The sequence below is a fragment of the Shewanella sp. HN-41 genome (assembly GCF_000217915.1).
Lineage (GTDB): Bacteria > Pseudomonadota > Gammaproteobacteria > Enterobacterales > Shewanellaceae > Shewanella.
Window position 1 is genome coordinate 346,028 of record NZ_AFOZ01000014.1, and the last position, 57,671, is coordinate 403,698.

The following is a 57,671-nucleotide window of genomic DNA, read 5'->3' on the forward strand; positions in this document are numbered from 1 at the left end:
CGATGCAGTGCAACTACGTATCTATGCCGACCAAGCTAATGAGCATGTGTCTGTCGCACTGTTAAATGAGCATGGGCTCGCCTATGGTGCGGTTGTGACATTGCAGGCTGGATGGCAATCCATTACCATGCCAGTAGCCGATTTATCACCCATGCCGACTGTATTAACAAAGGCTTACCCTATGTTTATGCCGATGAATTATCCTCATTCTGAACCCTATACGTTCGACGCTGAGACGCTGAGCAAATTACAGGGCGTGCAGTTGGGGTTTGTAGCAAAGGATTATGAAATCAAGGCGACGGATAAAGGCCATAATCTCGTCTTATCTGAAATAAATTTAATTAAGAGGTAAGGGCTATATCGATAAGCCACGCGAATAATGCTCACAGGGATCCGCCAGAAGATAACTCTACGAGTGATGCCGTAAGCCATAGCCTAGATTTAGCGCCTAAAAAGCACCTGCAATGGGTGCTGGGTGCCGGTTTTTTCGCGGCATTTATCGCCCAGCAAGGGTTAGTCGCGTTAGCCTTACCCTATTATCAAATGCTGCGCGGCTTAGATCCCTTACTCTTAGGCGCTTTGCTGAGTTTACCTATCGTCTGCGGGGCCACGCTTTCGGGGCGAATTATGTCGCTGTTGCAGCGAGACTTATGGACCGAGCGACGGATAATATTAATCTGTGGTTGGGTAACCGCCTTGTTATTTGGCTTCTTGTGGATGGTCCCTGCAGACTGGCCTATGGCTTGGCAGTGGACTGTGTTAGTGACCTTATGTTTGTGCTACAGCCTCTCAATGACAGTGCTGATCCTTACCTTAAAGCTATTAGCCTTTCGTTTGGCTTTGATGAGCGGCGATGGGCAAGGGGTGTTTAGTCACATTACCTTGTTCGAGAAGATTGCCGCCGTTTTATACTTTTGGTTATTCCCATTAACCCAGTTGGCCATATTTACCGATGCAACGAGTGGTGTACGAATAATAGGTTGGCTGGTGGGTTTAGGCTTAATCGGCAGTTTATGTACTTTAGTCGTTTGGCAATTCGCCCCCGAGCGGGTGCGATTAGGCGATAGCCGGATGAAAATTGCAACAGAGATGGCACCAACCTTGAGAGCGCATACTCGAAGGCAGGTCAACCGATTACTGTGGATCTCGGCATTGCAATTTGGCGCCGTGGGGATTTGCATCAGTTTTGATTATTACCTGCTGGTGTATTTTGTGGCTGCAGGTGACGTAACCGAAGGCTCAACGCTTAAGGGCGCATTATCGAGTGGCTATGCGATAGCTGGAGCCTTGTATTTACCCTTACTCGCCCGTGGTGTTAAGCACTGGGGCGTGGTGGAGACACTACAAAAAGTACTCATATTTACGGTTTTAGGCAGTTTGCTTAAATGGTATGTGTATACGCCGTATGGTTATTGGGCATTGTGGATAGATGCTGTGATTGGCGCCGCTATTTGGACGGCGATGACCAGCATTGTACCCAACATGCTCACCGAACTGGGGCGTGACACAGGGCAAGATATCAGTCCTTATTTAGTCAGTCGCCACCATACCGTTATCAGCATAAGTTTAGTGCTGGCAATGTTAGGGTCTGGTGAGTTACTTAATTTAGTTGGTTTTGATGCCAGTTTAGCGGGTAATCAAACGGATAGTACTTTGTTTGCTATGCGTTTATTATTGTCTTTTGGCAGTTTTGTTTTTACCCTTGGTGCCCTAATGATCTTGTCTCGATACAAGGCCGATAGGTTAATTCATTCATAGTACAATTTCCGGTTAAAGGGGATAAATTGGCTACCATAAAAGATGTCGCGAGAGTGGCGGGTGTCTCAATTGCAACTGTATCACGGGTTGTTAACGGTCAGGGCAAGGTTGGCGCCCAGTGCCGCACACGGGTGCAGAAGGTGATAGAACAACTTAACTATCGCCCAAACTCGAACGCCAAAGCGCTTGTTAAACGCAGTACTAATACGATTGGTATCGTCACGCCGAATTTATCTATGTCATTTTTCAGCAGCTTAGCCTGCGGCGCGGAACGTGCTGCCCGTGAACGTGGTTATGGTTTGATTATGCGTAACTCGCTTTATGAGACTCAGTCTGAAATCGATGCGATTGAATCCCTGCGCGATCAAAACTGTGACGCTATTATTCTCCACAGCGAGTATTCTGATGAGTCGACATTAATCGGCCTCACTGAGCAAATCCCCGGCCTAGTGATCATCAACCGCTTTATCCCTAAAATTGCCGATCGCTGTGTTTGGCTAGACAACGTGACCAGTGCCCAAGAGGCAACCAACTACTTACTCGACCGCGGCCATAAAGATTTCGCTGTGATCACTAGTATTTACCAAAACCGCGATCCTGCTTCACGTATATTAGGGGTGCGCCAAGCTCTGCTGTTGCGAGATATGAAGCTACCCCTAGATGCTATTGAAGAGTCCACCGCAAATATGGAAGGTGGCGAAGCCGCTGTGCAAGCCTTACTCGCAAGGGGCACAAAGTTTACGGCCATCTTAGCTTATAACGACTTAATGGCGATTGGTGCGATTCATGCGTTATTTGCGGCGGGAATTCGGGTGCCTGAGGATGTCTCTGTAATTGGTTTTGATGATTTAGCCATTGCCCGTGCTTGCCGTCCTAGATTGACGACTATGCATTACCCGATAGAGGAAATGGCCAATTACGCTACGGATTTAGCCATTAAGTTAGCCTCAAATACCACGGCGGAATCACGCAATACTCACTTGTTTTTATCCAACTTAGTCGAGCGAGACTCGGTAGCTGAGTTAGCTAAAACGGGCGTTATATAGTTTTATAAGCCTTTTCTATGTGAGAGTCAGGCTAGGGTGGCCTGACTTTATGATGTTCTTTATCTATCCTCCTTTAAAACGGTCATATACCTCTTGTAACATTACAGTGCTACGCTCGGGTAACTTTGGAGAGCCTAATGATGGCGCTACAGTGGTCAATGCCAGCGGACATCAGCTGACCCATGATTATTAATTAAGTGATTATTGGTCATTAACCGCTGGCTACAACTATCGTGATTCTAGTTTAAAGGATTATTCCTCTGATGCCGAGTTGGCGTTATGTGGATTCTCGTCTGGGTGATTCTGCCGATCCAAGTTTTCAATTACCGTCGTATCAGCTGCTAGGGGTGTTTATGAATACTCACCTGAGCGCAACGTCATCCTTGGCGTCAATCTGGACAACTTATTGGATGAGCACTATATCGCCAGCAGTTATTCGGCGCTTTGGGCGGTACCCGATGAGCCACGTCGCATTAGAGTGAGTGTCAGCTATAGTTCTAACATCAGTTCGAATTCTGCGTTGTCAGCCCATTTTTCTGCTCAAGCATCGGTCCGAACGCCGTATCAACAGTATCGATATGATGCGCGGTCTGGTGATGCTCATTATGCTGCTCGACCATGTGCAGGAACGGTTTTACCTGCATATGCAGGTGAGCGATCCTATGGATTTGAGTGTTACCTCATGGGGACTTTTTCTAAGCCGTTTTGCCGCCCATTTTTGTGCGCCAGTGTTTGTGTTTCTAAAGGGCGTTTCTGCTTGGCTTTATGCTAATCGCAGTCATGGACAGCCGCGTTCAGCACGGGTGTTTTTGATTAAACGTGGTTTGTTTTTAATCGCGCTCGAAATCGTAGTGATTAACATCTCTTGGATGGGGGGTGATATTACTCGGCTATGTGGCTGGACCCATTTTCAGTCAGAAACCGAATAGCAACCCGCTTGAAGCCTCGCTGCGCCAGCAAACACGGTTGAAGTTAGGGCTAAGTTGTTGGGGCATTTTTGCATTGCTACGCAGGTTTAACATCTATGGTGAAACCTTGCCTTGGCAGGTGGGAGTGCATTTTGGTGAAACCTTAATGTCGGTATTCAACTTAACCAAATATCCGCCATCATTAAGCTTTTTACTGGTGACCTTAGGCGGCATGTTCTTTTGCTTAGTGGTGTTTGAGTGATACTTTTCATCAGTAGGTAGTGGTAGTGAGATATTAGCGCGAGTCGGCCATGGGTTGTCTGTGTTTGGCTCAGTCCCTATGTTCTTCTATATTTTACATTTGTACGTGTTGCTACTGCTTTATAGCTTAGCGAAATTCACCTTTGGCACTTATCACTGAGCATTCTTAGTGAGCCGTATGGGGTTGGTTAATCGGGAGTGTTAGTAGTTGCGCTGTATTGTTCGGTTAAGCGAGCATAAAGGGCATAGCACTCAGGTTTGGATTAAGTACCTCGAAATCTTAGTTATGCGCTTTAAAGAAAAAGTCACCAAGCGTAACCGTTTGGCGACTTTCGTTTTGGCTAACACAATCATCCGTTTCGTGAACTATTCCGTTAATAAGCTTCGTAGCATCCAGGCGTTTTTTTCATGGAGTTGAATGCGTTGGGTGAGCAGATCCGCAGTCGCCTCATCATTGGCTTGACCTACCAGCGGATACAGCGCACGCGCATTACGAATAATGACTTCTTGATCGCTCAACAATTCACGGATCATAGTTTCAGCTTTAGTGATCCCTTTATCTTCTTTGATCTCAGTGAGTGCAGCGTAGGCTGAATAGGAGCCCAAGGCCCTAGAACCTAAGGCGCGAACACGCTCTGCAATGAGGTCAACGGCGAGGGCCAGTTCGGTATATTGTTGCTCAAACAACAAATGTAAACTGGTGAACATTGGGCCAGTGACATTCCAGTGAAAGCTGTGGGTCTTCAGATAAAGGCTGTAACTGTCGGCCAATAACTGGTTTAACCCAGCAGCGATATCTTCTCTATGAGCTTGATTGATGCCGATATTAATCATGGTATTTTCCTTCTATTATTGCCCAACTTGATGGGAGTAGATTAGCAGAGCTTAACTCAATATAAAGCGATTAAATTAGATTTATTTAATCGTGTTTTACGATTTGATGTCTGGGGCTAACGCGCGGCTAAACATGACTAGATCCCCTTTGAAGTAACAATAATTAGGCATAGCTGGTATGCTTATACCACTGCGTCGATAACAGAGAATGAAAGCTAACCTGTGAATAAATCAGCCTATTTAGAAGCCATGGCGATTACCTCTTGGCAAGTTCGCGATACTCAGGTCAAACCCTACCAAGTGATTTGGGATAGGGATGGTGAGCTGCCCCAAGCCGATCCCCTCATCGATACCGTGCTTAGGTTAATTGATGTGGCACGGGAGGAATGCGATTTCGATTGTGAGCCCCGTAAGGGGAAGCAAATTGTCTGGGATTTACGCCGCCATAAAGTGAGACCGCGCACCGCTTGGTTAGTGTCTGAGCCGCTTGCCGCTTTACTCTGTGACAGTGAAGCTAAACGCGCCCTGTGGGCGCAGATTTGGCAGTGGCGTGAGCAGCAGTCCCAAACATAAAACGACATTTAAAAACTGGATCTGGAAACCCCGTGTGAATACTCAATACCCTAAAAGTATGACAGAGCAATTACAGTTAGTTTGCCTTGAGGCCAATGATCTTCGCCAAATGGTCAGCATTGAAGGTAAGGCGCACTCTCACCCTATGAGTGAGGGCAATCTTGCCGATTGCTTCGGCCGCTTGTATCGGGTACTCGGATTAAAGACTGAGACTAATACTCTGCTTGGATTTGCGATTATCCAGCAGATTATCGATGAAGTGACCTTGATTGATATCTGTATCGACCCTGCGGAGCAGGGCCATGGCTATGGGCGTTTATTATTAAAAGAGGTGGTTGACGCCGCAAAATCCTCTGGCGCAGTGGTGATCATGCTCGAAGTGCGAGAATCAAATGTCGCGGCGCGCCATTTATATCAACAGATGGGGTTTACGGAATCCGGTCGCCGTAGGGGGTACTATTCTTTGGGTGAAGGTAAAGAAGATGCACTCTTGATGGATTTAAACTTAGAGACTTGATGTTGATGGATGTAAACCTAGTGACTTGATGCTTTACCTATTCCCAAGCGATAGTCATAAAAAAACAGCGCTAAGGCGCTGTTTTTTTTTATTTTAAAGCCCAATAATAACTTATTTAACTTCTTTGCCTTGGGCCTGTAAATCTGCATGGTAGCTTGAGCGTACTAATGGGCCACATGCTGCATGGGTAAAGCCTAACTCATCGGCAAGCGCTTTTAGCTCGGCAAATTCAGCGGGTGGCACATAACGCTCAACCGGTAAGTGAAACTTAGACGGCTGTAGGTATTGGCCTAAGGTCAGCATTTCAACGTTGTGGGCACGTAAGTCACGTAGAACTTGCGCTATCTCTTCGTTGGTTTCACCCAGTCCCATCATCAAACCCGACTTAGTCGGTACGTTAGGATGACGTTCTTTAAAGCGTTTAAGCAAATCGAGGGACCACTGATAGTTTGCACCTGGGCGGGCCTTGCGATAGTGCATTGGTGCGGTTTCGAGGTTGTGGTTGAACACATCAGGCGGCTCTGTCGCGAGTATGTCAAGGGCGGCATCGATACGGCCACGGAAATCCGGCACTAGGATTTCAATCTTAATCTCAGGGTTTAGCTTACGGATCTCACGGATACAATCGGCAAAATGCTGGGCACCACCATCGCGTAAATCGTCACGATCTACCGAAGTAATAACCACATATTTGAGCTTCATATCGCGGATAGTTTGCGCCAATTTAACGGGCTCTTCGGCGTCGGGTTTAAGTGGACGGCCATGAGCCACATCGCAAAATGGGCAACGGCGAGTACAAATTGCACCCAAAATCATAAAGGTTGCCGTACCGTGGTTAAAGCATTCGGCGAGGTTAGGACAGGAAGCTTCTTCACACACAGAATGCAGACCATTAGAGCGCAGCGCCTGTTTAATCTCTAAAATGCGTTGATTCGATGCGGGCAGCTTGACCCTTAACCAATCGGGTTTGCGCAGCATAGTATCGCGCTCGGAGGGCACTATCTTGACCGGAATGCGTGACACCTTATCGGCATCTCTTAATTTTACTCCGGGTTGTAAACGTTCAGGCCTATTCATGACGCTGCTAATCCTTGATGATGAACTAGATGTTGGTAGCCCAATAGTTGGCTAAAGGTAATAGTGAGTTGCTCGCCTGCTTCCACCACGGTTTGTGGGCCGTCAAGCTCCTTACATTGCACCATTTCAAGACCGGCATAACCACAGGGGTTAATGCGGCGGAAAGGGGCGAGATCCATATCGACATTAAGCGCTAAGCCGTGGAATGAACAACCTTTTCGAATACGTAATCCTAGGGAGGCGATTTTACGTTCATTGACATATACGCCCGGTGCATCGGCCTTAGCATATGCTTGGATATCGTATTTAGCGAGCATATCAATAATGCTTTGCTCTATATGAGTCACAAGCTGGCGCACACCGAGTTTACTACGTTTGATATCAAGAAGAGGATAAACCACAAGTTGCCCTGGGCCGTGGTAGGTGACTTGCCCACCACGATCCACTTGGATGACGGGGATGTCACCAGCATTCAAGATATGTTCGCTCTTGCCTGCTTGGCCTTGGGTAAACACGGGTGGGTGTTCTACGATCCACAGTTCATCTGGGCTATCGCTATTACGCGTGTCGGTGTACTGCTGCATCGCATGCCAAACTGACTCGTAATCTTGCTGGCCTAGATGCCGAATATGCAAAGTCATTTCTTGCAAGGGCAACCTCTCCCCTTAAAATTGAGTGGCGGCATTATAACCATAAATGTCGGACAGATCACATTTCATGATCTCGAGGAATTCTTATAGTACGCGGCGTACACCTTCGACGGCGGCAAGTTCTGTGTACAGAATTTCGATATGGTCTTTACTGGTCACAGTGACGCGAATCGTGATCGAGTAGTAGCTCCCTTTACTAGAAGTCTTTGTGGTGGGGGAATAGTCACCCGGTGCGTGTTTTTGAACGACGGCCACCACTCTATCGGTTAGGGCTTCATGGGCATCCCCGACGACTTTAAAGGGGAATGCACAGGGGAAATCCATCAGTTCATCAAATTTAGTGTTCAACATAATCAGTGCTCGTAACAATCTCAATGGGATCTATATGGTGGCAATTATACCCGATATCAAGGGATATACCCAAACCGCCTAAAGAGGCGACTCTCGTATCTTGAGCTGTATCCTCAAAACAACAAGGCCACCTGTTGGTGGCCTTGTTGTTTCTGTTTAATTAGTTAGCTAAACCAACCAGAAAACAGTTGTTTAAAGTAGTCAACTAATTTGCTGAACCAACTTCCTTCGTTAACTTCTTGCAATGTCACCAGTGGGAACTGGGCAATATCTTTACCATCGAGTTGGAAGAACAAACGACCTACAGTTTCACCTTTCTTGAGTGGCGCATCGAGTGGCTTAGTCAGTTCAAAGTTAGCTTTTAGGTCCTTAGCACGGCCACGGCTGATGGTAATGGGGGTATCGGTTGCAACACCCAGATCGACTGTGCTCTTGTCTCCGTACCAAATTTGCTGAGTTACGAAGCTATCGCCCGCCTTGTAGGGCGTGACAGTTTCAAAGAAACGGAAACCATAGGTCAGCAGCTTTTTACTTTCGGCCTTACGGGCGGATTCGCTTTGCGTACCGAGCACCACAGAGATCAAACGCATGCCATCTTTGGTGGCCGAGGCGACTAAGTTGTAACCCGCGCCAGAAGTATGGCCAGTTTTGATACCGTCGACATTCATGCTGTTATCCCACAATAAACCGTTGCGGTTATATTGTTTGATGCCATTGAAAGTATAGAATTTTTCGCTGTAGACTCGGTATTCTTCTGGTACGTCACGAATTAACGCGGCGCCTAATAACGCCATATCGTAGGCAGTAGATTTGTGGTTTTCAGAATCTAAACCGTGGGAGTTTTCGAAGTAGCTGTCACGCATGCCCAATTGTTTAGACCATGAGTTCATCATGTCCACAAAGGCATCTTCGGTTCCGGCAATATGTTCGGCCATGGCCACACAGGCATCGTTACCGGATTGAATGATAATGCCGCGGTTTAAGTCGGAAACCTTAACGGTTTTGCCCACTTCGATAAACATCTTTGAAGAGTCAGAGAAGTTCTTAGACCAAGCGTTTTTACTGATGGTGACATCATCATCGGGGGAAACATTACCGGCTTTAATTTCTTGACCAATGACATAACTGGTCATCATTTTAGTCAAGCTCGCGGGATTTAAGCTTTCATAGGCATTGCTTTCGGCAATAATCTGGCCTGAATTATAATCCATCAAGACGTAAGCCTTGGCGGCAACTGTCGGTGCATCAGGGGTAACAATCGGCTGCGCAGCATAAACAGGGAGAGAGGCACTAGAGATTAGCAGCAATGTTTTAATGGGACTTTTGACAAAATTCATCATTAACTTGGCACGTCTTTTTGGTTGTATGGAATGGAAAGGGCTAAATAGCTTCGAAAGTATACCACCCTTCGACAGGGGATTTCAGTGAAGGTTCCTTCATCCGCGGCATTTTTCAGCTAAATCGATATCTTAGCGTTATGAGTCTTCATTACTCTAACACCATATAGCCCTCAGGATAGCCATCTTGTTTGACTTTGTTAAGCAATCTATCGGCAAGTTCAGGTTGGCCTATGGGACCGAGTTGTAGTCTAAACATATTGTTTGCCGCTTGTACACGGGTCTGAACTTGATATTTCTGCTCAAGTTCCTTTGCCATTTTCTTCAGCCTGAGCTGATCTTTTGATGCCACTAACTGGATGTAATGGTTGCCCGAATCCTGGGCATTAGCCACAGCGCTATTGGTGGCGGCAAGGCTGCCGATATAGATCACATCGAGCTTAATGCGTGCCGTCCCGGTACCTAACATACCCAGTTTATAGGCGGCGGCGTAGGATACATCGAGAATGCGATCCGAGTGGAATGGTCCGCGATCGTTAATCCGGATAATTACCTGCTTGTTATTATCTAAGTTGGTGATTTTGGCATAACTAGGTAAGGGTAAGGTTTTGTGTGCCCCTGACATGGAATACATATCATAGGGCTCACCGTTGGAAGTCTCATAACCGTGAAACTTTTCTCCATACCATGAGGCGCGGCCCGTTTCGGTAAACCCTTGGCCAGTATTCATCACACTGTAAGACTCACCATAAACCGTATAGGGTTTATTGCCGCGACGACTGTAGGGCTCATATTTAGGGCTCGCGTTTGGCACATTTTCCACATTGGGTGGATTGAGTGGCATCTTGTCGTTTTTAAGCGAATACCGACCCTTGTTTGGATCCATATTCTTTTTGCTGGCGGCAGTGTTATTGTTACTCGAACAGGCAGCTAGTGTGCAACTGAGTACAATAATAGCGAGCAGTAAAAAATTATTTTTTAGAGGCATGCTGTTCTTTTAGTTGTTGGCTAAATTGATAAACGGCCATTGAATACAAAGGGCTACGATTATAACGCGTGATCACATAAAAATTATTCAGCCCTAGCCAATAATCCTTACTCCCCGCTTGTTCAAGCTCAATGAGCATCGCCTTTTGCGATACATCTAAGTCCCTAGCATCGGCCAGAGATAAGCTCGGCGATAAAATGTCGGCAACCTGATAATTCAGTTTTTCACCCGCCCACACTTTGGCTTTGGGGGCTGTTTGGCTGTCATTGACTAATGGCAGGGCGACAGGGGCATTCACCTGCCAGCCATGCTCATGAAAATAATTGGCGACACTGCCAATGGCATCTTCTGGGCTCTTTAATAGATCACGATTGCCGCTGCCATCAAAATCGACCGCGTAGTGGCGATAGCTTGAGGGAATAAACTGTCCATAACCCATAGCGCCAGCATAGGAGCCCTTGAGGTCGTCAATGTTTAAGTGTTCTTCTTTTACTAACGTCATCAACTCGCCAAATTCCTTGCGGAAAAAGGTGGCCCTCGGCTCGTAATAAAAACCTAAGGTATAGAGCGCATCTATCACAGGATAATTGCCTGTGTACTGGCCGTAGAAGGTTTCAATCCCAATAATGGCGACGATAATTTGTGGTTCGACTTGGTATTTGGCCGCCGCCTTGGCGATGGTTGCCTCGTGTTTGTTCCAGAAGGCGAGTCCGGCTTCGAGACGTTTCTCGGTTAAGAAAATCGGGTAATACACATGCCAAGGCTTGGCTTCCCAAGGGCGAGATATAGCATCGATAACGGCTTGGTTGTAGTTGGCTTTGGCAAGGAAGCTTTCGACTTCTGCTTGGGTAAAGCCTTGTGCTAACTGAGTTTTGATAAACTCAGTTTTTAATGCTTCTGGTAATACGGGGGTTGGAGTCTGTGCTACCTCTGCTGCGCTGGCGGGGGGCGTAGCCTTAACGGGCTCGTTTGCCGTAGAGCAGGCAAAGAGGTATGAACTGAGGCAAAGCACTGCCAATGGAGCCAAATAAGCTCGAAGAATAGGCATTAAGAAGTCCCTAAAAATTATCTATCTACAAAACGTCTATGGGTATGAATGCTCATTAGAATGCCAAACCCTGTCATCAATGTCAGCATTGAGGTGCCACCATAGCTCACAAGGGGCAAAGGTACACCCACTACGGGCAGGATACCTGAAACCATGCCTATATTCACAAAAACATACACGAAGAAAGTTAATGTGATACTCCCGGCCAATAACCGAGCAAAGCTGGTTTGTGCTCGTGAGGCAATGACTAAGCCGCGACCAATGATATAGAGATACATGATGAGCAGTAAAATACTGCCGATCAAGCCAAACTCTTCTCCGATCACCGCGAAGATAAAATCCGTATGACGCTCGGGGATAAACTCAAGCTGCGACTGAGTGCCATCGAGCCAGCCTTTACCCCAAAGTCCCCCAGAGCCGATGGCAATTTTTGACTGAATAATATGGTAACCCGCACCGAGGGGATCTTGCTCAGGGTCGAGTAAGGTTAATACCCGCGTTCTTTGGTAATCGTGCATCAAGAAGTACCAAAGGATAGGTAAAAATGCTAATACCGCGGCAACAAATCCGCCGACAATAGCCCAGCTCATACCCGATAAAAACAATACGAATATTCCCGATGCGGCCACCAGAATCGAAGTGCCAAGATCGGGTTGCTTTGCAATGAGCAAGGTTGGTACCAGAAGAATAACGGCCGCACCCGCCAGATAGCGTTTCTTAGGCGGTAGCGGGAACTTACTGATATACCAGGCCATAGTGATCGGGAAGGCGAGCTTAATTAGCTCCGATGGCTGAAACTCCATAAAGCCTAAGTTCAACCAGCGTTGCGCACCTTTATTGATTTCACCAAAAAAATGCACCCCAAGTAACAGGACTATACCCGCAAGATAAATCGGCAGCGCCCAACGTTTCAACGCCTCTGGATTGATTTGCGCCATAGTAAACATGATCCCAAGGGACAACATCATACGAAACAGCTGCCGCTCCATCATGCCAAGATCTTCACCGCTGGCGGAATAGATCACGAAGAGACCAAAGCCCATCACCGCGAACAGGCCGAGTAAGAGCGGTAGATCTATGTGCAGGCGTTGCCAGATATTTTGACGTTGATGGGCACTCATGGCGTTGGTTTCCAAGTGTCTCTAAGCATATATTCATCGAGCATAGCGCGGGCGACAGGACCTGCGTTAGCACCACCCCAGCCAGCGTTTTCCATCACAACGGCGAGGACAATCTTGGGTTCTTCGAAGGGGGCGTAGGCCACCACTAGGGCATTGTCACGGAAATGCTCGGCAATTTTATTGGCATCGTACTTAGTATTCTCTGCCACGCCAATGACCTGAGCCGTACCTGTTTTCATCGCGGCGGTGTAAGTGGCGTCGGTGAAGCGGGATTTGTGCGCGGTTTGGCGCATGGCTTCGTTGATAATATTCCAATTGCGCGAATTTTTAAGCTCAATAGGTGGTAACTCGTTAATTGGCGAGTCAATTTTAGCCGTATTGTCCTTGATTGATTTAAGCAGATGCGGCGGAAAACGGTGTCCCTTATTCGCTAAAATTGCGGTGGCATTCGCCAATTGCAATGGGGTCGCCGTCCAGTAACCCTGACCGATACCCACAGAAATCGTATCGCCAATATACCAAGCCTGATTGTACTTTAAGCGTTTCCAGTCTTTAGAGGGCATATTGCCCGCCGATTCCTCAAAAATATCTATGCCCGTGTTTTGCCCAAAGCCAAACTGCTCCATAAAACGGGCGATAGGGTCAACACCGATTTTATAAGCTAACTCATAGAAATAGGTATCACAGGATTCGACAATCGCGCTGTAGACGTTGACCCAACCGTGTCCCCAACGCTTCCAGTCGCGGTACTTTCGCTCCACCCCTGGGATCTGCCAAAAGCCAGGATCCCAAACACGGGTATGCTCGGTCACGGCTTTTTCATCGAGGCCGAGTAGGGCCATGATAGGTTTAACCGTCGATGCGGGGGCGTATTGGCCTTGGGTGGCTCTGTTGATCAAGGGACGTGATTTATCATTGAGTAAATCGCTGTAATCTTTGCTATTAATCCCTTGAACGAATTGGTTTGGATCATAACTTGGACTCGACACTAAGGCTAAAATGCCGCCATCCCTTGGGTCTATGGCTACGATTGAACCTTTGTGGCCCTGGAGTAACTCCACAGCCTTTTGTTGTAATTGGAGATCGAGGGTTAGATAAATATCCTGTCCGGGTTCGGGCGGGACTATGCGTAAGGTACGGATAGTTCGACCGCGGTTGTTCACTTCCTCTTCGAGGTGACCAGGCGTGCCATGCAGTAAGGATTCATAAAATTTTTCAATGCCTTGCTTACCAATATCTTTAGTCGCGGCATAGTTTTTCCATTGATCGCTGCGCTCTAGTTGGGCGCGATCTCGAGTATTAATTTTTCCGACATAGCCGAGGACGTGAGTGAGCTGGCTCTCGTAGGGATAATTACGCTTTAACCCCGCCTCGACGGTAATCCCCGGAAAGCGATGTTGGTTCACGCTGAAAATAGCGACCTGCTCCTCGGTCAGCTGATTCTTCAGGGTAAGCGGCTTAAAGCGGCGATGAAATTTGAGTGCTTCGGTGAAGGTTTCACGTTCATCATCACTGATCTCTATTAACTGACCGAGTTCGTCCAAGGTTTCGGACATATTGGTGATTTTTTCGGGGATCAGTTCGAGGGAGTAAAAAGGTTGGTTTTCGGCTAAAAGTACCCCGTTCCGGTCGTAAATGAGACCACGACTGGGGGCGATTGGAACGACACGAATGCGGTTCTCATTAGAGCGAGTTGCGTAATCTTTATAGGATTCAACCTGTAGGTGGTAAAGGTTGGTGACTAACACGCTCAATAGGACGATAACACACAGAAAAGTGAATAGCGCACGGCGCTTAAAAAGTGACGCCTCGGCGGCGTGATCATGCATTGTTATCCGCTTTTTTGGCGACACTTATGCTCTCTCCGGCTGATCCCATGACGGGTGGTTGACACTCGTTAACATCAAGATCCCGCTATTCTCTATGGTAGGGGTGATTGGTATTCACGCTCCACGCGCGGTATAAGCTTTCGGCCACCACAATCCGCACCAGTGGGTGGGGTAAGGTTAATGCCGATAGGCACCAACTTTGGTGCGCAGCTTCTTTACAGGCGGGGGCTAAACCCTCGGGGCCTCCAACCAGTAGACTCACATCTCTGCCATCGAGTTGCCACTTGTTCAGCGCAGTTGCTAGCTCTGGGGTTGTCCAGTTTTTACCGGGAAGATCTAAGCTAACAATATGATTGCCTTTGGGAATGGCTGCCAACATTTGTTCGCCTTCCTTTTGCAGGATCCGGACTATGTCGGCATTTTTCCCCCGCTTTCCTGCGGGTATTTCGATAAGCTCCAGCGCCATATCACGGGGAAAGCGGCGCTGGTATTCTTCGAAACCACGGGTAACCCAATCGGGCATCCGTGTTCCTACTGCGATGAGTTGCAACTTCATCAGGCTTGCTTTTCTGACCAGAGTTTTTCAAGCTGGTAGAAATCGCGGGTTTGATCTTGCATAACGTGCAGGATCACGTTGCCCATATCTACAAGCACCCATTCGCTGCTATCACGACCTTCTACACCAATAGGTGGAATGCCCGCGGCTTTAGCTTCAACGACTAGGTTTTCGGCGATAGCTTTAACATGAGTCTTTGATGTTCCTGAACAAATTACCATATAGTCAGTAATGTTAGATTGCTTGCTAACATCGATAACTACCACATCTCTGGCTTTTAAGTCGTCGATCTTGTCGACTACGAACTGCTTTAATTCGGCGCTCTGCACGCTGATGTACCTCAATAATTTTAAATAGCGCGGTAGTATATCAGTGTTGGGCCATGGAATACATTGGATCGGCGTTCGAGTTTACTATATCTGGGTTAATATTGAATCAAGCTAAGTAAAGTCGTTGTTTTTTAATGTAATTTAATGTTGTTGGCATCAGGGTGTCCTGTGGTATTTCCCCCTGAGTTAACAGTGAGCGTATTTGGGTTGAAGAGATATCCCGGGGGGTGATATCGACGGTGAAAATACGGCCAAGGACTGGTGTGTGCGGTAGTTCTGCCTTTTTAAGGGCATCAATGGTTTCGTGGCGTGCGCTAAGTACTTGCTGCATTGGATGACCCTTGGCTAACTGCCAACCGGGGCGCTGACAAATCACAAGGTTTGAAAATTCAAATAGTTGTTGCCATTTATGCCAGCTCTGTAGATGAATAAATGAGTCCATTCCCATGATGAAAAACAACTCATCATTGGGATATTGTTTATGCAGTTGTTTTAGCGTCACGACGGTATAGGAAGGCGTATTTCGTTTCGCTTCGATATCGCAAAGCTCAAAGCCATCGAGCTGAGTACAGACATCCGCCACCATGTCTAAGCGTTGCGCCGTGGTGGAGTGTGGTTGCTGTTTATGGGGAGGAATATGGTTGGGCATCAGCAGTATTTTATCTAAGCCCAGCGCTTGTTTCACCTCCATGGCAGGGTGAATATGGCCGTAATGTATGGGGTCGAAGGTGCCGCCTAAAATACCAATGCGCATATCAACTCTTTGGTTAACCTATGATTAATCTATGGCTATATGTGCCAAATGCCGATGTGCTTTGGGATCGAATAAAAGACACAGATGGCTCAGTCCTGTCCAATCTTCCCTACCGTGCTGCTTTAAATTCAGCTCAAGCTTGGAGGCAAACGCTAACATATGCTCAATCTGTTCGAGTGTCAGTCGTTGCAGTGCCGCTTGGTAGAGGGGTTTACGCTTATCCCAAATACGGTGTTTACTCCAAAGTGCATTTAACGCTGCGCCTTGTGCCTGTTCACTCTTTAACGTAAGCAGGAGGTGTAGCTCCTTAAAGAGTGCCCACAGCAGGATTGGCAGTGCTGTGCCTTCGCCATTAAGTTGTCCAAGCATGTGCTGGGCACTTTGTTGCTGATTGGTCAGTAGGGCATCGGTGAGTTGAAACACGGTAAAGCGGGATTGATCTTCAAAGTAATGGTTTAACTCATCGGCACTGACGGGGCGAGTTGGGCTGAGTAGTTGCAATAGTTGCATGGCTTGATCGGCGGCCAATAGATTCCCTTCATAGAGGGAATACAGCATAGTACGGGCATCATTTTGCAGATTGAGCTTAAAATGCTTGATACGTGAGTCGAGCCAGCGCATAAACTGATCGCCTTCGGGCGTGGCGCAGGGCAGATACATGCCATGGGCATCTAAGGCCTTAAACCATTTGCTGTTGGTTTGCTCGGTAGCAAGCTTTGGGCCCTCGATAATCAACAGCATATCGGGATTGGGCGTTTGCAATAGCGCCTGCAACGTGGTTGAACCATCGGCACCGGGTTTAGCGTTTGGTAGGTTGAGTTCTATGATGCGCTTACTGGAAAACAGGCTCATGGCCTGCCATTCCTGAGTTAAGTCGCTCCAATTAAAGCCCGTTTCTTGGATAAGCTGGACTCGTTCATCGAAGCCTTGCTGCTTAGCGAATTGGCGGATCTGATCCTTAGTCGTTTCGATTAACCAAGGATCATCACCAAAAATCAGATAACAAGGAAATAGCTGGTTAAGGTGGCGGGCGAGTTGATCTGGATAGACTCTCATTGAATGATATCCGGCATTTAATCGTAGCCCCGCATTAATTCACCTTAGTGCTAGCCATCGCCTGCAGAATGCGATCGGCAGCCTGGATACGCATTTCCTTCGTCAGCAATTCCATTTCACGACTCTTTGCCAGCGCGGTACGGGGATCGTCTAAGTAATCGCGACGAATTTCAACTTTGAAAGGCTGAGACTCTTTGCCCGGCAATGCTACGGCGAATTCGACTAAATAAATCAGTTCATACTCGGCGACGTTACCCGTGGGATACAAAGATAAGGTTGAACGCTCTAGGGAGTCGGTGATCAGCCTTAACACTGGGACATCATCGGCGGCATCGACAATTTTGACGTTATTCAAACGTAACCGCTCACGCACTAAGCGAGTGAGTTCGCTATATTCATCCGAACTGCTCAAGCTTAACTGATTAAGCTCGGCGGGGATTTGATAGCTACGTTGGAGCTTAAAACCGCAACCGGCACTGGTCATAATGACCAGTGCCATGATTGCGAAAGCTAAGCGTTTAATTAGCATAAGTTTTCGCGGTTTCCTGTTTGTCTTGTGGACAGCATCCGTTTATCACTGCAACGATGTTAGTTGGCAACGATGCTGAGCAGTTTACCGGGTACATAGATCACTTTACGCACAGTCACGCCATCTAAGTACTTGATCACTTGCTCATCCCCCATGCCGAGTGCTTCAACAGAGGCTTGGTCAGCATCGGCGGCCACTGTGATTTTGGCACGTACTTTACCATTCACTTGCACCACGATGAGTTTGCTGTCTTCCACTAGGGCTGATTCATCCACAACTGGCCATTGGCTGTCTTCGATGCAGTTTGTGTGGCCCAATTCGTTCCACAGGGTGAAGCTCACATGTGGAATGATAGGGTACAGTAAACGGACTACCGCAGTTAAGGCTTCGCCGATAATGGCTCTGTCTTGGCCTGTCGTTTGTGGCGCTTTTTGCAGGTGATTCATCAGTTCCATCACGGCGGCAACCGCAGTGTTGAACATCTGACGACGGCCGATATCATCGGTCACCTTAGCAATGGTCTTGTGCACTTCTCGGCGCAGTGCTTTTTGGTCAGCGTTTAGCTTGCTAACGTCCAAGGCTTCGCTATTGTCCTGCGCTACATATTCGCTCGCCAGTTTCCACAGACGTTTGATAAAGCGGTGTGCACCTTCAACACCAGACTCTTGCCATTCCAGGGTTAATTCTGGTGGTGATGCGAACATCATAAATAGACGCACAGTATCGGCGCCGTATTTCTCAACCATCACCTGTGGATCGATACCGTTGTTTTTCGACTTCGACATCTTGCTCATACCGGTGTAAACCAGCTCGTTGCCGTCTTTGTCGATGGCCTTAGTAATACGGCCCTTGTCGTCTTTTTCTGTGGTCACTACATCTAACGGCGATACCCATACGCGGGCACCTTTGTCGTTGGTGTAGTAGAAGGCATCGGCCAGCACCATGCCTTGAGTCAGCAGTTGCTTCGCTGGTTCGTTGGTGTTGACTAGGCCCGCATCGCGCAGCAACTTGTGGAAGAAACGGAAATATAACAGGTGCATACAAGCGTGTTCGATACCACCAATGTATTGGTCCACAGGCAGCCAGTAGTTGGCTTTAGCGGGATCTAACATTTGGTCAGCCTGTGGGCTGCAGTAACGGGCGTAGTACCAAGAGGATTCCATAAAGGTATCGAAGGTATCGGTTTCGCGCAGCGCATCTTGGCCGTTGACTTGGGTTTTTGCCCATTCTTTATCGGCCTTGATTGGGCTTTGAATACCGTCCATCACCACATCTTCTGGCAGCAAGACTGGCAGTTGATCTTCAGGCGTTGGGATCACAGTGCCGTCGGCTAAGGTCACCATAGGAATAGGTGCGCCCCAGTAACGTTGACGTGAAACACCCCAATCGCGTAGGCGATAGTTGACTTGGCGCTTGCCTTTACCTTCGGCGGCTAACTTGTTGGCAATAGCATTGAAGGCGGCGTCAAAGTCTAAACCGTCAAACTCGCCTGAGTTAAACAGAATGCCTTTTTCGGTGTAAGCCGCTTCACTGATATCCACTTCGCCATCGACTGGCTTGATCACAGCCTCAATCGCTAGACCGTACTTTTTCGCAAATTCGAAGTCACGTTGATCGTGGCCTGGAACCGACATCACGGCACCGGTGCCATAGTTCATCAGCACAAAGTTAGCTGCCCAAATTGGCACTTGCTTGCCAGTAATAGGATGAATGGCGAAAAGCCCAGTAGCGACACCGCGTTTTTCCATGGTCGCGAGTTCGGCTTCAGATGTTGTGCTGTTTTTGCACTCTTCAATAAATTGGGCAAGCTCTGGGTTAGATTGAGCCGCGAACTCCGCTAATGGATGACCCGCAGCAATCGCTACATAGGTCACGCCCATTAAGGTATCTGGACGGGTGGTGTAGATATCGAAGGTTTTATCGAGACCTGCAACACCGAAGGTCATTTCTACACCTTCGCTGCGACCAATCCAGTTGCGTTGCATGGTTTTGACCTGCTCAGGCCAGCCATCTAAGGTATCGATATCGTTTAATAATTCTTCCGCATAGGCGGTGATTTTGATGAACCACTGTGGAATTTCTTTTTGTTCCACAGGGGTATCACAGCGCCAGCAGCAACCGTCTTGAACTTGCTCGTTCGCCAGTACGGTTTCATCGTTTGGACACCAGTTGACCGAAGCTGTCTTCTTATAGACTAGGCCTTTGTCATATAACTTAGTGAAGAACCATTGCTCCCAGCGATAATATTCTGGGGTACAAGTGGCGATTTCACGGCTCCAATCGTAACCAAAACCCAGCAGTTTCAGTTGGTTCTTCATGTACTCTATGTTTTCATAGGTCCATGGTGCAGGTGCAGTTTTGTTGTTAATCGCGGCATTTTCTGCAGGCAAACCGAAAGAGTCCCAACCGATAGGTTGCAGCACGTTTTTGCCCTGAAGACGCTGGAAGCGTGCAACTACATCACCTATGGTATAGTTGCGTACATGTCCCATGTGGAGTCGGCCAGAAGGATAAGGGAACATCGAAAGGCAATAAAACTTTTCTTTGTTTGCATCTTCAGTGACTTCAAAGGTTTTGTGGTCGTGCCAGTGCTTTTGCACTAAGGCTTCAATTTCTGAGGGATTATATTGCTCTTGCATCACGCTATTTCCGGCAGTGCCGCCTATTATTTGATCTAACGCCATATCGGCGCGAATAAGATCTGCATAGAATAAACTAGAAGCGATGCATTAAAAAGGTTCCTATGAAGGAGTATTGGTTATGAATGATAGAAGTAACGCGCTACTAGGACTGTATCAAGCCTTAATTACCGAGGTGAAATCCCAATTTGCAGAAGATAACACTATGACTGCAAAGAATTTATTTAAGTCAGTCACCCAAGGTAAGGAGTTTTTGCGTCTTAAAGAACAGGCCAAAGAAGATGAACTCGCATTAGTGGAACAATTTTTAAAGCGTGATATAGCGAGTTTTCTGCGTGAGCAAAATGCCGATAGTATCAGCCATAGCCCAAGTGTCATCGCCATGGAAAATACCCTATGGCACTGGCTGAGTGAAATAACCGACCGTAGCCAAGTGGAGTGGCATGAGTTAACACAGGATTTTAAGCACCACGGCTATTATCAGAGTGGTGATATTGTCAGCCAAGGCATTATGGTCTGCACTAACTGTGGCCATGAAATGAGCATTGAGTTTCCTGGTATTGTCCCAGATTGTCCAGAGTGCGACCACGAAGAGTTTACCCGTGAACCCCTAACGCCCTAAGCATTAACATAGAACCTAAAACAAACGACGCTTAGGCGTCGTTTGTTTTTAGGGGGGTAAATATAAGGAATGGCGGCGGGACATTATGGGGTTAACTGCGGCAATAGTTAAGAATTTGACCATGAAAAGGCGCGGTTAAAAATGCCGTATTTATGGGTTTATGTTGGGAATGGTCAAAACCAAGCAATACCATTTTTTACTAAATTTGGCGTGATTTCCACGGCCAGGATCGACCAGCACTACATCGCAACTCGGCTTGGCGTGTTGTTCAATAAATTGAGAAAGCAAATCAGCGTGTTCTTGTTCATAGAGCAGATCGCTACCGATAATGACATCGAACATGCCTAATTCCGATATTTCATCAGCCCAACCCGTTCGTACGAAGGGAATGGCGCGGCCTTTATTAAGCGCCACATTTTGCGCAAGAAAGCCACCGGTTTCAGGGTGATAGTCCGTTGCCGTAATATCAGCATGCCTGTGATTCAGCACTAAGCTGGCAAGACCAATTCCGCAGCCAACCTCTAAAATACGTTTATTGCTAATATCGTAGTCAAGCATGTGGTGTGAGAGCACTTGGCCTGATGGCCAGACTATGCCAAATAATGGCCAAGTGGCAGAGGAAATACCGAGCTTTTCCGCCTCGCCGTTAATATCTTGAAATTCTTGATTATCTCTAAGGGTGCGAACATGGATGTCAATCGCCCCAAACTCGTGTGTTTGGTAGCGGATACGCAGGGGAGCCATAGGTTTGCCTTGGTATGAAATACGAGGCAGTCAAGCTGGGCCACGTCTAATGGGGCACTTTACCGTGAAATCAGCACAGGGCCTAATCTATTTTGTCGGCATTGCTGCATCAACAACCTTGGAGATTGAGATCATATTGCGGTGGTGTGTTGGCATCCGTTGCCTGAGTATAGCGGAAATAACATTGATCATCATTCACTAAGATATTGTTATTAAGATCATATCCAATATAAGTGATATCAATACCTTGATATTGGGTCACCAATTTTTCGTCCGATGTGATCCACTTTCCCACATCGGTATTATCGAGGTATCCCCATTTTAGGCGGGTATCAACTGTGCCATCGCCGTCGAGATCGATGTCGATAATATCATCGCGCCCTGCGACTACTTGGCTCTGTAGGCTGGGCATTTGGGTTTTTGAGTAGGCGAGTGTATTGGCAGTTTTTACACTGGCTTGTAATTGCATCAGGGTTTTCTCCCGAGCTTCTTTGCTTAAGCCGATAAATTTAGGCGCGGCAATCACAGCCAAGATCCCAAGTATAATAATCACCACAACGAGTTCTATTAAGGTGAAGCCAGATATTTTTTGGTTGTCTCGATAATACATGGTTTAAATCCTATTGCACTTTAACACGTCGGCCAAGGCCCAGTAACACGAGTAAGCCACAGAGCAGTAGCAGGGGCATTTGGCCTATTTTGGCAAACCATGTTTGACCTGTCACCAGTGGGATCGTTGCGCTCAGCACACCCGTTTCAAACTGTGGTAATGATGCGGTGATATTCCCCTTTTCATCTACCACGGCGGTAACGCCATTGTTGGTTGCGCGAACTAAAGGACGGCCCAGCTCAATCGAGCGCATTTGGGCCATTTCCATATGTTGTAGTGGCCCATTTGAGGTGCCAAACCACGCATCGTTCGATACAGTAAGCAGAATATCGGTATCTAGGTCGACACTGTCCCTGAGCTGCTCTGGGAACGCTATCTCATAGCAAATGGCCGGTGCGATTTTATGGCCAACCGCGCTCAGATTCGGCTGTCGATATTCGCCCCTGGCAAAGGAAGACATGGGTAAATTGAAGAACGGTGCTATCGGGCGCAGCAGTGCCTCGAAGGGCACAAATTCACCAATCGGCAATAGGTGATGCTTCTTAAATTGGTTGCTGCCATCGCCTTCATAGTCAGGGCCTGCTTGTTGTTTCTGGTTATGATTACCCAGCACAATCAATGAATTATAGAATTCATTATTCTGGTGGCTAATAATGCCTGTGATAATGGATGTGTGGTTTAGATTGGCGACTTTATTGGCATTATCTAAAAAGTCCTGCACCATAGACTCGGGCGCTGGGATGGCGGCCTCTGGCCAAATAATGATATCGGCATCTAAGTGTTCGCGGGATAAATCCATGTATTTCAACAGGGTTGGCCAAAGTGCTTCTGGCTCCCACTTCATGCTTTGGGGAATGTTGCCCTGTACCAGCGCGACTTTGACGTTTTCACCCGTTGGATGAATATTTGAAAGTTTAGGTGCAGCCCAAACACTCAGCACTGTTATTGGCAGTAAAATCAGTAAGCTTTTATAGCGCTTAGTCAAACAAAGCGCTAATGCGCCTGCGAGCATGGCTAGCACAAAGCTTAATCCCAGCGCACCTATGATACTGGCAAGGGGTTTTAGCGGTCCTTGGGTCTGTGAGTAGCCCGCCCATAGCCAGGGGAAACCGGTTAGCACCCAACCACGGGCCCATTCGGTTAGGGTCCACAGCGCGGGGAATAGGGCGAGGTTACGCAAAAGGCTGAACTGAGTTTTGCCATCACGGCTGTGCGCGTTGGTTAGCCAAGCCAGCGCTAATCCAGCCAGTGCGGGATATAAGGCTAAATACAGGGCTAATAAACCCATTAAGCCAACAGAGGCGGGAAGTGGTAGGCCACCAAAGGTGTCCATACTCACGTGTACCCAGCTGATCCCTACGGCAAAACAACCAAATCCAAAGCTTAACCAATAATAAAAGCTTGCCTTAGTGCCAAGTGTGCGGCTGTGCCAGAGGGCAATCGCCATGGCAAACGGATAGATTATCCAAATGGAATAGGGCGCAAATGAAAGCGCCGTGCTGGCACCAAGAGCCAGAGCCAGTACGAGCCTCAATGTGCGAGATCGGGACTTTTGTTGGGCAAAAGCCCGAATGTTATTTAGCACGAGTGATTATTCTATGTTTTCGCTAATATTAGGATCGGGGAGCTTAACCCTGAGTTGGATCAAACGCCTTGTATCGGCGCTAATCACTTTGAACTCTATGCCTTCAATCATAATGCTTTCATTGCGTTCAGGCAGATGACCGAAAGCGTGGGAGACTAAACCACCAACAGTATCAAACTCTTCATCGCTGAAATCAGTATTGAACTCTTCGTTAAAATCTTCGATAGGCGTTAAAGCCTTAACCATATAAACCGTGTTGCCTACTTTGCGGATTTCGGTTTCTTCGGCGCTATCGTGATCGAATTCATCTTCAATCTCACCGACGATTTCTTCCAAAATATCTTCGATGGTCACAAGCCCAGATACGCCGCCATACTCATCGACGACAATCGCCATATGGTAGCGTTGTGAACGGAATTCTTTGAGTAACACATCGACGCGCTTGCTTTCTGGCACAACGACGGCAGGACGGATCACTCGACTGAGGGTAAAGGGCTCATCACTGTTGGAGAAACCGTAAGGGATCAAATCTTTAGCCAGCAATATGCCTTCGATATGATCTTTGTCTTCATTCACGACGGGGAAACGGGAATGGCCCGAGCCAATCACAGTGGCAAGGAGCTCTTCAACGGTATTGTCGATTTGAATCGCCACAATTTGAGCTCTTGGGATCATAATGTCCCGAACACGCATATCAGAAACTTCTAATACACCCTTGATCATTTCGCGGGTATCTTCAGTGATCAGATCGCGCTGCTCTGCACCATCAATCACATCGACTAAATCTTCGCGATTTTGAGGCTCGCCCTGAAATAACTGACTTACTCTATCAAACCAGCTTTTCTTATGGGCGTTCGTACTCGGGGGGATATCGTCACTCATAGTTTTCTCATTAACCTAGATAAATCTTATCTCTGTTAATTATTCTTCCTTATATGGGTCAGTAAAACCTAAGCTTACAATGAGTTGAGTCTCTAACGACTCCATCTCTTCGGCTTCTTCATCTTCGATGTGATCATACCCTAGCAGATGCAAACAACCATGTACAACCATGTGTGCCCAATGGGCCTCTAGGGATTTTTTCTGCTCACGGGCTTCATTTTCAACGACTGCGGCGCAAATAACAAGATCCCCAAGCAACGGAAGCTCAATTTCTGGAGGGGCCTCAAAGGGAAAAGACAGCACATTGGTTGGTTTATCTTTACCACGATAGGTACTGTTAAGCATTTGGCTTTCACGGCTATCGACGATGCGAATAGTCAATTCCGCCTGTTCCATGCTATTGCCAATGGCTGTTTTCGCCCATAGCGTCAATTGTGCTGGTGTGGGCAGGTAGTCGCTTGTGGTGGCGAACTGAACGTCTAAGGCTAAATCAAGACTCATGCTTTAGGGCTTCCTGCTGTTGTTGAACTTGTTGATAGTGACTTTCTTTTTTCGCCTTTAGGGCCTGCTCTTTTTGATCGAAGGCGTCGTAGGCTTCAACGATGCGCGCAACCACAGGATGACGTACTACGTCTTGGGAGACGAAGAAATTAAAGCTGATCTCTTCGACTTGGCTCAATACTTCAATTGCATGGCGTAAACCTGACTTAATATGTTTAGGTAAGTCGGTTTGGGTGATATCACCGGTGATCACCGCTCGAGAGTTAAAACCAATACGGGTTAAGAACATCTTCATTTGCTCAATAGTCGTATTTTGGCTTTCGTCGAGAATAATAAAGGCATCGTTTAAGGTGCGACCGCGCATATAGGCAAGTGGTGCCACTTCGATGACGTTTTTTTCGATCAGGCGTTCGACCTTCTCAAAACCGAGCATCTCAAACAGGGCATCGTAGAGTGGACGCAAATAGGGGTCGACCTTTTGACTCAAATCACCGGGTAAAAAGCCGAGTTTTTCACCGGCTTCCACCGCAGGGCGGGTTAACAGGATACGACGCACTTCTTGGCGTTCTAACGCATCGACTGCAGCGGCGACGGCGAGGTAGGTCTTACCCGTTCCCGCAGGGCCAATACCGAAGGTGATATCATGGCGCACAATATTGGCGACATAGGTACTTTGGTTCGGATTGCGTGGTTTAATGACACCGCGGCGGGTTTTTATATGCAGGGCTTTATCGTCACCGCTATCGTCCTGCTCAAGGGCGATAGCCTCTTGAATGGCGATATGAACTTGTTCAGGCTCGAGATCGGGTGTACTGCCTTTCACTGTTTGGGTTTCGATATAAAGCTGTTTAAGTAAATTATTGGCACTTAAACAGTTACGTGGCAGTCCAGTGATTTGAAAGTGGTTGTTTTTACGAACAATTTCAACACCTACTCGGCGCTCAATCTGTTTGATATTGTCATCGAATGGACCGCACAATGACGCCAAACGGCGGGTTTCGGCGGGTTCGAGATACAGATTCATAGTGGTTAATTTACTGGACAAATAGTGCTCCTACTGCCAAGGGAAAAGCCATGTGCGATATGTTTTTACCGCAAGATAATGTCAGTTTACGAGCCACAATCAATAATTGCTAACGGAAATTTGCAATTGCCTCGGTAGACTTAAACAAAAGTGTGTAAAAGCAAAAGGGCGACACTGGGGTTATAAAAAACCTGTCGCCCTTCTTTATATAGGGACTGCTTGAACTGATTTAAACCCTTAGGGTTTAAATTGGGTCACGCCTAAATCATCATCTTGCTTATGTTTGGCAAGGATGTCCGCTGGACGTAAACTGCGGCGCAGATCCATTTCATCTTCACCGCGGATAAACTTGCCGCGTAGTGAGTTGGTATAAACGTCAACAATCTCCACATCCACAAAGGTGCCAATATGCTTAGGTTGACCTTCGAAGTTCACTACTCGGTTGTTCTCGGTGCGACCGCGTAGCTCCATCGGATTTTTCACCGAAGGACCTTCCACTAGAATACGCTGTACTGTGCCCATCATATGGCGGCTGTAGCGCATAGCTTGTTGGGTGATGCGATCTTGCAGAATGGCGAGACGTTGTTTTTTCTCTTCCATATCGACGTTATCGGGTAAGTCCGCCGCTGGCGTGCCCGGACGTGCACTATAGATAAAGCTGAAGCTGTGATCGAAACCTATGTCTTCAATCAACTTCATAGTGTCACTAAAGTCTTCTTTAGTTTCGCCAGGGAAGCCAATGATAAAGTCTGAACTGATTTGGATATCTGGACGGGCTTTACGCAGACGACGGATGATCGACTTATATTCTATCGCCATATGGCCGCGTTTCATCGCCGTGAGAATTCGGTCAGAACCCGATTGTACTGGTAAGTGCAGGAAGCTGACTAATTCAGGGGTATCTTGGTAAACGTCAATAATATCCTGAGTGAACTCAATTGGATGACTTGTAGTAAATCGAATGCGGTCTATACCGTCGATGGCGGCGACAAAGCGCAGTAATTCGGCAAAGCTACAAATTGCACCATCGTGGGTTTCACCACGGTAGGCATTGACGTTTTGGCCGAGTAGGTTCACTTCGCGCACACCTTGCTCTGCCAACTGAGCGATTTCAAGGATGATATCATCCAGTGGACGGCTGACTTCTTCACCACGGGTATAAGGTACCACGCAGAATGAGCAGTATTTGCTGCAACCTTCCATGATAGACACAAACGCCGTTGGGCCTTCGGCGCGTGGCTCTGGAAGGCGGTCAAATTTTTCGATTTCAGGGAAGCTGATATCGATAACCGCTTTGTCACCACGGCGCACTTGCTCGATCATGTCTGGCAGACGATGCAAGGTTTGTGGTCCAAAAATAATGTCGACGCATTGTGCTCTGTCTTTAATGGCTTTGCCTTCTTGAGACGCAACACAACCACCCACACCGATGATGAGGTTGGGGTTTTTATCTTTCAGCGTCTTCCAGCGTCCGAGCTGATGGAACACTTTTTCCTGCGCTTTCTCGCGGATAGAGCAAGTGTTGAGCAGGAGAATGTCAGCCTCCGACGCTTCTTCAGTCAAGGTATAACCTTGGTATTCGCCTAACAGATCAGCCATCTTGGATGAGTCATACTCATTCATTTGACAGCCCCAAGTTTTAATATGGAGTTTTTTACTCATCAGTTGTGTCGCCCTAAGATGCCCAGTAAAAATAGCGCGACATTTTACCTGCAGTTAGGGCCGCTGACCAGCTTTGTCCACACTTTTACTTGTTGGCTTTCGCCGTTTGTGATAACCACATAGAAGCTAGGTTTTTATCCTTGCCAGTGACGTGTGCGACTTCAATGCGGTTAACTCGTTGTGCTTTAGCCATTTCCTGCAAACCGTTGCGTGCTTGAATGCTAATGTCCTCACGGATTTCGATTCGAAATTCACTCAATATTTCCGTGGTATGTTGATATAAGGCATAATCGAGCGGTGAGCGGTAAGTCACTGTGATGATTTCCATACTTGGGCTTGCCGCCGTGGCATGACTCAATGGGATTAAGCTGCAAACCAGTAAACTACTTGCTATCTGTAAATAGGTGAGTGTTTTCATGACATCCTCGCTAAGGTGTAAGGTGGATTCACTTGTTAACTCATTAGATACGGCTAGGGCTAGTTAAGTGAGTTGTTAAATTTGTTTTACTCCGCTCGAATGAAACTTTATCTCGATGGTGTCGCTTAGAGTGTAGTGAGTATAGAAAAAGGCGAATGTTCCCTTTGTAAGCAACTGTGAGCAAAAGCCCCTATAGCAACATTTGCTCACCTTTGAACCTAAGTGGACATGCTTTTGATACAATGCCGGTGGTTTCCCATGGGGTGGGGTAGCAATTAAGAAGGGAATACAAGTAGTGATTGAGATGAGCCAAAATGAACCTGTGGCCCAGGTTGCGCCCGATGAACTGACATTTGATGTGATTTTAGTGGGTGGCGGAATGGTTGGCGCGGCGACCGCTATCGGGCTGGCAGAGCAAGGTCTTAAGGTGGCTGTGATCGAGTCTTTTGTGCCTCAGGCCTATGATCCTAAGCAGCCGTTAGATGTTCGAGTGTCAGCCATCAGTGTTGCCTCAGAAACATTACTCGATCGCTTAGGGGCGATGGATGCGCTGCTGCAAATGCGCAATGTTCCTTATCTTGGCCTAGAAACCTGGGAACTCGAAGGTTGCATTACCCAATTTCACTGCAGTCAAATTGGCGCCAGTCATTTAGGGCATATTGTTGAAAATCGTTTAATTCAACTTGCCCTGTGGCAACGGATGGCGCAATTGGATGGCATCACCTTATATTGTCCAGATAATGTCGCGGCATTTGCCCGTGATAGTGATAGCGTCAGTGTCCACTTACAGTCCAATATTAAACTTGTGGCTAAGTTATTAGTGGGGGCCGATGGCGCAAACTCCCAAGTACGCCAGTGGGCGGGGATAGGGATTACGGGTTGGGATTACGCCCAATCGGCGATGCTGATCAATATAAAAACTACGCAGGGTCAACAGGATGTCACTTGGCAGCAGTTTACGCCTAAGGGGCCGCGCTCCCTATTGCCTCTGCCCGGAAATAACGCTTCACTCGTTTGGTATGATGATGCCAATCGCATTAAGCAATTGATGCAGCTTAATAATAAGCAGCTGGCCGAGCAGATAAGAGAGCATTTCCCTGCGCGTTTGGACGCCGATTTTACCGTTGAGAGTAAAGGTAGTTTTGGCCTTACCCGCCGACATGCACAGAGTTACTATCGGCAGAACGTGGTGATCTTAGGGGATGCCGCCCATACGATAAACCCGCTTGCAGGCCAAGGGGTCAACCTTGGATTTAAGGATGTTGAAGCGCTGCTTACGGTCATCAAAGAGGCATTAACACGGCATGAAGCTTGGTGGTCTAAAGAGGTGTTGGCTCGGTATCAAGATAGGCGATATCGGGATAATCAATTGATGATGACGACTATGGATGTCTTTTATGCGGGCTTTAGTAATGACATTTTACCGTTGAAATTGCTGCGAAATGGCGCCCTCAAATTGGCCAATATCAATTCACCTATCAAGCAAACCGTTCTGAAATACGCTATGGGCTTAAACTGAACCTTAAACTTTTCGGGATTCTGAAGCGGTAAATTGATGCGGCATTTGTTGACTTTGGCTTTGAGTGCTAAAATGCCGCGTTTTTAGCGAGTATGGTTCATTTCTGCCGTATTTCCCACGGCAAAAATAGGACAACATCACGATATTGAGTGTCATGAGCGAAATTAAATTAATCGTTGGTCTTGCCAATCCTGGGGCCGAATATGCACAGACCCGCCATAATGCGGGAGCTTGGTATGTGTATGAGTTGGCAAGGATTTGTGGCGTGACCTTAGTACCAGATAGCAAGTATTTTGGTCTAACGGCGAGGGCGGTATTGCATGGCAAAGATGTGCGGTTATTGATCCCGACGACTTATATGAATTTAAGTGGTAAAGCTGTGGGGGCCTTGGCGAATTTTTTCCGTATTACGCCTGAAGAAATTTTAGTGGCCCACGATGAGCTTGATATGTCACCCGGGGTCGCTAAATTTAAGCTAGGTGGCGGCCATGGTGGTCACAACGGTTTGAAAGATATTATTGCCAAACTCGCTAATGATAAAAATTTTTATCGTCTACGCATAGGTATTGGCCACCCTGGGGATAAAAACCAAGTCAGTGGTTATGTTTTAGGTAAAGCCCCAGCTAAAGAGCAGGAACTGATCGAGGCTGCGATCGATGAAGCGGTGCGTTCCACTGAGATCCTGTTTAAAGAAGACATGGTAAAAGCCATGAACAGATTACACTCCTTTAAAGCGGAGTAGCTTTTGCCTTCGGCGAAATATCAGTATTAAGTGATTTAATCATTCAGTAATGTGCTGCCATAGGGCAGGACGACTAAACCTCGCTGATGAGTGTGACTTGTCAGCCAATAATCGAGAGAAAGGTAAGCATATGGGTTTTAAATGCGGCATTGTTGGTCTTCCTAACGTAGGTAAATCAACGCTTTTTAATGCGTTAACTAAGGCTGGCATCGAAGCGGCTAACTTCCCGTTTTGTACTATTGAACCGAACACGGGTGTCGTTCCTGTGCCGGATCCACGTTTAGATGCTTTAGCTGCGATTGTGAATCCGCAACGTGTGCTACCTACGACCATGGAGTTTGTGGATATTGCAGGTTTAGTCGCGGGCGCCTCTAAAGGTGAAGGTTTAGGTAACAAGTTCCTTGCCAACATCCGTGAAACCGATGCGATTGGACACGTAGTGCGCTGTTTTGATGATGATAACATTGTCCATGTGGCCAACAAGGTTGATCCTGCACGTGATATTGAAGTCATCAACACTGAATTAGCCTTAGCGGACTTAGACAGTTTAGAGCGTGCGGTGATCCGCCAACAAAAACGCGCTAAGGGTGGCGATAAAGACGCAAAATTTGAAGTGGAAGTGCTGGAAAAAATGCGTCCAGTGCTCGATGAAGCCAAAATGCTGCGTTCAATGGAATTATCGAAAGAAGAACTGGAAGCGGTAGCTTACCTGAATTTCTTAACCTTAAAACCAACCATGTACATTGCTAACGTTGCGGAAGATGGTTTTGAGAATAACCCGCATTTAGATGCAGTTCGTGCGATCGCAGCGACAGAAAACGCTATCGTTGTTGCTGTGTGTGCGGCGATTGAATCTGAACTGGCTGAGATGGAAATCTCCGATCGCGATGAGTTTATGGCCGATCTGGGTATCGAAGAGCCTGGTTTAGATCGCGTGATCCGCGCAGGTTATCAGTTGCTGAGTCTGCAAACTTACTTTACCGCAGGTGTAAAAGAAGTACGTGCTTGGACAGTTCCTGTAGGGGCCAGTGCCCCACAAGCTGCGGGTGTTATCCACACCGATTTTGAACGTGGCTTTATTCGTGCCCAAGTGATGGCCTTTGAAGACTTCATCACCTATAAGGGGGAAGCTGGAGCCAAAGAAGCGGGTAAATTACGCGTTGAAGGTAAGACTTACATCGTTAAAGATGGCGATGTGATGCATTTCCTATTTAACGTATAAGCGCTGTTATTCAAGGCGTAAGCTATAGAATTTTTAGCTCGAGATGGGCAATGGACGTTAATTTAGCGCATCTGTTGCTCAGTTTGGTGAAGTAATAGCCGAACAGCTTAAGCTTAGGGAAATAGCGAAAAAAAGCTGTTGACCTAGGTACATCGAATAAGCATAATACGCCCCGTTCCTCGCTGAGAGGGGCGCGCAATACCGAAGTGGCAATGTAGCTCAGCTGGTTAGAGCACAGCACTCATAATGCTGGGGTCGCAGGTTCAAGTCCCGCCATTGCTACCATCTTTTCAAGATGTAAAATTGAGACTGTGCGGGAATGGTGAAATTGGTAGACACGCCAGATTTAGGTTCTGGTGCCGTAAGGTGTGAGAGTTCAAGTCTCTCTTCCCGTACCATTATTTTGAAATGTCAGTTTCGAAATACGAATTTAGAAACATCGGCGATAGCGGATGTTTGAAACAGAGTTTAGTTGGGGTATCGCCAAGCGGTAAGGCACCGGGTTTTGATCTCGGCATACCTAGGTTCGAATCCTAGTACCCCAGCCATTTTTCAGTTTCCAAGTTGTTTGGGGTATCGCCAAGCGGTAAGGCACCGGGTTTTGATCTCGGCATACCTAGGTTCGAATCCTAGTACCCCAGCCATTGGCAATGTAGCTCAGCTGGTTAGAGCACAGCACTCATAATGCTGGGGTCGCAGGTTCAAGTCCCGCCATTGCTACCATATTTAAATCCACGCTAAATCATTTGATTTATCTGGAAAAATCCAGAACTACTTGTATGAGTCAGTCTGGTACATTTTGATGCGGGAATGGTGAAATTGGTAGACACGCCAGATTTAGGTTCTGGTGCCGCAAGGTGTGAGAGTTCAAGTCTCTCTTCCCGTACCATCAAAATGCTATATTCATTGAAGATAGCTAATATTGAAAATAGCTAATAAGTTTATTGGGGTATCGCCAAGCGGTAAGGCACCGGGTTTTGATCTCGGCATACCTAGGTTCGAATCCTAGTACCCCAGCCATAGTTAAAAAGCCCGTCATAGGACGGGCTTTTTGCTTTTTATCTTGTACTTCGTCAGTTGTCCTTTTATTTCCCTGCTATGTTTCAACGTACCTTTTTCTCGCGTCAGCCTAGGAAAGCCGAACTGGGTTAAGGTTTGTGATAAGCGGGAGGAAACTGGCCTGCTATAAAGACGGTGAGATAAGTGTTCAATCGAGATAAAAAAAGCCACAGTGCTTAAATAAACACAGTGGCTTGAGTCAGCATTATGCTTTAAGGCATATCGCGACTTGGATGAAATACGCCGCCCGATAGTGGGCCTGTATTATTGTACAGGTTTGATTTCTTTGATTGGGTGCGCTTCTTTTAGTGGTGCGATTTCAGTGCTCACCTTTTCAAGCATTGCATCCTGCACAGTATTTGCCTCTCCCGACACTACAGCTTTTAGGGGAGCCGCAGAGGCTCCTACTTGCTGTTGCAGCTGATTTGTCCCCGCTTCAATTGCCTTTTGCTGCAGTTTTTGCGGATCGGCATAGTCGGCGAGTTCTTTTGGCCAACTAGGAACGAGCTTCTCAGCCTGATCCGTAAACTGCTCTGAGATAATTTTGGGTGAGCCACCCGTTAGTAACATCACTGCCATTTGGTTGGTATCCGAGTTCCACACTAACCCGGCTTTCTCGGCCATTTCTGGCACTGGGGTGTAAGTGGATACAAGGTAAAATAATGGGCCTTCTTGCTGTATTTTGTCAGCAGTGTTAAGCAATGACATGGTTGTGTCGTAGTTATCCCCTAATAAGGCTTGCATGCGGTCTTTGATTAAGGGTTGCTCAAATAATCCAACATCATTTGGATTTAAGCCGACGAGGGGTTTTAGTAAGGCCCACATCATTTGACCTTGGGGTGACATTAATAATAGTGGCGCTACACAGGCATTTAGCATTAGCGCTAACCACACTATATGTAAGCAGCGCATTTTTTTGAGCAGAGATGTACTCAAGATGATATTTCCTTCGGAATTACCAGCAAGTCGCCGGCGGCGGATTGTAGCCGATCGCGATTCTGTAAACGAGGGGGGTAAAAAGTTAATTTTAAGGTGAACGTTTTACGTAAATGCCCCTATGTAAAGTGCAAAATGCCTGCAGCCTGTTCGGTGTGTGAATCTTTGTATTGAGCAACCTGAGTCGCGGAATTAGGTTTCATTGCTGGTAACTCAGCGTCAGGTTGGGTAAGCTGCATCAATCTATGGTTCTTGAGGCGGTGATGATCGGGATTTTGTCATTGACATGCCTTGAATTGAAGCACGCTAGGCGCTCTGAAACTCGTATCTTGAGGTAGCTTGGGTATAAGGTTAGAATAGCGCAATTCCACCCTCATTTGACTGTGTTGACCTTAGCGTTGGCACGGGTTGCTTTTGTTTTAAAGGAGACGAAAGAAGTTATGACTAAGGTTCCTATGACCGTTGTCGGTGCAGAGCAGCTGCGTAAAGAATTAGACATTCTCAAGTTTGAACGTCGCCCTAAAATTACTGAAGCGATTGCCTCAGCGAGAGAATTAGGCGACCTAAAAGAAAACGCGGAATACCACGCAGCCCGCGAGGAACAAGGTATTTGTGAAGCGCGTATCCGTGATATTGAGGGTAAATTATCTAACGCACAGATTATCGATGTGACTAAGATGGCGAATAACGGCCGGATTATTTTTGGCACCACAGTCACCATTTTGAACCTCGATACCGATGCCGAAGTGACTTATCGCATCGTCGGCGATGATGAAGCCAATATTAAAGAAAACCTGATTTCAGTTAACTCACCGATTGCCCGTGGCTTAGTGGGTAAAAATGAAGGTGATGAAGTGTCGATTACCACGCCTGGTGGTATGACAGATTACGAAATCATCTCAGTTCAGTATTTATAAGCGATTGTTCATGCAGTGAGCGTGGCTCCTGATATTTCTAAAACCGCCTGATGGCGGTTTTTTTGTGCTTCTTAGCTGAACCCGGGAGCTTTGTTTGGGATTTTGCGTTAAAGGGGGAGCTTAGCATTTCGGCTAAGAAGGTATCGCTGTGATGATTGAAGAAGCGGTATTTGCCTTGTTACTGAGCGTTAATGACAGTTTCAGATACACAGCCTTTAAGCATGCTCAAGTGACGTGATCATGCTTAAAGGCTTTGCATACTTAAAACAATCTAAATAACAAAAGAGCCTGCGGCCCCTTTGTTGCGTAGACTGTGCTGGATGACTTGATTATTGCTACTGATTGTTTTTTTTCGGCGGTGTGACACCTACTCTTTCGATTGCCGTATTTGGCAAATCCATTGCAAAGTCCAGCTGTACTAGCATGTCTTTGTATTCTTGTCCTGTGGCAGCGTACTGCCATTGCTCTAACGCTGTGATACTGACCTTGTCAAAGATATCGCTGGGTACTGAACGCACAATGCGCACGTTACTGACGTTACCTTGGGCGGATACATCAAACTTGGCCTGTACATAACCTTCGATTCGTTGTTGGGCTGCTTTGATTGGATATTTAGGTTCTACTCGAGTCACTGGTGTGGGGTCATTAGCCTTGTGGGCGCTATCTGCTTGCGCGGGCTGTTGTAACCACAGACCTGCGATCAGCACAGTGGCAACAGCGGTAATTAGCGTGGTTTTGCTGAAACCTTGTTGCAGCTGTAAATGTAATAAACGTTGTTTCATGTGTTTGATATCTCCGTAGTGAGTGGTAAGCCCTTGCCAGCTGACTGGTGTTGGCTCTGAGTTGCTTAGTAATGCTTTACCGTAAGCAATTTTGTCGGCGATGGATGCACTGGCTAACACCAGCGCATCACAGGCTAATTCTTGATCGTGGCGATAAGCACGATACGCTAACCAACACAAAGGGTTGAACCAGAACAGCATCAATAAACCCAGCGCTAACAAATTGCACTGCAAATCACCACGGTGCCAATGCGTTAATTCATGCTGAATAATCAGTTGTTGCTGGGTTGGTGAAAAACGTTGGAAAAAGTCGTTAGGCAGTAAAATTTTAGGCGTAAATAGGCCGCTGATATAAGGTCCTTGCGCTTGATTACTTAACAAGCAAGGTAGGTTGACATCAAGTGTGAGATATTTTGCTGCGGCCTTGTGTTGGTTTAATTGCGATTGACTGCGCATTATCGTGGCGGCGAATAACAGCACACCGCCAAGCCAACACCAGAAAAGGATTGAGCCGCGAGTGAACTGTTGCTCAGCCTGTTGTAAACCGACCTGATACACTTGCATGGCTGCCAAATTACTGTTGTTTCCAAACTGCAGTGGCAACATAAAACACAACAGCAATAAAGGCACTATACACCATAAGGCGTATAAGGTACGGGCACCGAAGCGCGCTAAAAGATAAGGCCGTAGTAGCAATAACATCAGCAACACTGAAGATAAAGGCAGCAGCAATGCCAGCAATAAACTAATCATGGTTATTTTCCTGTTCCCAGCGGGCGATCAGTTGTTTTAATTCAGCAATATCTTGCTCTGCCAGTTTTTCTTGCTGCGCAAAACCCGCGACTAAAGGTGCGATACGGCCAGAAAATACCCGTTGAATAAAACTTTGACTCTCTTTCATCTGATAATCAGCCTGCTGCAATACTGGGCTGTACAAATATGCTCTCCCGTCTTTCTCAAAAGAAACAGCGCCTTTGCTGACTAACCGGCTTAGTAAGGTTTTTACTGTTTTTTCATGCCACTCACTGGCATCGGCTAACTGATCTACCACTTGATTGGCTGTGGCAGGGGCTTGTTGCCATAATACTTTTAATACTTCTAGCTCGGCTTGACTGATATCTTTCATTGTCTATCACTCATCAATTACAAGTGTAATATATAAACTATTACACTTGTAATTATTTACTGCAAGGAAAAAATTATCTATACAAGGTCGTTTACTGCAGTGGGTGTTCTAACATGTGTATTTTGAGGTTACTTGTTAATAAATAGGGGAAGATGGACAAAGATTAATTTGTCTCTTAATGCTGTTTTACCTAAGCTGCAGGCTAAGTGAATGCTCCAGTGTTGTTTTTCCGTCACCGAGTTCACTGTATTGATGGTTTTATTGTTGGTTTGATGAGAGGGCACGCTTTGGTAAAACATTGGCGTACTGGATTGATGTTAGTTTGTGTGGCGATCATGTTGATTGCGCACTCGGCTAGCTATACGCCAAAAACCTCAGTACAGCGCAGCGATCACACTCTCCAGCATGTTCAGGTGCACACGGTTCAGATAGATACTGTTCAAGACAGTGGGAGTCTCGATAACTCGGCTTCCAATACCAAGTCAAACGCTACTCCCCAAAGTTTGCCCGATGCCGACGCTATTGCTCAATCGAATTCACATTCTGATGCACAAACCGTTGAAAGCTGCGGCTCATTAAATACTGATGTTGCCAATACTGCCATTGCAGACTCAGTATCTCAGCCTGCACCTTGTCCAAGCTCCGATTACGTGGGTCATGCGGATGACTTAAATTTTGCCCCGATAAATTCACCGCGTTTTCTCAGTCTTGCCCAACATGATGTGCGTGAGGTGAAGCCGGTATATGTACTCGTGCTAGACTTCACTGCCGAGCCCACGCTCAATACCGTTGAACCTACCGTTCTGGATATCACATCCGACTGGACGCTTTCTGCCGTATCTTCCCCCGCTCGAATTTCGGGTTGGAAAGTCTCAAATCTTCAATATCGATTTAGCCAACAAGCCGCTTAACCCGCCTATTTAGGTGTGCTATCGACTGGAGTCAGCTCCCGTTGAACTTGCATGCCATTGCATTTTTGTTCTCACCGAAACCTCTCCATCACGGTTATTCGCTGTGATGACTCGAGTTTATCTAGCTTAGCTTGCTGGTGCTCAATGACTGGTTTCGGACTGATATCAATATGTTCACTTAGCTTTTGATTTAAAAGTTAGGTGATAAATAGCGAGTTAATCCCATGGAAATAAAACCCAATCAAAGGCTGTTAAATCATTATTCAGCCTGGAAATATATAGTGCTTATCGTCACCATCATAGTGATGTTATTCAGTGCTTTACCTACATTTTATGGTGAGGATGCCGCGGTGCAGGTGGGCGCAAAGGCGGGGTTAACACTCACCCCCGTTGCCCTTAGGGATAAGCTGCAAGCCGAAGGCGTGACGGTAAAACGCATCGACCAAAAGAATGGCGAAACCTTAATTGTCCTCGATGCGGATAACCAACAAACCTTAGTTAAAACCTTCGTTTCTTCTATGGTGGCGGATCCAAAGGAATTGACCTTATCCCTTGCCAGCGCAGCGCCAAGTTGGTTGCAAAATTTAGGTTTTCAGCCAATTAAACTTGGGCTCGACTTACGTGGTGGGGTGCAGTTTCTACTCGATGTGGATGTTGACCCTGTGTATCAAACTCAGGGTGAGGCGTTAGTTGATTCGCTACGTCAATTCATTCGTGAGCAGAAGATCCGTGGCGCCAGCGTCTATTTGGATCAAGCTAGCCAGTTAAACCTGACCTTGCCCGATAATGATGCTCGCGCCGCCGTGCGTCAGATGATGAAACAGTCCTATCCCAATTGGCAATTATCCAATACCGATGGCGCGGGTTTACAGATTAAGTTGAGCCCAGAGGAGCAAACAAAACTGCGTAATTTGACTGTGCAGCAAAACCTGCAAGTTATGCGCAGTCGTATTGAAGAACTTGGCATCACAGAAGCCTTAGTGCAGCGTCAAGGCGATCATAGAATTCGGATTGAGTTGCCTGGCGTGCAAGATCCTGCGGCCGCAAAAAACGTCATTGGTGCTACGGCGAGTCTGGCTTTTTTCGAGGTGAAAGAGTCAGGCTCTGTGAATGCCATGGTGCTCAACGACAAGTCGGGTAAGCCTATTTATGTGAGCCGCACGCCTGTGCTGGGTGGCGATCATATTGTCGATGCCAGAGCGAGTTTAGGTGAGATGGGCATGGCCGAGGTGAACATTAACCTCGACCGTGTCGGCGGGCAGAAAATGTCTGAGTTTTCCCGAACCAATATCGGCAAACCTATGGCGACGTCTTACAGCGAATACAGTCGTGATGAACAAGGTAAGGCTAAGCAAACTCAAGAGATTATCAGCGTCGCGACCATTCAATCCCAGCTTGGAGACCGCTTCCGCATCACTGGCGCTGGCACCTATCAAGAAGCGCAGCAATTAGCCCTGTTACTGAGAGCGGGTTCCATGACGGCGCCAGTGACGATTGTGGAAGAGCGTACCATTGGCCCGACGTTAGGCGCTGAAAACATTGAAAACGGTTTTGCTGCGCTCGGCCTTGGTATGGGTATTACCTTGTTGTTCATGGCGCTTTGGTATCGTCGTCTCGGTTGGGTGGCAAATATCGCGCTGATTTCCAATATGGTTATCCTGTTTGGCCTACTGGCGCTTATCCCAGGCGCAGTGCTGACCCTGCCGGGCATCGCAGGTTTAGTGTTAACGGTCGGTATGGCTGTTGATACCAACGTGCTGATTTTCGAGCGAATAAAAGACAAGTTGAAGGAAGGTCGCAGTTTTGCGCTGGCAATTGATACGGGGTTTGATAGCGCGTTTTCTACCATTTTCGACGCTAACTTCACCACTATGATCACCGCGGTCGTGCTCTATTCCATCGGTAATGGCCCAATCCAAGGTTTCGCCTTGACCTTAGGGCTAGGTCTGTTGACCAGCATGTTTACTGGTATCTTTGCCTCAAGGGCCTTGATTAACTTAGTTTACGGACGTGATGCTAGTCGTCATGTGAGGGTATAACCATGAAAAATATCAATCTAACAAAATGGCGTTATGTCTCCAGTGCTATCTCAATGTTATTGATGATAACGTCATTAGCCATCATAGGTGTGAAGGGTTTTAACTGGGGCTTAGATTTTACCGGCGGTGTGGTCACCGAAGTTCAGCTCGATAGAAAAATCACCAGCAGTGAGTTACAACCCTTGCTTAACGCCGCTTATCATCAAGAGGTTAGTGTGGTCTCGGCCAGTGAGCCCGGGCGCTGGGTGTTGCGTTATTCTGATATCAAGAACACTGATCCACAGAGTACAGATACACTGCAAAACAATGTCGATATTCAGCAGGCATTAGCGCCACTTAACTCTGAGGTGCAAGTCCTTAACAGCAGCGTCGTTGGGCCGCAGATTGGTCAAGAACTGGCGGAGCAGGGCGGTTTAGCGCTGTTAGTCGCTATGTTGTGTATTTTGGGCTATTTAAGTTATCGCTTCGAATGGCGACTCGCATCGGGCGCTTTGTTTGCGCTAGTGCACGATGTGGTGTTCGTACTGGCATTTTTTGCGCTGACGCAGATGGAGTTTAATCTAACGGTACTCGCGGCTGTACTGGCGATTTTGGGTTATTCCTTAAATGACTCGATCATCATTGCCGACCGTATCCGTGAGCTATTGATTGCTAAGCCAAAGCTTGCGATTCAAGAGATTAATAACCAAGCAATTGTGGCGACATTCTCCCGCACTATGGTGACCTCAGGGACTACTTTAATGACGGTTGGTGCACTGTGGATCATGGGCGGTGGGCCGCTGGAAGGATTCTCTATTGCAATGTTTATCGGTATCTTAACGGGTACATTCTCATCGATTTCCGTTGGGGCTTCACTGCCAGAGTTTTTAGGTCTAACACCAGAGCATTATAAAGAACAAATGATTTCTGATATGCCTTAGAACTCTCTCTTAGGTTTTTAGTGCTTTATTTTAGGACAATACCGAACGGCGTAAATTCATAGCAAAAACAAAGAGGCCACTCGATTGAGTGGCCTCTTTGTTAACGTTATAAAAAATTACTTTGCCTTTGGCAGAGCAATCTTCATTTCTGGTGATTGACGATAAATCACCAGAATATGACCAATAAGTTGCACTTTTGCGGATTGAGTTTCACGTACTATGGCATCAACGATGGCATTTTTTAGCTCTCTGTCGGCAGAGGCTACTTTCACTTTGATCAATTCATGATAAGCGAGTGCGCTTTCAATTTCAGCGAGTACACCTTCAGTCAATCCATTGGCACCAAGCAGCACCACTGGCTTTAAATTGTGCGCCAGACCTTTTAAATGCTGTTTTTGTTTGGTTGTTAAGTTCATTTCTACCAACTTTTGCTGAGTTACTGTTGAAAAACGGCTATTCTACCCTTATATAGCCCTTGTGTAACTCTCAATTGTTGCGGATTTTAAATGTCAGGTAAAAAACGTACGGCCAGTTCCAATCGCTGGATGCTGGAACACTTTGATGATCATTATGTCAAACTAGCACAGAAACGGGGATTGCGTTCTCGCGCTGCGTTTAAGCTTGAAGAACTTCAGCAAAAGGACCAACTTATTCGCCCTGGTATGACAGTGGTCGATCTTGGTGCTGCACCTGGCGGTTGGTCGCAGGTAGCAGTGAAGTTGGTCGGAGATAGAGGTAAGGTCATCGCCTGTGACATTTTACCTATGGATCCCATCGTCGGGGTAGATTTTTTGCAAGGGGATTTTCGTGAAGATAAAGTCCTCGAAGCATTGCTTACCCGAGTCGGTGCGGATAAGGTTGACGTTGTGTTGTCTGACATGGCGCCCAACATGAGTGGTTCAGACGGTGTCGATCAGCCGCGCGCGATGTATTTAGTCGAACTGGCGTTAGATATGTGTCATCAAGTGTTGGCACCTAATGGCAGTTTTGCGGTCAAAGTCTTTCAGGGGGAGGGCTTTGACGAATATATGAAAGCGGTTAAAGAGGCGTTCAAAGTCGTAAAAACACGTAAACCGGACTCTTCGCGGGCACGCTCCCGGGAAGTCTATCTTGTGGCGACAGGGTACAAGTTGTAGTACCCTAGCGTTAATCATCGCAAGACTTTATGAGGTCTAGTAATTTGAGTGACATGGCAAAAAATCTAATACTCTGGGTTGTCATCGCCGTTGTGCTGATGTCAGTGTTTCAGGGTTACTCCCCCTCTTCTTCGTCATCGCAGAAGATGGATTATTCTACTTTCCTAGACAATGTTCGTGATGGACAGGTCGCAACTGTTGAAGTGAAAAGCGACCAACGTACTATCGAAGGTTCTAAACGAACGGGCGAGAAATTCACCACGATCATGCCATTATATGACCAAGATTTGATTAATGATCTTGACCGTAAAGGCATTACCATGAAAGGCCAAGAGGCCGAAGAGTCGGGTTTCTTAACCCAGATCTTCATTTCTTGGTTCCCTATGTTGTTGCTGATCGGGGTGTGGATCTTCTTTATGCGTCAGATGCAGGGCGGCGGTGGCAAAGGTGCTATGTCCTTTGGCAAGAGTAAAGCCAAGCTGATGAGCGAAGACCAAATCAAGACTACGTTTGCTGACGTTGCTGGCTGTGATGAAGCCAAGGAAGAAGTCAAAGAGCTGGTCGATTATCTGCGTGACCCAACCAAATTCCAAAAACTCGGTGGCCGTATTCCAACGGGCGTACTGATGGTCGGTCCTCCAGGTACAGGTAAAACCTTACTTGCCAAAGCGATTGCGGGTGAGTCAAAGGTGCCTTTCTTTACCATTTCGGGTTCTGACTTCGTTGAAATGTTTGTCGGTGTCGGTGCATCCCGTGTGCGTGACATGTTTGAACAAGCGAAAAAGTCCGCACCTTGTATCATCTTTATCGATGAAATCGATGCGGTCGGTCGTCAACGTGGCGCAGGTTTAGGTGGTGGTCACGATGAACGTGAGCAAACACTAAACCAAATGCTGGTTGAAATGGACGGCTTCGAAGGCAATGAAGGCGTTATCGTTATCGCGGCAACTAACCGTCCAGACGTACTCGATTCTGCGTTATTGCGTCCAGGTCGTTTTGACCGTCAAGTGGTCGTTGGCTTACCAGATGTTCGTGGTCGTGAGCAGATTTTGAAAGTGCATATGCGTAAAGTACCGCTTTCTGAAGATGTCAAAGCAAGCGTGATTGCCCGTGGTACCCCTGGTTTCTCCGGTGCTGACTTAGCTAACTTAGTCAACGAAGCAGCCCTGTTTGCGGCTCGTGGAAATCGCCGAGTTGTGGGCATGGAAGAATTTGAGCGTGCAAAAGATAAAATCATGATGGGTGCTGAGCGCCGTTCTATGGTGATGTCTGAAGCCGAAAAAGAAATGACCGCATACCACGAAGCGGGCCATGCAATTGTGGGTTGTTTAGTACCAGAGCACGATCCTGTGCACAAGGTCACTATCATTCCCCGCGGCCGTGCGCTGGGTGTCACTTTCTTCTTACCCGAAGCTGATTCAGTCAGTCAGAGTCGTCGTAAGTTAGAGAGCCAAATTTCGGTCGCTTACGGTGGTCGTTTAGCGGAAGAGCTTATTTACGGTACTGAAAAAGTGTCGACTGGTGCATCACAGGATATCAAATACGCGACATCTATTGCGCGTAATATGGTGACTCAGTGGGGCTTCTCGGACAAGCTTGGTCCATTACTCTATGCCGAAGAAGACGGTGAAGTGTTCTTAGGGCGCAGCATGGGTAAAGCCAAAGCCATGTCCGATGAAACGGCGACGCTTATCGATGCCGAAGTGAAAGTCTTTATCGATAAAAACTATGGCCGTGCGAAGCAGATATTGACGGATAACCTCGATATTCTACATTCGATGAAAGAAGCCTTAATGAAGTATGAAACCATTGATTCACTTCAAATTGACGATCTAATGAACCGTCGTGAAGTGCGTCAACCTGCCGATTGGCAAGCCGATGACAATGGTTCAAATGACAAAGGCAATGACAAAGGCGAACCTGCAGTTAAAGTCGACGAAGTGGTAAAATCCGCTCCCGTTGAAACTGAACTGAAAGATGTCGATGAATCACCCGTTAAGTAAGTTGTCGTAATTGAAAGAGAACCCCGTTAAGGGGTTTTCTTGTTTTACCTTGCTAGAAAATTGACAGCCTGTCATTTGTCACTGTTTCTCTATTATAGAGATCGCTGGACAGTGGATAGGAAATCGATAACGCGCTAGCAAGCTGTCCCAAATGGAGTCAATGCGTGTTTGAATTAATTGCTGGAACCAAACGCTTATCCTTAGCTTCGCCCGTAGTGATGGGCATTCTGAATGTCACTCCCGATTCTTTTTCCGATGGTGGAAAATTCTCCTCCTTCGAGCTGGCCTGTAAACATGCGGACGAAATGGTCGCCCAAGGCGCACTTATTATCGATATCGGTGGCGAGTCAACCAGACCAGGTGCGGCCGATGTGAGTGTTGAGGATGAACTCGCGCGAGTGCTCCCGTTGGTGAACTATGTCGCTAAGCACCATGATGTGTGGATCTCAGTCGATACCAGTAAACCCGAAGTGATGCGACAAGCGGTTAACGCTGGAGCACATTTAATCAATGATGTGCGTGCCCTGATGGAGCCGGGGGCGCTTGAGACTGCCGCGCAGTTGAATGTGCCTATCTGTTTAATGCATATGCAAGGCGAGCCGCGTAGTATGCAAAGCGCTCCCGAATATCAAGATGTTGTTACCGAGGTGTCGACTTTTCTCGCTGAGCGGATTCAGGCTTGTCTCGATGCGGGGATCCCAAGGGAAAGATTATTAATCGACCCCGGTTTTGGTTTTGGTAAAACCTTAGAACATAATTATGAACTCCTTGGTAAATTGCAGACTTTAGCCCAGTTTGAGTTACCAATATTGATCGGTTTATCCCGTAAGAGCATGATAGGCAATCTCCTTGGAAGGCCGACCTTAGATCGTTTGGCGGGGAGTCTGGCTGGCGCTATGATAGCGGCACAGAAAGGGGCTCATATTATTCGTGCACATGATGTCGCACAAACGGTGGATATGCTTAAAGTGTTACAAGCAACACAGGCTTATCTCTAAGTGCTATTTTTTCTACGCATCTAATTAATATTATGATCCCAGTTAACTGGGACACATTTAGTTTATGGGGCGATATGACAGAACGTAAATTTTTTGGAACCGATGGTATTCGTGGCAAGGTAGGTTCAGGGCAAATGACGCCTGAACTCGCGCTGAAATTAGGTTGGGCCGCGGGACGAGTATTATCCCGTAGTGGTACCAAGAAGGTCATTATCGGTAAAGATACCCGTATCTCGGGTTATATGTTTGAATCGGCATTAGAAGCTGGTCTTTCTGCCGCGGGTCTTAATGTGATGTTAATGGGGCCTATGCCAACGCCTGCAGTCGCCTATTTGACGCGTACTTTTCGCGCCGAAGCTGGGGTGGTGATCAGTGCATCACATAATCCCTATTATGATAATGGCATTAAATTTTTCTCCACCGACGGCAGTAAGTTAGACGATAAGTTAGAGTTAGAGATTGAAGCCGAACTCGAAAAGCCCCTCGTTTGCGTCGAGTCACATCTACTAGGCAAAGTGTCCCGTATCGAAGATGCCCGAGGCCGTTACATCGAGTATTGTAAAGGTAATTTCCCTGCAGAGCACACCTTAACGGGGCTAAAAATTGTGGTCGATTGTGCCCATGGTGCAACCTATCACATAGCGCCAGCGGTATTCCGTGAATTAGGCGCCGAGGTGGTAGCCATCGGTGATAAGCCTGATGGTATGAATATCAATGACAAAGTGGGCGCGACGTCCATGGGCAAAATTTGTGAGACAGTGCTTGCCGAAGGTGCCGATTTAGGTATCGCCCTCGATGGTGACGGTGACCGAATTATGATGGTTAACAGTAAAGGGGAAGTGATTGACGGCGATCAAATCCTCTATATTCTGGCCTGTGATGCGAAAAATCGTGGCGTGTTACGCGGCGGTGTTGTTGGCACCTTAATGTCTAACCTTGGGCTGGATTTAGCCCTACAAGCACTCGATATTCCCTTCGCACGCTCAAAGGTAGGCGACCGTTATGTGATGGAATTACTTAAGGAACTCGATTGGCGTATCGGCGGTGAGAATTCAGGGCATATCCTTAATCTTGACCACGGCACAACCGGTGATGGCATTGTCGCAGGGATCTTAGTGTTAGCGGCCATGCGTCGGCAAAATGCCACTCTAGAGCAACTCACAGCACCTATGGAAATGTTGCCACAAGTGTTAGTGAATGTGCGTTTTGAGGGCGAACACAATCCATTGAATTCCGATAAAGTTAAAGCGGCCCAAGCCCAAGTCGAGTCACAACTCGGGGCTCGTGGTCGAGTATTACTACGTAAATCAGGTACTGAACCTTTGATCCGTGTCATGGTAGAAGGTGACGATCATAGTGCAGTATTGGCCCACGCAAATTTGATCGCCGATGCGGTAAAGTCGGCAAGCTAGTCTTTGCCGATTTTGTAGTGAGTGCGGCTGATACCGATTGAAAATGAAGGTGTTAGCTGCACAAATGAACAGAAAATAGCTTTGGAGTGTAAAAATTAAGCATTCCAACCGGATATCTAAAAAAATTCGAATTTAGCTATTGTAACTTAATAAGTGGTTCGCTATTATTCACGCCGCTTTCAGAGGAGACAGTGATGGCACTCAGACGTCCTATGGTAGCAGGCAATTGGAAGATGAATGGCAGTGCGGCATTAGCGCAAGAGTTATTCAAGAAATTTGCCTCTAAGCTCCAAAATGATTCAGCTGAAGTGGTTTTATGCCCGCCTTCTATCTATCTAGAGAGCGTTAGGCAACTGCTAGAAGCAAACAAGGAAGCGTTAGACGGTTCACTTGTTAGGATGGGCGCACAAAACCTAAGTCAACATGACTTTGGCGCTTATACCGGTGAAGTTTCAGGTCAGATGCTAAAAGATTCAGGATGTCGATATGTGATTATCGGGCATTCAGAGCGTCGCCGTATGTACGGAGAGACGAGTAATATCGTAGCGGAGAAATTCGCCGCTGCACAAAAGCACGGTCTGACCCCAATATTGTGTGTGGGTGAGTCGGGTCCAGCGCGGGAAGCAAGACGTACCTTTGAGGTGATTGCTGAAGAGTTGGATATAGTGATCCAGAAAAATGGCACTATGGCTTTTGATAACGCTATTATCGCCTACGAGCCATTATGGGCTGTAGGAACAGGTAAGAGTGCGACGCCAGAGCAGGCACAGGAAGTTCATGCGTTTATTCGCAAACGCCTCTCTGAAGTATCTCCGTTTATCGGAGAAAATATCAGGATTCTCTATGGTGGTAGTGTAACACCGAGTAATGCTGCAGATTTATTTGCCCAACCTGATGTTGATGGTGGACTGATTGGCGGTGCCAGTTTAAACTCTAGCGAGTTTTTAAGTCTGTGTACCATAGCGATGAGCGCATAATATGTATGAAGTTTTAGTGGTTGTTTACTTGTTGGTTGCATTAGGTTTAATCGGCCTGATCCTCATCCAGCAGGGAAAAGGAGCTGACATGGGGGCCTCATTTGGCGCCGGTGCATCAGGTACCTTATTCGGTTCAAGTGGTTCAGGGAATTTCCTGACACGCACTACGGCGATTCTGGCCATTGCGTTTTTTACCTTAAGCCTGCTAATTGGTAACTTAAGTGCAAATCACGCAAAAAATGAAGATTCATGGAAAAATTTAGGTTCAGATACTGAGCAGGTGACTCAACCTGTTGAGCAAGGAACCGAAAAGTCAGAAACCAAAATTCCTGACTAGTAAGAGTTTAGCCGAGGTGGTGAAATTGGTAGACGCGCAGCCTTGAGGTGGCTGTGTCCTAACGGACGTGCGGGTTCAAGTCCCGCTCTCGGCACCAAATTAACTAAGATAGACGAGGTAAGTTCTCTCTTAGTTATTGCAAGAAAAGACGATAGTCAATATACTTGCACACAGTTGACGCGGGGTGGAGCAGCATGGTAGCTCGTCGGGCTCATAACCCGAAGGTCGTCGGTTCAAATCCGGCCCCCGCAACCAGCTCCTAGTAACGAATAGTGTTTGAATTCGTTATGGTTTACAGGTTCTTGACACTAATGACCTCGTGATTACGGGGTTTTTTGTTATCTGGGACTTTTAAATTTGTCGTATATTCTATACGGCGTTGTACTAGGGCTATTAAGCCCTTTTTTGTTTTTTTCGGGGGTCAATTTTGGCAACATTAGAATCCAGACTGGCAGAAATGCTCAAAGTGCCTGTGGAGGCATTAGGCTTCCAACTCTGGGGCATTGAATATGTTCAAGCGGGTAAGCATTCAATACTTCGCGTGTTTATTGATGGTGAAAACGGTATCAATATTGAAGATTGTGCCAATGCTAGCCGTCAAGTCAGTGCTGTACTCGATGTTGAAGACCCTATTCCGACTGAATATACCCTAGAGGTTTCTTCACCCGGTGTGGATAGACCGTTGTTTACTGCAGAGCAGTATGCGGCCTACGTGGGCGAAGATGCGAAAGTTCAACTGACTATGCCTGTCGCGGGCAGTCGTAATTTAAAAGGCGCCATTACCAAGGTTGAAGGGCAAATGCTCTCGCTGAATGTCAATGGTAAAGAGCTAGTTGTCGCCCTGGATAATATCCGTAAAGGCAACGTAATCGCTAAGTTTTGATGGTTTCAAGGTGAACGAGGCAAGACGAGATGAATAAAGAGATTCTGCTAGTCGCTGAAGCGGTTTCAAATGAAAAGGCCGTTCCACGCGAGAAAATTTTTGAAGCGCTAGAGATCGCTCTGGCTACTGCAACCAAGAAAAAATACGAAGGTGATATCGACGTTCGTGTTTCCATCGATCGTAAAACTGGCGGTTACGAAACATTCCGTCGTTGGATGGTGGTTGACGATCACGGCGAAGCCCTAGAGAACCCATTCCGCGAGATCACGCTCGAAGCGGCTCGTTATGAAAATCCGGACATTCAACCAGGCGAATATATCGAAGACGATATCGAGTCGGTAGTGTTTGACCGTATTACCACACAAACCGCTAAGCAAGTCATAGTACAAAAAGTACGTGAAGCAGAGCGTGCGCAAGTGGTTGAGCAGTTCCAAGATAAAGAAGGCGAGCTGATCACTGGTGTAGTGAAAAAAGCGACCCGTGAAAGTGTGGTGGTCGATTTAGGCAACAATGCTGACGGCGTGCTGTTCCGTGAAGATTTAATTTCTCGTGAATCTTTCCGTCCTGGTGACCGCGTGCGTGCATTGCTGTACTCAGTACGTCCAGAAGCCCGCGGCGCACAGCTGTTTTTAACGCGCACTAAACCTGAAATGCTGATTGAGCTTTTCCGTGTAGAAGTGCCTGAAATTGCCGATGAGTTGATCGAAGTGATGGGCGCTGCCCGTGATCCAGGCGCTCGCGCAAAGATTGCCGTAAAATCCAATGACCGTCGTATCGACCCTATTGGTGCGTGCGTGGGTATGCGCGGTGCACGTGTACAAGCGGTATCGAATGAACTGGGTGGCGAGCGTGTTGATATCGTGTTGTGGGATGATAATCCAGCACAGTACGTGATCAATGCTATGGCGCCAGCCGATGTGGCCTCTATCATTGTTGACGAAGATAACCATTCAATGGATATCGCCGTTGAGGCTGATAGTTTGGCACAAGCCATTGGACGTAATGGCCAAAACGTACGTTTAGCGACTCAACTGACAGGTTGGGAATTGAACGTTATGACAGTGGAAGACATGAATAAGAAGCATCAGGCCGAAAGCGCCAAAGTGGTGAATCTATTTATGAGTTCATTGGATGTCGATGAAGATTTTGCACAAGTGCTTGCGGATGAGGGCTTTACGTCGCTCGAAGAAATCGCTTATGTACCTGTGTCTGAACTATTGGCGATTGATGGTTTTGACGAAGATCTCGTTGAAGCTTTACGTGAACGTGCAAAAGCGGCGATCTCGACCAGAGCACTCGCCACTGAAGAAGCACTAGATGGTGTGGAGCCAAGTGACGAGTTGTTAGCACTTGAAGGTGTTGAAAGACACTTAGCCTATGTTTTTGCAAGCAAAGGTATTGTGACTCTAGAAGACTTGGCTGAACAAGGCATTGATGATTTGATCGAAATTGAAGAATTGACAGAAGAAAAAGCAGGTGCGCTCATCATGGCTGCCCGCAACATCTGTTGGTTTGGCGAAGAAGCATAAGTCGATCAACAGGGGGATTTAACTGATGGCAGATACTACCGTAGAGAAATTGGCCACGGAAGTGGGTAAAAGTGTTGAACGTCTGATTGAGCAATTCTCTCAGGCTGGAATTAAGAAAGGCCAAGCTGATAATGTGTCTGAAGCTGAAAAGCAGCAGTTACTGGATTATCTGAAAAAACAGCACGGTGGCGAGACTGCCCCGACTAAAATGACACTGCAGCGCAAAACGGTATCAACCCTGAGCGTGGCGGGTAATGGTGGTCAATCTAAAGATGTGAAAGTGGAAGTGCGTAAAACCCGCACTTTCGTTAAACGTGATGTGAATGACTCTGTGCTAAAAGCGGAAGAAGAGGCGAAAGCAGAAGCTGAAGCATTAGCAAAAGCAAAGGCCGAAGCGGAAGCGGCTCAAGCGGCCAAGGCGAAAGCTGAGGCAGAAGCTAAGGCTAAAGCAGAAGCTGAAGCCAAGGCAAAAGCCAAAGCGGCGGCAGAAGTGAAAGTAACCAAAGATGCTTCTCCAGAAGCAGAAGCGGCACGTCTAGAAGCTGAGCGTTTAAAAGCGGCGCAAGAGGCGGCAACTAAACGCAAGCAAGATGAAGAAGCGGCAAAAACGGCCGAAAAAGCCCGCTTATTAGCGGAAGAAAACTCTAAGCGTTGGGCTGAAGAAGAGCGTCAACGCTTAGAAGCGGAAAGAAACGGCGATCACCACATCACCACCTCTAAAGTAGCGCGTGCTGCTGAAGATACTTCCGATCTGGATGAAGAAAAACGCGGCCGTCGTGCTCGTAACAAGAGCAACGCTAAGAAGCGTGGCGGTAAAGATGCCCGTGATGGCCGTGAAAAGCACATGCGTAACCGCAGCACAGCACCCGAGTCTATGGCCCACGGCTTTAACAAGCCAGTTGCTGCTGTAAGCCGTGATGTGCGTATCGGTGAAACTGTGACTGTTTCTGAACTGGCGCATTTAATGGCAGTGAAAGCGACTGAAATCATCAAACAGATGATGAAAATGGGCTCAATGGTCACGATCAACCAAGTGTTAGATCAAGAGACTGCCCAATTAGTTGCCGAAGAAATGGGCCACAAAGTGGTGCTAATTCGTGAAAACGAACTTGAACATCAAGTATTGTTAGACCGTGACGATGAGGGTGGCGTTAAGCTGGAATCCCGTGCACCGGTTGTGACCATCATGGGCCACGTTGACCACGGTAAAACGTCTCTGCTTGACTATATTCGCCGCGCGAAAGTGGCTGCTGGCGAAGCCGGTGGTATTACTCAGCATATTGGTGCATACCATGTTGAGACCGAAAACGGCATGATCACTTTCCTCGATACCCCAGGCCACGCCGCGTTTACCGCAATGCGTGCCCGTGGTGCCAAGGCGACCGATATCGTTGTGTTAGTCGTTGCGGCCGATGACGGTGTAATGCCACAGACGATCGAAGCGATCCAACATGCTAAAGCCGGTAACGTGCCGTTAATCGTTGCAGTGAACAAGATGGATAAACCGGAAGCGGATATCGATCGCGTTAAGAGTGAACTGTCACAACACGGTGTTATGTCTGAAGATTGGGGCGGAGACAACATGTTTGCCTTCGTATCCGCTAAGACAGGTGAAGGCGTTGATGATCTGCTCGAAGGTATCCTATTACAAGCTGAAGTATTAGAGCTTAAAGCGGTACGTGATGGCATGGCTGCGGGTGTGGTTATTGAATCCCAACTGGATAAAGGTCGCGGCCCTGTGGCAACGATTCTGGTTCAGGAAGGTACTCTGCGCCAAGGTGATATCGTTCTATGTGGCCTTGAGTACGGTAAAATCCGTGCGATGAAGGATGAGAACGGCCGTTCTATCACTGAAGCGGGTCCATCAATCCCAGTTGAAATTTTGGGTCTGTCTGGCGTACCGTCAGCCGGTGATGAAGCGACCGTCGTACGTGACGAGCGTAAAGCCCGTGAAGTTGCCCTGTATCGTCAAGGTAAGTTCCGTGATGTGAAACTGGCACGTCAGCAAAAATCTAAGCTTGAAAACATGTTCGCGAACATGACAGACGGCGAAGTGAAAGAACTGAACATTGTTCTTAAAGCAGACGTACAAGGCTCACTGGAAGCGATTACCGATTCGTTAACGGGTCTATCTACCGATGAAGTGAAAGTGAACATCATCGCTCGCGGTGTGGGTGCTCTGACCGAAACCGATGCGACTTTAGCCGCGGCTTCTAACGCTATCATGGTTGGCTTTAACGTGCGTGCCGATGCGCAGGCGCGTAAGACTATTGAGAGCGAAAGCGTCGACCTACGCTACTACAGCGTTATCTATAATTTGATTGATGAAGTGAAAGCAGCGATGACAGGTATGCTGTCTCCTGAGTTCAAACAACAAATTATCGGTTTGGCTGAAGTTCGTGATGTGTTCAAATCGCCTAAGCTGGGTGCGATTGCTGGTTGTATGGTGACCGAAGGTACCATCAAACGTAGCGCACCAATCCGCGTACTGCGTGATAACGTGGTGATCTTCGAAGGTGAACTCGAATCTCTGCGTCGCTTTAAAGATGACGTTAACGAAGTTCGCAACGGTATGGAATGTGGTATCGGCGTTAAGAACTACAACGATGTTCGCGTAGGCGACCAAATCGAAGTATTCGAAACCGTCGAAGTGGCACGTACTCTGTAACGATAAAGAGGGCGGCATTAGCCGCCCTTTCGATTTAATGACATTAGCTATGGTACAGATATTATGGCAAAAGAATTCAGTCGTACACGTCGCATAGCACAGCAGTTGCAGCAAGAGCTTGCTCTGGTGTTGCAGCGCGACATGAAAGACCCCCGTATTGGTTTTGTTACCGTGAATGACGTCGATGTCTCCCGTGATTTAAGTTACGCCAAGGTCTTTGTGACCTTCTTTGAGGAAGACAAAGAAGTTGTACAGGAAAAGCTCAACGCGCTGATCAGCGCCGCACCCTATATTCGCACCCTTGTGGCTGGCCGGATGAAGCTGCGAGTGATGCCAGAGCTGCGTTTTGTCTACGATAGCTCATTGGTTGAGGGGATGCGTATGTCTAACCTCGTCAGCCAAGTAATTAATCAAGATAAAGCGAAACAGCAGCAATTTGGCAGTGCTGAAGATGTCCAAGATGTGGACGCGACAGACGATACCGAAGATACAGAAGGTAAAGATTAATGGCTCGTCGTCCAAAAGGCCGCTTCATCGATGGTATCGTGTTGTTGGACAAAGCCACTGGCATGAGTTCCAACTTTGCGCTGCAACGGGTAAAACGCTTTTTAATGCGAACAAAGCCGGACACACGGGCGCGCTCGATCCGCTAGCCACAGGCATGCTACCCGTATGTTTAGGTGAGGCGACCAAGTTTTCACAGCATTTGTTAGATGCCGATAAGCGTTATCTAGTGACGGCAAAACTGGGCCAGCGTACCGATACCAGTGATTCCGATGGCGAAGTGGTGCAGACGCGCCCTATGGATTTTACCGAGATACAGCTATTAGCTGCGCTCGAGCATTTCCGTGGCGATACAATGCAAGTGCCTTCAATGTACTCTGCGTTAAAATATCAGGGACAACCCTTATATAAATATGCGCGTGAAGGCATTGAAGTGCCCCGTGAAGCGCGGCCTATCACGGTATTTGAGCTTAACTTTATCAAGCTTGAAGGCGATGAGTTGACCTTGGACATCCATTGTTCTAAAGGCACTTATATTCGTACTATTATCGATGATCTCGGTGAAATGCTTGGCTGTGGTGCCCATGTGATCATGTTGCGCCGTACCCAAGTGGCACAGTACCCCTATGCTAGAATGGTTACCCTTGAGCAGCTTGAAGCTCTCGTTGCCCAGGCCCAGGAACAGCAGATAGAGCCGAGTCTGCTACTCGATCCGCTTTTATTGCCTATGGATACGGCCGTGGCCGATTTTCCCGAGGTGAATGTACCCGATGCCAGTGCTGCCTATCTGATGCAAGGGCAGGCGGTGCGTGTTGTGGGTTTAGAAGCCGATCAATTAGTACGTATCACCTTAGGGGATACCCGTCGGTTTGTCGGCATTGGCGCGATGAATGATGACGGTCTGTTAGCGCCTAAACGACTCATTGTTATCCATGACGAGCCTGCAAAGTAGCGCATTGAACCAATTCGAAATCATTATTCGATTAAGACCAGCCTTTTATTGCGCTAGGGTTGGATTATGGGTAGAATAGCGCGCCCTCTGGCTGAGTTAGTGATCGGCTAGAGATTCATACTATATATTTGGAGAGACACATGTCACTAAGTACTGAAGCGAAAGCAAAAATCCTGGCTGAATTTGGCCGTGGCGAAAACGACACTGGTTCAACTGAAGTTCAAGTTGCTTTGTTAACTGCGCAAATCAACCATTTGCAAGATCACTTCAAAGAGCACATCCACGATCACCACTCACGTCGTGGTCTGTTACGCATGGTTAGCGCGCGTCGTAAGTTAACTGCTTACCTGAAGCGTACTGATGCAGAGCGTTACAACGCACTGATCCAAAAGTTAGGTCTACGTCGTTAATCTCACGTCGACTAACGTAAAAAAGGAGGCTTAGCCTCCTTTTTTATTATTCTAAATTGGGTTTTCTCTAAGTTGCTCAACCGTCAACCGTCAACCGTCAACCCTCATGCCATCTACCACTTGCCATCGATATGGGCAAGGCTCGCGGTTTGGCTTGAAATATAGAGGGCTTCAAAATCTGCTTGTGGTAAAGGTTGGCTAAAATAGAAACCTTGTCCAATCTGGCATCGATTTTCCTTAAGCCAGTCGAGTTGAAGCTCATTTTCAATCCCTTCGGCAACGATCGTTAAATTGAGCTGCTTCCCAAGCATTAAGATGGTGGATGCAATTGCACTATCGCAGGGTAAATCCGATACAAAACAACGGTCAATTTTCATCGTCGTGATGGGAAGATGTCGCAGGTATGAGAGTGAAGAATACCCGGTGCCAAAATCGTCTACTGCGATACCAAACCCAGCGGATTTCAATTGTTCAAGTTTATTGATGGCCTGCTCAATGTCATTCATTAATGAGGTTTCGGTGATCTCTATTTCTAACAGATCAGGTTGGATCTGATAGCGCAACGCCATTTGCTTGATATCGGATACTAGGCTTGCATCGGCAAATTGTTGCGACGCAACATTAATCGCAATTGGGATCGCATAGTTATATTTTTTCTGCCATTCCCTTAATGTTTTACAGCTTTGCTCTATCACCCAGCGACCAATTGGAATAATGATGCCAGTTTCTTCGGCCACAGGAATAAATGACATAGGGCTGATTAAACGGCCGTCTTTTTGCCAACGAATGAGGGCTTCACAGGCGATAACCTTACCGGTTTGCAGATCGAGTTTAGGTTGGAAATAAAGTAAAAATTCATTGTTTTTTAGTGCATCGTGTAATGATGCTTCGGTACGTAAACGTACGGCAGCGCGTTCGGTCATCTGCTGTTTAAAGAAGGCCCATTGGTTCGAACCCGCCGCTTTTGCGCTGTACATGGCGATATCCGCATGACGGATAAGATCCTCTGCGCTGTTACCGTCTTCGGGATAAATTGAAATACCAATGGACGCCGCCGGATGGATCGCATGCTCGTTGAGCTGAATAGGCACATTGAGTTGAACTAACAGTTTATCGACAAAGTCTGCCGCTTGATCCGGTGACTGGACCGCGTCGGCCAAAATCACAAATTCATCTCCCCCCAAACGAGATACAGTACCTTTATCACCCACAACACGTTCGAGAATGCGGGCTATTCTGGCTAAGAACTGATCGCCGAGGGCGTGACCGAGGGAGTCATTGATATTTTTAAAGCGATCTAAGTCGATAAACATCAAAGCAAAACTGCGTTTATGAACTCGGGCGCGTTGAATTGTAACTGCGATGGTTTCGAGCAATAGCGTCCTGTTAGGTAATCCGGTGAGAGGATCTCGGGTCGCCATTTTACGCAGTTTAGATTGTGTTTGGCTAAATTGAATGAGGATTTGATTAAATTTAGAGGTCACTAAGCCTAATTCATCATCCTTATGGGCGTTGGACATGGGGAGTAAATTTTCATCCGGCGAATCGGGCTCAATCTTATCAATTGCTTCGCTTATTCTTGCTATTGGCTGGGTTAAGAAACGGTGAAATACCACCGAGAGCACTAAGGTGAGCAATAAGGCGCGGGCTAATGTAGCTAGGAAGCCTAGTTTTAGCTGTGAAAACAGTGTATTGGTCAACTCTTGTGTGTCGTAGAAAATAGTCAGTGTGCCGATAAGCTGCTGTTTTTGGGTGCCTTCAAAATAGAAGGGACGGTACAAGGGCCGAGAGATTTCTTTCAGATCATCGAAGAGTTTATTGCTGAGACTGATAAATGTTTGCGAGTTATTTTTTTATTATTACTGACGGAAACAAACATTGAACCATCGTCGAGTTCAATCACCGCCGAGCCTACGTGTTCGACTTTGATAGCACCTTCTAAGGTTTGCCTCGCTAAATTATCATCCAAGGCCCAAACGGCATTGGCTGCTGGCTGCTCCACTGAATCGAGTAGTTCCTGCTGCGTGGCTGTAAGTTGTTGTTTTGTCGTTATGACAACGAGGGCAATCTCAACGATAAAAATAGCGATAGCGAAAAATAACGCAGTAAATACGACGAGGTTAGTTTGTTTCCAAGTCAGGGATTTAAAGCGACCCGTCATTCAGCTCGTCCTTTATAATTGTTTTTCGCCATAGGGATGATTTTCCGTATCAAATGAAAGTATAACTCTTTGTTGATTTACCCACTTTAGTGAAAAGATAGGTCTTTGTCATCATTATCTGCTCTTTATCTATTGTCCTTAATTGCAGTATACTTACGCGCGTAATTCAAGGTCATTAATTAAGGAATGGGTCACGTGAATCCAATTGTAAAGAGTTTTGAGTATGGTCAACATACAGTCACCCTGGAAACGGGTGTTATAGCGCGTCAAGCCGATGCAGCCGTGTTAGCGAGTATGGGTGACACGACAGTGTTAGTCACTGTTGTAGGTAAAAAAGAAGCCGAAGCCGGTCGTGACTTTTTCCCTCTGACTGTTAACTATCAAGAAAAGACCTACGCAGCGGGTAAAATTCCTGGTGGTTTCTTTAAGCGTGAAGGTCGTCCTTCAGAAGATGAGACATTAATCGCTCGTCTGATTGACCGCCCAATTCGTCCTCTTTTCCCTAATGGTTTCAAAAACGAAGTTCAAGTGATCATTACTGTGGTTTCTGTCGATCCACAAATCGAGCCAGACATCATTTCGATGATCGGTACTTCAGCGGCGTTGGCTATTTCTGGTATTCCATTCAGCGGTCCTTTAGGTGCGGCTCGTGTGGGTTATATTAATGGCGAATACGTACTGAACCCAACTGTTGCTCAAATCGAGACTAGCCAACTGAACTTAGTAGTTGCGGGTACCGAAAGCGCAGTATTAATGGTGGAATCAGAAGCCCAAGCATTACCAGAAGAAGTGATGTTAGGTTCTGTTGTTTACGGTCACGAGCAACAACAAGTGGTTATCAAAGCGATTGCTGAATTTAAAGCAGAAGCTGGCAAACCAATGTGGAATTGGACCGCACCAGTACAAGATGAAACCTTAGTCGCTCAAATTAAAGAGTTGGCTGAAGCGGGTTTAGGCGATGCCTATAAAATTCAAGTTAAACAAGAGCGTTATGCTCAAGTTTCTGTGGTTAAAGCGGCAGTGAAGGAAGCTTTGTTAGCAAGCAACCCAGACGTTGATTTGCGTGAAGTTGATAATTTACTGGGCAGCTTAGAGAAGAAAGTGGTCCGTGGTCGCATTATCCGTGGCGAGCCTCGTATCGACGGTCGTGAACCAGACATGATCCGTGCATTAAGCGTGTTAGCGGGCGTATTGCCACGTACTCACGGTAGCGCACTGTTCACCCGTGGCGAAACTCAAGCCTTAGTGACTTGTACTTTAGGTACTGAACGTGATGCACAGAAGATCGACAGCATCATGGGCGAGCGCACTAACCGTTT

Annotated in this window: 51 protein-coding genes, 9 tRNA genes and 5 pseudogenes (2 of these 65 running past the window's edge); 37 read left to right on the forward strand and 28 right to left on the reverse strand. The window is 47.1% G+C overall.

What is annotated here, in order from left to right; genetic code table 11:
* From SOHN41_RS04115 to SOHN41_RS19955, 5 genes and pseudogenes are all read left to right on the forward strand, one after another.
* Window positions 1–352 carry the final stretch of a hypothetical protein gene (locus SOHN41_RS04115; protein ID WP_007645940.1) on the forward strand. 2,267 nt of this gene lie to the left of the window's left edge, so 352 of the gene's 2,619 nt are visible here — the last part of the coding sequence; the start codon falls outside the window, past its left edge; it ends in the stop codon at window positions 350–352.
* 116 nt (window positions 353–468) lie between these two features.
* Window positions 469–1,758: an MFS transporter gene (locus SOHN41_RS04120; protein WP_007645941.1), complete on the forward strand. Its 1,290-nt coding sequence runs from the start codon at window positions 469–471 to the stop codon at window positions 1,756–1,758.
* 26 nt (window positions 1,759–1,784) lie between these two features.
* The gene (locus SOHN41_RS04125; protein WP_037458018.1) at window positions 1,785–2,804 is read left to right on the forward strand and encodes a LacI family DNA-binding transcriptional regulator; all 1,020 of its coding nucleotides are present in this window, start codon (window positions 1,785–1,787) and stop codon (window positions 2,802–2,804) included.
* 269 nt (window positions 2,805–3,073) lie between these two features.
* Window positions 3,074–3,297 (forward strand): annotated as a pseudogene (locus SOHN41_RS20560) (TonB-dependent siderophore receptor); the annotation flags it as partial.
* Window positions 3,298–3,306: 9 nt separating this feature from the next.
* Window positions 3,307–4,391 (forward strand): annotated as a pseudogene (locus tag SOHN41_RS19955) (DUF1624 domain-containing protein).
* On the opposite strand, the gene dpsA reads toward SOHN41_RS19955, so the two are convergent.
* A complete protein-coding gene (gene dpsA / locus SOHN41_RS04135; protein ID WP_007645946.1) occupies window positions 4,340–4,807 on the reverse strand; it encodes a DNA starvation/stationary phase protection protein DpsA in 468 nt (155 codons plus the stop codon). The pseudogene SOHN41_RS19955 and the gene dpsA sit on opposite strands and share 52 nt — an antisense overlap.
* Window positions 4,808–5,029: 222 nt before the next feature.
* On the opposite strand from dpsA, the gene SOHN41_RS04140 reads away from it, so the two are divergent.
* Together SOHN41_RS04140 and rimI are read left to right on the forward strand one after the other, a co-directional pair.
* Window positions 5,030–5,380: a DNA polymerase III subunit psi gene (locus tag SOHN41_RS04140; RefSeq protein WP_007645948.1), complete on the forward strand. Its 351-nt coding sequence runs from the start codon at window positions 5,030–5,032 to the stop codon at window positions 5,378–5,380.
* Window positions 5,381–5,438: 58 nt separating this feature from the next.
* The gene (rimI, locus tag SOHN41_RS04145; RefSeq protein ID WP_086017342.1) at window positions 5,439–5,897 is read left to right on the forward strand and encodes a ribosomal protein S18-alanine N-acetyltransferase; all 459 of its coding nucleotides are present in this window, start codon (window positions 5,439–5,441) and stop codon (window positions 5,895–5,897) included.
* Between the two features lie 111 nt (window positions 5,898–6,008).
* Here the strand turns inward: rimI and lipA are convergent, their stop codons facing one another.
* The 14 genes from lipA to leuS all read right to left on the reverse strand — a co-directional run bounded on the left by lipA (window position 6,009) and on the right by leuS (window position 20,161).
* On the reverse strand, window positions 6,009–6,974 hold the full coding sequence (lipA, locus tag SOHN41_RS04150) for a lipoyl synthase (protein ID WP_007645952.1): 966 nt from the start codon (window positions 6,972–6,974) through the stop codon (window positions 6,009–6,011).
* A complete protein-coding gene (lipB, locus tag SOHN41_RS04155; protein ID WP_007645954.1) occupies window positions 6,971–7,624 on the reverse strand; it encodes a lipoyl(octanoyl) transferase LipB in 654 nt (217 codons plus the stop codon). The genes lipA and lipB overlap by 4 nt, the downstream gene beginning before the upstream one ends.
* An 84-nt stretch (window positions 7,625–7,708) precedes the next feature.
* Window positions 7,709–7,975 carry a DUF493 family protein YbeD gene (ybeD, locus tag SOHN41_RS04160; protein ID WP_007645956.1) on the reverse strand — a complete coding sequence of 89 codons (267 nt, stop codon included), beginning with the start codon at window positions 7,973–7,975 and terminating at the stop codon, window positions 7,709–7,711.
* A 164-nt stretch (window positions 7,976–8,139) separates the two neighbouring features.
* Window positions 8,140–9,315 carry a serine hydrolase gene (locus tag SOHN41_RS04165; protein WP_037458020.1) on the reverse strand — a complete coding sequence of 392 codons (1,176 nt, stop codon included), beginning with the start codon at window positions 9,313–9,315 and terminating at the stop codon, window positions 8,140–8,142.
* A 148-nt stretch (window positions 9,316–9,463) separates the two neighbouring features.
* A complete protein-coding gene (locus SOHN41_RS04170; protein ID WP_007645960.1) occupies window positions 9,464–10,300 on the reverse strand; it encodes a septal ring lytic transglycosylase RlpA family protein in 837 nt (278 codons plus the stop codon).
* Complete coding sequence (mltB, locus tag SOHN41_RS04175) at window positions 10,284–11,348, reverse strand: lytic murein transglycosylase B (RefSeq protein WP_007645961.1); 1,065 nt, start codon at window positions 11,346–11,348, stop codon at window positions 10,284–10,286. Before mltB ends, SOHN41_RS04170 begins: the two co-directional genes overlap by 17 nt.
* Before the next feature lie 17 nt (window positions 11,349–11,365).
* Window positions 11,366–12,469, reverse strand: a complete 1,104-nt coding sequence (gene rodA, locus SOHN41_RS04180; protein WP_007645962.1) for a rod shape-determining protein RodA — start codon at window positions 12,467–12,469, stop codon at window positions 11,366–11,368.
* On the reverse strand, window positions 12,466–14,322 hold the full coding sequence (gene mrdA / locus SOHN41_RS04185) for a penicillin-binding protein 2 (protein ID WP_037458023.1): 1,857 nt from the start codon (window positions 14,320–14,322) through the stop codon (window positions 12,466–12,468). Before mrdA ends, rodA begins: the two co-directional genes overlap by 4 nt.
* A gap of 61 nt (window positions 14,323–14,383) precedes the next feature.
* Window positions 14,384–14,854 (reverse strand): 23S rRNA (pseudouridine(1915)-N(3))-methyltransferase RlmH, encoded by a 471-nt coding sequence (gene rlmH / locus SOHN41_RS04190; protein ID WP_037458025.1) that lies wholly within the window; start codon window positions 14,852–14,854, stop codon window positions 14,384–14,386.
* Entirely contained in the window at window positions 14,854–15,183 is a 330-nt protein-coding gene (rsfS, locus tag SOHN41_RS04195) for a ribosome silencing factor (RefSeq protein ID WP_007645966.1), read from the reverse strand. Before rsfS ends, rlmH begins: the two co-directional genes overlap by 1 nt.
* Window positions 15,184–15,289: 106 nt before the next feature.
* Entirely contained in the window at window positions 15,290–15,937 is a 648-nt protein-coding gene (gene nadD / locus SOHN41_RS04200; RefSeq protein ID WP_007645968.1) for a nicotinate-nucleotide adenylyltransferase, read from the reverse strand.
* Between the two features lie 24 nt (window positions 15,938–15,961).
* Entirely contained in the window at window positions 15,962–16,993 is a 1,032-nt protein-coding gene (holA, locus tag SOHN41_RS04205; protein ID WP_007645970.1) for a DNA polymerase III subunit delta, read from the reverse strand.
* 34 nt (window positions 16,994–17,027) lie between these two features.
* Window positions 17,028–17,522, reverse strand: a complete 495-nt coding sequence (lptE, locus tag SOHN41_RS04210) for an LPS assembly lipoprotein LptE (protein ID WP_007645972.1) — start codon at window positions 17,520–17,522, stop codon at window positions 17,028–17,030.
* A gap of 59 nt (window positions 17,523–17,581) precedes the next feature.
* Complete coding sequence (gene leuS / locus SOHN41_RS04215; RefSeq protein ID WP_037458153.1) at window positions 17,582–20,161, reverse strand: leucine--tRNA ligase; 2,580 nt, start codon at window positions 20,159–20,161, stop codon at window positions 17,582–17,584.
* Between the two features lie 121 nt (window positions 20,162–20,282).
* On the opposite strand from leuS, the gene SOHN41_RS04220 reads away from it, so the two are divergent.
* Complete coding sequence (locus tag SOHN41_RS04220; protein ID WP_007645977.1) at window positions 20,283–20,783, forward strand: zinc ribbon-containing protein; 501 nt, start codon at window positions 20,283–20,285, stop codon at window positions 20,781–20,783.
* Window positions 20,784–20,874: 91 nt separating this feature from the next.
* Here SOHN41_RS04220 and SOHN41_RS04225 read toward each other — a convergent pair.
* The 8 genes and pseudogenes from SOHN41_RS04225 to SOHN41_RS04260 form a co-directional block, all read right to left on the reverse strand.
* Window positions 20,875–21,527: pseudogene (locus SOHN41_RS04225) on the reverse strand (class I SAM-dependent methyltransferase).
* A 109-nt stretch (window positions 21,528–21,636) separates the two neighbouring features.
* Window positions 21,637–22,137, reverse strand: a complete 501-nt coding sequence (locus SOHN41_RS04230; RefSeq protein ID WP_007645982.1) for a type II secretion system protein — start codon at window positions 22,135–22,137, stop codon at window positions 21,637–21,639.
* 10 nt (window positions 22,138–22,147) lie between these two features.
* The gene (gene lnt, locus SOHN41_RS04235; RefSeq protein WP_037458027.1) at window positions 22,148–23,722 is read right to left on the reverse strand and encodes an apolipoprotein N-acyltransferase; all 1,575 of its coding nucleotides are present in this window, start codon (window positions 23,720–23,722) and stop codon (window positions 22,148–22,150) included.
* Window positions 23,723–23,728: 6 nt separating this feature from the next.
* Complete coding sequence (gene corC, locus SOHN41_RS04240) at window positions 23,729–24,604, reverse strand: CNNM family magnesium/cobalt transport protein CorC (protein ID WP_007645985.1); 876 nt, start codon at window positions 24,602–24,604, stop codon at window positions 23,729–23,731.
* A gap of 39 nt (window positions 24,605–24,643) precedes the next feature.
* Entirely contained in the window at window positions 24,644–25,105 is a 462-nt protein-coding gene (ybeY, locus tag SOHN41_RS04245) for an rRNA maturation RNase YbeY (RefSeq protein ID WP_007645989.1), read from the reverse strand.
* Window positions 25,095–26,150, reverse strand: a complete 1,056-nt coding sequence (locus SOHN41_RS04250; RefSeq protein ID WP_007645991.1) for a PhoH family protein — start codon at window positions 26,148–26,150, stop codon at window positions 25,095–25,097. The genes ybeY and SOHN41_RS04250 overlap by 11 nt, the downstream gene beginning before the upstream one ends.
* 216 nt (window positions 26,151–26,366) lie before the next feature.
* Complete coding sequence (miaB, locus tag SOHN41_RS04255; protein ID WP_007645993.1) at window positions 26,367–27,791, reverse strand: tRNA (N6-isopentenyl adenosine(37)-C2)-methylthiotransferase MiaB; 1,425 nt, start codon at window positions 27,789–27,791, stop codon at window positions 26,367–26,369.
* Window positions 27,792–27,876: 85 nt separating this feature from the next.
* Window positions 27,877–28,209, reverse strand: a complete 333-nt coding sequence (locus SOHN41_RS04260) for a hypothetical protein (protein ID WP_007645996.1) — start codon at window positions 28,207–28,209, stop codon at window positions 27,877–27,879.
* A 304-nt stretch (window positions 28,210–28,513) separates the two neighbouring features.
* Here SOHN41_RS04260 and SOHN41_RS04265 point away from each other — a divergent pair, with 304 nt between their 5' ends.
* The 10 genes from SOHN41_RS04265 (at window position 28,514) to SOHN41_RS04310 (ending at window position 32,712) form a co-directional block, all read left to right on the forward strand.
* On the forward strand, window positions 28,514–29,728 hold the full coding sequence (locus tag SOHN41_RS04265) for an FAD-dependent monooxygenase (protein WP_083820739.1): 1,215 nt from the start codon (window positions 28,514–28,516) through the stop codon (window positions 29,726–29,728).
* A 154-nt stretch (window positions 29,729–29,882) separates the two neighbouring features.
* On the forward strand, window positions 29,883–30,470 hold the full coding sequence (gene pth / locus SOHN41_RS04270; protein ID WP_007646000.1) for an aminoacyl-tRNA hydrolase: 588 nt from the start codon (window positions 29,883–29,885) through the stop codon (window positions 30,468–30,470).
* 130 nt (window positions 30,471–30,600) lie between these two features.
* Complete coding sequence (gene ychF / locus SOHN41_RS04275) at window positions 30,601–31,692, forward strand: redox-regulated ATPase YchF (protein ID WP_037458031.1); 1,092 nt, start codon at window positions 30,601–30,603, stop codon at window positions 31,690–31,692.
* Between the two features lie 208 nt (window positions 31,693–31,900).
* Window positions 31,901–31,977 (forward strand) — tRNA-Met (locus tag SOHN41_RS04280).
* A 28-nt stretch (window positions 31,978–32,005) separates the two neighbouring features.
* Window positions 32,006–32,090, forward strand: a tRNA-Leu gene (locus SOHN41_RS04285).
* A gap of 75 nt (window positions 32,091–32,165) precedes the next feature.
* Window positions 32,166–32,240: transfer RNA gene (locus SOHN41_RS04290), tRNA-Gln, on the forward strand.
* A 21-nt stretch (window positions 32,241–32,261) separates the two neighbouring features.
* Window positions 32,262–32,336, forward strand: a tRNA-Gln gene (locus SOHN41_RS04295).
* A gap of 2 nt (window positions 32,337–32,338) precedes the next feature.
* Window positions 32,339–32,415, forward strand: a tRNA-Met gene (locus SOHN41_RS04300).
* Between the two features lie 81 nt (window positions 32,416–32,496).
* Window positions 32,497–32,581 (forward strand) — tRNA-Leu (locus SOHN41_RS04305).
* Between the two features lie 56 nt (window positions 32,582–32,637).
* Window positions 32,638–32,712 (forward strand) — tRNA-Gln (locus tag SOHN41_RS04310).
* Window positions 32,713–33,015: 303 nt separating this feature from the next.
* Here the strand turns inward: SOHN41_RS04310 and SOHN41_RS04315 are convergent.
* On the reverse strand, window positions 33,016–33,663 hold the full coding sequence (locus tag SOHN41_RS04315; protein WP_037458033.1) for a hypothetical protein: 648 nt from the start codon (window positions 33,661–33,663) through the stop codon (window positions 33,016–33,018).
* A 464-nt stretch (window positions 33,664–34,127) separates the two neighbouring features.
* On the opposite strand from SOHN41_RS04315, the gene greA reads away from it, so the two are divergent.
* Window positions 34,128–34,604: a transcription elongation factor GreA gene (gene greA / locus SOHN41_RS04320; protein ID WP_007646009.1), complete on the forward strand. Its 477-nt coding sequence runs from the start codon at window positions 34,128–34,130 to the stop codon at window positions 34,602–34,604.
* 335 nt (window positions 34,605–34,939) lie between these two features.
* On the opposite strand, the gene SOHN41_RS04325 is transcribed toward greA, so the two are convergent.
* Together SOHN41_RS04325 and SOHN41_RS04330 are read right to left on the reverse strand one after the other, a co-directional pair.
* The gene (locus SOHN41_RS04325) at window positions 34,940–36,139 is read right to left on the reverse strand and encodes a M56 family metallopeptidase (RefSeq protein WP_007646010.1); all 1,200 of its coding nucleotides are present in this window, start codon (window positions 36,137–36,139) and stop codon (window positions 34,940–34,942) included.
* On the reverse strand, window positions 36,132–36,512 hold the full coding sequence (locus SOHN41_RS04330; protein WP_007646011.1) for a BlaI/MecI/CopY family transcriptional regulator: 381 nt from the start codon (window positions 36,510–36,512) through the stop codon (window positions 36,132–36,134). The genes SOHN41_RS04325 and SOHN41_RS04330 overlap by 8 nt, the downstream gene beginning before the upstream one ends.
* 314 nt (window positions 36,513–36,826) lie before the next feature.
* Here SOHN41_RS04330 and SOHN41_RS04335 point away from each other — a divergent pair, with 314 nt between their 5' ends.
* The 3 genes from SOHN41_RS04335 to secF all read left to right on the forward strand — a co-directional run bounded on the left by SOHN41_RS04335 (window position 36,827) and on the right by secF (window position 40,382).
* Complete coding sequence (locus tag SOHN41_RS04335; protein WP_037458035.1) at window positions 36,827–37,423, forward strand: hypothetical protein; 597 nt, start codon at window positions 36,827–36,829, stop codon at window positions 37,421–37,423.
* A 224-nt stretch (window positions 37,424–37,647) separates the two neighbouring features.
* Window positions 37,648–39,462 (forward strand): protein translocase subunit SecD, encoded by a 1,815-nt coding sequence (gene secD, locus SOHN41_RS04340; protein ID WP_007646014.1) that lies wholly within the window; start codon window positions 37,648–37,650, stop codon window positions 39,460–39,462.
* A 2-nt stretch (window positions 39,463–39,464) separates the two neighbouring features.
* Window positions 39,465–40,382: a protein translocase subunit SecF gene (gene secF / locus SOHN41_RS04345; protein WP_007646016.1), complete on the forward strand. Its 918-nt coding sequence runs from the start codon at window positions 39,465–39,467 to the stop codon at window positions 40,380–40,382.
* A 116-nt stretch (window positions 40,383–40,498) separates the two neighbouring features.
* On the opposite strand, the gene yhbY is transcribed toward secF, so the two are convergent.
* Window positions 40,499–40,798 (reverse strand): ribosome assembly RNA-binding protein YhbY, encoded by a 300-nt coding sequence (gene yhbY, locus SOHN41_RS04350; protein WP_007646018.1) that lies wholly within the window; start codon window positions 40,796–40,798, stop codon window positions 40,499–40,501.
* 90 nt (window positions 40,799–40,888) lie between these two features.
* Between yhbY and rlmE the strand changes: the two genes are divergently transcribed.
* From rlmE to rpsO, 14 genes and pseudogenes are all read left to right on the forward strand, one after another.
* On the forward strand, window positions 40,889–41,518 hold the full coding sequence (gene rlmE / locus SOHN41_RS04355) for a 23S rRNA (uridine(2552)-2'-O)-methyltransferase RlmE (protein ID WP_007646019.1): 630 nt from the start codon (window positions 40,889–40,891) through the stop codon (window positions 41,516–41,518).
* Window positions 41,519–41,547: 29 nt separating this feature from the next.
* Window positions 41,548–43,521, forward strand: a complete 1,974-nt coding sequence (gene ftsH / locus SOHN41_RS04360) for an ATP-dependent zinc metalloprotease FtsH (RefSeq protein WP_037458037.1) — start codon at window positions 41,548–41,550, stop codon at window positions 43,519–43,521.
* 164 nt (window positions 43,522–43,685) lie between these two features.
* Window positions 43,686–44,519: a dihydropteroate synthase gene (folP, locus tag SOHN41_RS04365; protein WP_007646021.1), complete on the forward strand. Its 834-nt coding sequence runs from the start codon at window positions 43,686–43,688 to the stop codon at window positions 44,517–44,519.
* 74 nt (window positions 44,520–44,593) lie between these two features.
* Complete coding sequence (gene glmM / locus SOHN41_RS04370) at window positions 44,594–45,931, forward strand: phosphoglucosamine mutase (RefSeq protein WP_037458039.1); 1,338 nt, start codon at window positions 44,594–44,596, stop codon at window positions 45,929–45,931.
* A gap of 194 nt (window positions 45,932–46,125) precedes the next feature.
* Entirely contained in the window at window positions 46,126–46,908 is a 783-nt protein-coding gene (gene tpiA, locus SOHN41_RS04375; RefSeq protein ID WP_006082720.1) for a triose-phosphate isomerase, read from the forward strand.
* A gap of 1 nt (window position 46,909) precedes the next feature.
* Entirely contained in the window at window positions 46,910–47,245 is a 336-nt protein-coding gene (gene secG / locus SOHN41_RS04380) for a preprotein translocase subunit SecG (RefSeq protein WP_007646031.1), read from the forward strand.
* A 10-nt stretch (window positions 47,246–47,255) separates the two neighbouring features.
* Window positions 47,256–47,342: transfer RNA gene (locus SOHN41_RS04385), tRNA-Leu, on the forward strand.
* Between the two features lie 81 nt (window positions 47,343–47,423).
* Window positions 47,424–47,500: transfer RNA gene (locus SOHN41_RS04390), tRNA-Met, on the forward strand.
* A 172-nt stretch (window positions 47,501–47,672) separates the two neighbouring features.
* A complete protein-coding gene (gene rimP / locus SOHN41_RS04395; RefSeq protein ID WP_007646033.1) occupies window positions 47,673–48,128 on the forward strand; it encodes a ribosome maturation factor RimP in 456 nt (151 codons plus the stop codon).
* A 29-nt stretch (window positions 48,129–48,157) separates the two neighbouring features.
* Complete coding sequence (nusA, locus tag SOHN41_RS04400) at window positions 48,158–49,657, forward strand: transcription termination factor NusA (protein WP_007646035.1); 1,500 nt, start codon at window positions 48,158–48,160, stop codon at window positions 49,655–49,657.
* Window positions 49,658–49,682: 25 nt separating this feature from the next.
* Window positions 49,683–52,325 (forward strand): translation initiation factor IF-2, encoded by a 2,643-nt coding sequence (infB, locus tag SOHN41_RS04405; protein WP_007646036.1) that lies wholly within the window; start codon window positions 49,683–49,685, stop codon window positions 52,323–52,325.
* 63 nt (window positions 52,326–52,388) lie between these two features.
* The gene (gene rbfA, locus SOHN41_RS04410; protein ID WP_007646038.1) at window positions 52,389–52,832 is read left to right on the forward strand and encodes a 30S ribosome-binding factor RbfA; all 444 of its coding nucleotides are present in this window, start codon (window positions 52,389–52,391) and stop codon (window positions 52,830–52,832) included.
* A pseudogene (truB, locus tag SOHN41_RS04415) lies at window positions 52,832–53,781 on the forward strand (tRNA pseudouridine(55) synthase TruB). The gene rbfA and the pseudogene truB overlap by 1 nt, the downstream one beginning before the upstream one ends.
* Window positions 53,782–53,921: 140 nt before the next feature.
* Window positions 53,922–54,191: a 30S ribosomal protein S15 gene (gene rpsO, locus SOHN41_RS04420; protein ID WP_007646044.1), complete on the forward strand. Its 270-nt coding sequence runs from the start codon at window positions 53,922–53,924 to the stop codon at window positions 54,189–54,191.
* A gap of 113 nt (window positions 54,192–54,304) precedes the next feature.
* Here rpsO and SOHN41_RS04425 read toward each other — a convergent pair.
* Window positions 54,305–56,352 (reverse strand): annotated as a pseudogene (locus SOHN41_RS04425) (putative bifunctional diguanylate cyclase/phosphodiesterase).
* 195 nt (window positions 56,353–56,547) lie between these two features.
* Between SOHN41_RS04425 and pnp the strand changes: the two are divergent.
* Window positions 56,548–57,671: the 5' portion of a polyribonucleotide nucleotidyltransferase gene (gene pnp / locus SOHN41_RS04430; protein ID WP_007646050.1), read on the forward strand. The gene runs 976 nt beyond the window's last position; only the first 1,124 of its 2,100 coding nucleotides appear in the window; the start codon lies at window positions 56,548–56,550; its stop codon lies off the right edge, out of view.

Coding starts and splice junctions, on each gene's coding strand:
- SOHN41_RS04330 (WP_007646011.1), bottom strand. CDS start 36,512: ATGAAAGATATCAGTCAAGCCGAGCTAGAAGTATTAAAAGTATTATGG.
- ftsH (WP_037458037.1), top strand. CDS start 41,548: ATGAGGTCTAGTAATTTGAGTGACATGGCAAAAAATCTAATACTCTGG.
- SOHN41_RS04220 (WP_007645977.1), top strand. CDS start 20,283: ATGAATGATAGAAGTAACGCGCTACTAGGACTGTATCAAGCCTTAATT.
- secG (WP_007646031.1), top strand. CDS start 46,910: ATGTATGAAGTTTTAGTGGTTGTTTACTTGTTGGTTGCATTAGGTTTA.
- holA (WP_007645970.1), bottom strand. CDS start 16,993: ATGAGAGTCTATCCAGATCAACTCGCCCGCCACCTTAACCAGCTATTT.
- SOHN41_RS04165 (WP_037458020.1), bottom strand. CDS start 9,315: ATGATGAATTTTGTCAAAAGTCCCATTAAAACATTGCTGCTAATCTCT.
- SOHN41_RS04335 (WP_037458035.1), top strand. CDS start 36,827: ATGTTAGTTTGTGTGGCGATCATGTTGATTGCGCACTCGGCTAGCTAT.
- miaB (WP_007645993.1), bottom strand. CDS start 27,791: ATGAGTAAAAAACTCCATATTAAAACTTGGGGCTGTCAAATGAATGAG.
- rimI (WP_086017342.1), top strand. CDS start 5,439: ATGACAGAGCAATTACAGTTAGTTTGCCTTGAGGCCAATGATCTTCGC.
- lipA (WP_007645952.1), bottom strand. CDS start 6,974: ATGAATAGGCCTGAACGTTTACAACCCGGAGTAAAATTAAGAGATGCC.
- corC (WP_007645985.1), bottom strand. CDS start 24,604: ATGAGTGACGATATCCCCCCGAGTACGAACGCCCATAAGAAAAGCTGG.
- SOHN41_RS04260 (WP_007645996.1), bottom strand. CDS start 28,209: ATGAAAACACTCACCTATTTACAGATAGCAAGTAGTTTACTGGTTTGC.
- ybeY (WP_007645989.1), bottom strand. CDS start 25,105: ATGAGTCTTGATTTAGCCTTAGACGTTCAGTTCGCCACCACAAGCGAC.
- dpsA (WP_007645946.1), bottom strand. CDS start 4,807: ATGATTAATATCGGCATCAATCAAGCTCATAGAGAAGATATCGCTGCT.
- SOHN41_RS04315 (WP_037458033.1), bottom strand. CDS start 33,663: ATGCGCTGCTTACATATAGTGTGGTTAGCGCTAATGCTAAATGCCTGT.
- leuS (WP_037458153.1), bottom strand. CDS start 20,161: ATGCAAGAGCAATATAATCCCTCAGAAATTGAAGCCTTAGTGCAAAAG.
- secD (WP_007646014.1), top strand. CDS start 37,648: ATGGAAATAAAACCCAATCAAAGGCTGTTAAATCATTATTCAGCCTGG.
- pth (WP_007646000.1), top strand. CDS start 29,883: ATGAGCGAAATTAAATTAATCGTTGGTCTTGCCAATCCTGGGGCCGAA.
- SOHN41_RS04325 (WP_007646010.1), bottom strand. CDS start 36,139: ATGATTAGTTTATTGCTGGCATTGCTGCTGCCTTTATCTTCAGTGTTG.
- rpsO (WP_007646044.1), top strand. CDS start 53,922: ATGTCACTAAGTACTGAAGCGAAAGCAAAAATCCTGGCTGAATTTGGC.
- rlmH (WP_037458025.1), bottom strand. CDS start 14,854: ATGAAGTTGCAACTCATCGCAGTAGGAACACGGATGCCCGATTGGGTT.
- SOHN41_RS04170 (WP_007645960.1), bottom strand. CDS start 10,300: ATGCCTCTAAAAAATAATTTTTTACTGCTCGCTATTATTGTACTCAGT.
- nadD (WP_007645968.1), bottom strand. CDS start 15,937: ATGCGCATTGGTATTTTAGGCGGCACCTTCGACCCCATACATTACGGC.
- mltB (WP_007645961.1), bottom strand. CDS start 11,348: ATGCCTATTCTTCGAGCTTATTTGGCTCCATTGGCAGTGCTTTGCCTC.
- secF (WP_007646016.1), top strand. CDS start 39,465: ATGAAAAATATCAATCTAACAAAATGGCGTTATGTCTCCAGTGCTATC.
- tpiA (WP_006082720.1), top strand. CDS start 46,126: ATGGCACTCAGACGTCCTATGGTAGCAGGCAATTGGAAGATGAATGGC.
- greA (WP_007646009.1), top strand. CDS start 34,128: ATGACTAAGGTTCCTATGACCGTTGTCGGTGCAGAGCAGCTGCGTAAA.
- rlmE (WP_007646019.1), top strand. CDS start 40,889: ATGTCAGGTAAAAAACGTACGGCCAGTTCCAATCGCTGGATGCTGGAA.
- ychF (WP_037458031.1), top strand. CDS start 30,601: ATGGGTTTTAAATGCGGCATTGTTGGTCTTCCTAACGTAGGTAAATCA.
- SOHN41_RS04265 (WP_083820739.1), top strand. CDS start 28,514: ATGAGCCAAAATGAACCTGTGGCCCAGGTTGCGCCCGATGAACTGACA.
- rbfA (WP_007646038.1), top strand. CDS start 52,389: ATGGCAAAAGAATTCAGTCGTACACGTCGCATAGCACAGCAGTTGCAG.
- ybeD (WP_007645956.1), bottom strand. CDS start 7,975: ATGTTGAACACTAAATTTGATGAACTGATGGATTTCCCCTGTGCATTC.
- SOHN41_RS04230 (WP_007645982.1), bottom strand. CDS start 22,137: ATGTATTATCGAGACAACCAAAAAATATCTGGCTTCACCTTAATAGAA.
- nusA (WP_007646035.1), top strand. CDS start 48,158: ATGAATAAAGAGATTCTGCTAGTCGCTGAAGCGGTTTCAAATGAAAAG.
- yhbY (WP_007646018.1), bottom strand. CDS start 40,798: ATGAACTTAACAACCAAACAAAAACAGCATTTAAAAGGTCTGGCGCAC.
- lptE (WP_007645972.1), bottom strand. CDS start 17,522: ATGCTAATTAAACGCTTAGCTTTCGCAATCATGGCACTGGTCATTATG.
- rodA (WP_007645962.1), bottom strand. CDS start 12,469: ATGAGTGCCCATCAACGTCAAAATATCTGGCAACGCCTGCACATAGAT.
- glmM (WP_037458039.1), top strand. CDS start 44,594: ATGACAGAACGTAAATTTTTTGGAACCGATGGTATTCGTGGCAAGGTA.
- infB (WP_007646036.1), top strand. CDS start 49,683: ATGGCAGATACTACCGTAGAGAAATTGGCCACGGAAGTGGGTAAAAGT.